59 protein-coding genes, 4 tRNA genes and 2 pseudogenes (2 of these 65 cut by a window edge) are annotated in these 55,260 nt (G+C 58.5%); 34 read left to right on the top strand and 31 right to left on the bottom strand.

Annotation, left to right across the window (positions count from 1 at the left end):
• From N2599_RS09410 to N2599_RS09350, 13 genes are all read right to left on the bottom strand, one after another.
• Positions 1–329 carry the 5' end (the start) of an FkbM family methyltransferase gene (locus N2599_RS09410; protein WP_051336516.1) on the bottom strand. The gene continues 484 nt to the left of window position 1, outside the view, so 329 of the gene's 813 nt are visible here — the first part of the coding sequence; the start codon lies at positions 327–329; its stop codon lies off the left edge, out of view.
• A 160-nt stretch (positions 330–489) separates the two neighbouring features.
• Positions 490–1,161: a sulfotransferase family 2 domain-containing protein gene (locus N2599_RS09405; protein WP_084606426.1), complete on the bottom strand. Its 672-nt coding sequence runs from the start codon at positions 1,159–1,161 to the stop codon at positions 490–492.
• A gap of 84 nt (positions 1,162–1,245) precedes the next feature.
• Positions 1,246–1,965 carry an FkbM family methyltransferase gene (locus tag N2599_RS09400; RefSeq protein WP_027509364.1) on the bottom strand — a complete coding sequence of 240 codons (720 nt, stop codon included), beginning with the start codon at positions 1,963–1,965 and terminating at the stop codon, positions 1,246–1,248.
• Positions 1,966–2,054: 89 nt separating this feature from the next.
• Positions 2,055–3,065 (bottom strand): glycosyltransferase family 10 domain-containing protein, encoded by a 1,011-nt coding sequence (locus tag N2599_RS09395; protein WP_027509365.1) that lies wholly within the window; start codon positions 3,063–3,065, stop codon positions 2,055–2,057.
• Positions 3,062–4,816, bottom strand: coding sequence for an ABC transporter ATP-binding protein (locus N2599_RS09390; protein ID WP_051336517.1), 1,755 nt, complete (start codon positions 4,814–4,816; stop codon positions 3,062–3,064). Before N2599_RS09390 ends, N2599_RS09395 begins: the two co-directional genes overlap by 4 nt.
• Before the next feature lie 53 nt (positions 4,817–4,869).
• Complete coding sequence (locus N2599_RS09385; protein ID WP_027509366.1) at positions 4,870–5,733, bottom strand: alpha-1,2-fucosyltransferase; 864 nt, start codon at positions 5,731–5,733, stop codon at positions 4,870–4,872.
• Positions 5,734–5,737: 4 nt separating this feature from the next.
• Positions 5,738–6,550, bottom strand: coding sequence for a glycosyltransferase family 25 protein (locus N2599_RS09380; protein ID WP_027509367.1), 813 nt, complete (start codon positions 6,548–6,550; stop codon positions 5,738–5,740).
• Positions 6,551–6,683: 133 nt separating this feature from the next.
• A complete protein-coding gene (gene fcl, locus N2599_RS09375; RefSeq protein ID WP_027509368.1) occupies positions 6,684–7,649 on the bottom strand; it encodes a GDP-L-fucose synthase in 966 nt (321 codons plus the stop codon).
• Between the two features lies 1 nt (position 7,650).
• The gene (gene gmd, locus N2599_RS09370) at positions 7,651–8,721 is read right to left on the bottom strand and encodes a GDP-mannose 4,6-dehydratase (protein ID WP_027509369.1); all 1,071 of its coding nucleotides are present in this window, start codon (positions 8,719–8,721) and stop codon (positions 7,651–7,653) included.
• A 194-nt stretch (positions 8,722–8,915) separates the two neighbouring features.
• Positions 8,916–8,990 (bottom strand) — tRNA-Glu (locus tag N2599_RS09365).
• 77 nt (positions 8,991–9,067) lie between these two features.
• Positions 9,068–9,142: transfer RNA gene (locus N2599_RS09360), tRNA-Glu, on the bottom strand.
• A 199-nt stretch (positions 9,143–9,341) separates the two neighbouring features.
• Positions 9,342–10,415, bottom strand: a complete 1,074-nt coding sequence (locus tag N2599_RS09355) for a YcbK family protein (protein ID WP_167333892.1) — start codon at positions 10,413–10,415, stop codon at positions 9,342–9,344.
• A gap of 154 nt (positions 10,416–10,569) precedes the next feature.
• Positions 10,570–11,010 (bottom strand): VOC family protein, encoded by a 441-nt coding sequence (locus N2599_RS09350; RefSeq protein WP_027509371.1) that lies wholly within the window; start codon positions 11,008–11,010, stop codon positions 10,570–10,572.
• A gap of 195 nt (positions 11,011–11,205) precedes the next feature.
• Between N2599_RS09350 and N2599_RS09345 the strand changes: the two genes are divergently transcribed.
• Positions 11,206–11,784 carry a cold-shock protein gene (locus N2599_RS09345; protein WP_027509372.1) on the top strand — a complete coding sequence of 193 codons (579 nt, stop codon included), beginning with the start codon at positions 11,206–11,208 and terminating at the stop codon, positions 11,782–11,784.
• An 11-nt stretch (positions 11,785–11,795) separates the two neighbouring features.
• A complete protein-coding gene (locus tag N2599_RS09340; RefSeq protein ID WP_375714122.1) occupies positions 11,796–12,269 on the top strand; it encodes a DUF192 domain-containing protein in 474 nt (157 codons plus the stop codon).
• 38 nt (positions 12,270–12,307) lie between these two features.
• Here the strand turns inward: N2599_RS09340 and N2599_RS09335 are convergent, their stop codons facing one another.
• On the bottom strand, positions 12,308–12,463 hold the full coding sequence (locus N2599_RS09335; RefSeq protein WP_245209224.1) for a hypothetical protein: 156 nt from the start codon (positions 12,461–12,463) through the stop codon (positions 12,308–12,310).
• A gap of 97 nt (positions 12,464–12,560) precedes the next feature.
• Positions 12,561–12,637 (bottom strand) — tRNA-Pro (locus tag N2599_RS09330).
• 243 nt (positions 12,638–12,880) lie between these two features.
• Here N2599_RS09330 and N2599_RS09325 point away from each other — a divergent pair.
• Both N2599_RS09325 and N2599_RS09320 read left to right on the top strand, forming a co-directional pair.
• Entirely contained in the window at positions 12,881–13,186 is a 306-nt protein-coding gene (locus N2599_RS09325) for an ETC complex I subunit (RefSeq protein WP_027509374.1), read from the top strand.
• Between the two features lie 47 nt (positions 13,187–13,233).
• A tRNA-Arg gene (locus N2599_RS09320) sits at positions 13,234–13,310 on the top strand.
• Positions 13,311–13,778: 468 nt separating this feature from the next.
• Here the strand turns inward: N2599_RS09320 and N2599_RS09315 are convergent.
• Entirely contained in the window at positions 13,779–14,090 is a 312-nt protein-coding gene (locus N2599_RS09315; protein ID WP_156915249.1) for a hypothetical protein, read from the bottom strand.
• An 87-nt stretch (positions 14,091–14,177) separates the two neighbouring features.
• On the opposite strand from N2599_RS09315, the gene N2599_RS09310 reads away from it, so the two are divergent.
• From N2599_RS09310 to N2599_RS09300, 3 genes are all read left to right on the top strand, one after another.
• Positions 14,178–14,597, top strand: a complete 420-nt coding sequence (locus tag N2599_RS09310; RefSeq protein ID WP_143533916.1) for a hypothetical protein — start codon at positions 14,178–14,180, stop codon at positions 14,595–14,597.
• A gap of 656 nt (positions 14,598–15,253) precedes the next feature.
• A complete protein-coding gene (locus N2599_RS09305) occupies positions 15,254–16,012 on the top strand; it encodes a nucleotidyltransferase domain-containing protein (protein WP_051336518.1) in 759 nt (252 codons plus the stop codon).
• A gap of 1 nt (position 16,013) precedes the next feature.
• Entirely contained in the window at positions 16,014–16,670 is a 657-nt protein-coding gene (locus N2599_RS09300; RefSeq protein WP_027509377.1) for an HAD family hydrolase, read from the top strand.
• A 74-nt stretch (positions 16,671–16,744) separates the two neighbouring features.
• Here the strand turns inward: N2599_RS09300 and N2599_RS37805 are convergent, their stop codons facing one another.
• The 6 genes from N2599_RS37805 to N2599_RS09270 all read right to left on the bottom strand — a co-directional run bounded on the left by N2599_RS37805 (position 16,745) and on the right by N2599_RS09270 (position 21,868).
• Positions 16,745–16,870, bottom strand: coding sequence for a hypothetical protein (locus N2599_RS37805; RefSeq protein ID WP_375714121.1), 126 nt, complete (start codon positions 16,868–16,870; stop codon positions 16,745–16,747).
• 265 nt (positions 16,871–17,135) lie between these two features.
• Complete coding sequence (locus N2599_RS09290; RefSeq protein ID WP_027509378.1) at positions 17,136–17,426, bottom strand: hypothetical protein; 291 nt, start codon at positions 17,424–17,426, stop codon at positions 17,136–17,138.
• A 176-nt stretch (positions 17,427–17,602) separates the two neighbouring features.
• Positions 17,603–18,370 carry an amino acid ABC transporter ATP-binding protein gene (locus N2599_RS09285; protein ID WP_027509379.1) on the bottom strand — a complete coding sequence of 256 codons (768 nt, stop codon included), beginning with the start codon at positions 18,368–18,370 and terminating at the stop codon, positions 17,603–17,605.
• A 16-nt stretch (positions 18,371–18,386) separates the two neighbouring features.
• Positions 18,387–19,541, bottom strand: a complete 1,155-nt coding sequence (locus N2599_RS09280; RefSeq protein WP_027509380.1) for an amino acid ABC transporter permease — start codon at positions 19,539–19,541, stop codon at positions 18,387–18,389.
• A gap of 1 nt (position 19,542) precedes the next feature.
• Positions 19,543–20,745, bottom strand: coding sequence for an amino acid ABC transporter permease (locus N2599_RS09275; protein WP_027509381.1), 1,203 nt, complete (start codon positions 20,743–20,745; stop codon positions 19,543–19,545).
• A gap of 97 nt (positions 20,746–20,842) precedes the next feature.
• Positions 20,843–21,868: an amino acid ABC transporter substrate-binding protein gene (locus N2599_RS09270; RefSeq protein ID WP_027509382.1), complete on the bottom strand. Its 1,026-nt coding sequence runs from the start codon at positions 21,866–21,868 to the stop codon at positions 20,843–20,845.
• A 367-nt stretch (positions 21,869–22,235) separates the two neighbouring features.
• Here N2599_RS09270 and N2599_RS09265 point away from each other — a divergent pair, with 367 nt between their 5' ends.
• Positions 22,236–23,426: a cystathionine beta-lyase gene (locus N2599_RS09265; RefSeq protein WP_027509383.1), complete on the top strand. Its 1,191-nt coding sequence runs from the start codon at positions 22,236–22,238 to the stop codon at positions 23,424–23,426.
• Here N2599_RS09265 and N2599_RS09260 read toward each other — a convergent pair whose 3' ends face one another.
• Complete coding sequence (locus N2599_RS09260; protein WP_027509384.1) at positions 23,427–24,575, bottom strand: FAD-dependent monooxygenase; 1,149 nt, start codon at positions 24,573–24,575, stop codon at positions 23,427–23,429.
• A gap of 27 nt (positions 24,576–24,602) precedes the next feature.
• Complete coding sequence (locus N2599_RS09255; RefSeq protein ID WP_027509385.1) at positions 24,603–24,848, bottom strand: zinc-finger domain-containing protein; 246 nt, start codon at positions 24,846–24,848, stop codon at positions 24,603–24,605.
• A gap of 157 nt (positions 24,849–25,005) precedes the next feature.
• Between N2599_RS09255 and N2599_RS09250 the strand changes: the two genes are divergently transcribed.
• The 7 genes from N2599_RS09250 to clpA all read left to right on the top strand — a co-directional run bounded on the left by N2599_RS09250 (position 25,006) and on the right by clpA (position 31,383).
• Positions 25,006–25,791: an alpha/beta fold hydrolase gene (locus N2599_RS09250; RefSeq protein WP_027509386.1), complete on the top strand. Its 786-nt coding sequence runs from the start codon at positions 25,006–25,008 to the stop codon at positions 25,789–25,791.
• A 126-nt stretch (positions 25,792–25,917) separates the two neighbouring features.
• Positions 25,918–26,751, top strand: coding sequence for a serine O-acetyltransferase (cysE, locus tag N2599_RS09245; RefSeq protein ID WP_027509387.1), 834 nt, complete (start codon positions 25,918–25,920; stop codon positions 26,749–26,751).
• A gap of 136 nt (positions 26,752–26,887) precedes the next feature.
• On the top strand, positions 26,888–27,091 hold the full coding sequence (locus N2599_RS09240; RefSeq protein ID WP_027509388.1) for a DUF3126 family protein: 204 nt from the start codon (positions 26,888–26,890) through the stop codon (positions 27,089–27,091).
• 173 nt (positions 27,092–27,264) lie between these two features.
• Positions 27,265–27,663 carry a DUF3597 domain-containing protein gene (locus N2599_RS09235; RefSeq protein WP_027509389.1) on the top strand — a complete coding sequence of 133 codons (399 nt, stop codon included), beginning with the start codon at positions 27,265–27,267 and terminating at the stop codon, positions 27,661–27,663.
• A gap of 239 nt (positions 27,664–27,902) precedes the next feature.
• Complete coding sequence (locus N2599_RS09230) at positions 27,903–28,271, top strand: phasin family protein (RefSeq protein WP_027509390.1); 369 nt, start codon at positions 27,903–27,905, stop codon at positions 28,269–28,271.
• Between the two features lie 261 nt (positions 28,272–28,532).
• Entirely contained in the window at positions 28,533–28,886 is a 354-nt protein-coding gene (gene clpS, locus N2599_RS09225) for an ATP-dependent Clp protease adapter ClpS (protein ID WP_027509391.1), read from the top strand.
• Positions 28,887–28,896: 10 nt separating this feature from the next.
• On the top strand, positions 28,897–31,383 hold the full coding sequence (gene clpA, locus N2599_RS09220) for an ATP-dependent Clp protease ATP-binding subunit ClpA (protein WP_027509392.1): 2,487 nt from the start codon (positions 28,897–28,899) through the stop codon (positions 31,381–31,383).
• Between the two features lie 77 nt (positions 31,384–31,460).
• On the opposite strand, the pseudogene N2599_RS09215 reads toward clpA, so the two are convergent.
• From N2599_RS09215 to N2599_RS09195, 5 genes and pseudogenes are all read right to left on the bottom strand, one after another.
• Positions 31,461–31,613, bottom strand: a pseudogene (locus N2599_RS09215) (DUF1254 domain-containing protein); the annotation flags it as partial.
• A gap of 35 nt (positions 31,614–31,648) precedes the next feature.
• Positions 31,649–32,080: an HIT family protein gene (locus N2599_RS09210; RefSeq protein WP_027509394.1), complete on the bottom strand. Its 432-nt coding sequence runs from the start codon at positions 32,078–32,080 to the stop codon at positions 31,649–31,651.
• A 53-nt stretch (positions 32,081–32,133) separates the two neighbouring features.
• Positions 32,134–33,324 carry a GNAT family N-acetyltransferase gene (locus N2599_RS09205; protein WP_027509395.1) on the bottom strand — a complete coding sequence of 397 codons (1,191 nt, stop codon included), beginning with the start codon at positions 33,322–33,324 and terminating at the stop codon, positions 32,134–32,136.
• Between the two features lie 78 nt (positions 33,325–33,402).
• Positions 33,403–34,122, bottom strand: a complete 720-nt coding sequence (locus N2599_RS09200) for a glycerophosphodiester phosphodiesterase (RefSeq protein WP_027509396.1) — start codon at positions 34,120–34,122, stop codon at positions 33,403–33,405.
• Positions 34,119–34,589, bottom strand: a complete 471-nt coding sequence (locus N2599_RS09195; protein ID WP_027509397.1) for a RidA family protein — start codon at positions 34,587–34,589, stop codon at positions 34,119–34,121. Before N2599_RS09195 ends, N2599_RS09200 begins: the two co-directional genes overlap by 4 nt.
• Before the next feature lie 137 nt (positions 34,590–34,726).
• On the opposite strand from N2599_RS09195, the gene N2599_RS09190 reads away from it, so the two are divergent.
• The 17 genes from N2599_RS09190 (at position 34,727) to N2599_RS09110 (ending at position 51,929) form a co-directional block, all read left to right on the top strand.
• Positions 34,727–35,566: a cell envelope integrity EipB family protein gene (locus tag N2599_RS09190; RefSeq protein WP_027509398.1), complete on the top strand. Its 840-nt coding sequence runs from the start codon at positions 34,727–34,729 to the stop codon at positions 35,564–35,566.
• 143 nt (positions 35,567–35,709) lie between these two features.
• Positions 35,710–36,420, top strand: a complete 711-nt coding sequence (locus N2599_RS09185) for a pentapeptide repeat-containing protein (protein WP_037141574.1) — start codon at positions 35,710–35,712, stop codon at positions 36,418–36,420.
• Positions 36,421–36,473: 53 nt separating this feature from the next.
• Positions 36,474–37,118, top strand: a complete 645-nt coding sequence (locus N2599_RS09180) for a metallophosphoesterase family protein (protein WP_027509400.1) — start codon at positions 36,474–36,476, stop codon at positions 37,116–37,118.
• 187 nt (positions 37,119–37,305) lie between these two features.
• Entirely contained in the window at positions 37,306–38,070 is a 765-nt protein-coding gene (rpsB, locus tag N2599_RS09175) for a 30S ribosomal protein S2 (protein ID WP_027509401.1), read from the top strand.
• 241 nt (positions 38,071–38,311) lie between these two features.
• Complete coding sequence (gene tsf / locus N2599_RS09170; RefSeq protein ID WP_027509402.1) at positions 38,312–39,238, top strand: translation elongation factor Ts; 927 nt, start codon at positions 38,312–38,314, stop codon at positions 39,236–39,238.
• A 95-nt stretch (positions 39,239–39,333) separates the two neighbouring features.
• A complete protein-coding gene (pyrH, locus tag N2599_RS09165; protein ID WP_027509403.1) occupies positions 39,334–40,056 on the top strand; it encodes a UMP kinase in 723 nt (240 codons plus the stop codon).
• Between the two features lie 54 nt (positions 40,057–40,110).
• Positions 40,111–40,671 (top strand): ribosome recycling factor, encoded by a 561-nt coding sequence (frr, locus tag N2599_RS09160; protein WP_027509404.1) that lies wholly within the window; start codon positions 40,111–40,113, stop codon positions 40,669–40,671.
• Positions 40,672–40,706: 35 nt separating this feature from the next.
• Entirely contained in the window at positions 40,707–41,450 is a 744-nt protein-coding gene (locus tag N2599_RS09155) for an isoprenyl transferase (RefSeq protein WP_027509405.1), read from the top strand.
• Positions 41,451–41,453: 3 nt separating this feature from the next.
• Positions 41,454–42,290, top strand: coding sequence for a phosphatidate cytidylyltransferase (locus tag N2599_RS09150; RefSeq protein ID WP_027509406.1), 837 nt, complete (start codon positions 41,454–41,456; stop codon positions 42,288–42,290).
• Between the two features lie 28 nt (positions 42,291–42,318).
• A complete protein-coding gene (gene rseP, locus N2599_RS09145) occupies positions 42,319–43,452 on the top strand; it encodes an RIP metalloprotease RseP (RefSeq protein ID WP_027509407.1) in 1,134 nt (377 codons plus the stop codon).
• 194 nt (positions 43,453–43,646) lie between these two features.
• A complete protein-coding gene (gene bamA / locus N2599_RS09140) occupies positions 43,647–45,989 on the top strand; it encodes an outer membrane protein assembly factor BamA (protein ID WP_027509408.1) in 2,343 nt (780 codons plus the stop codon).
• 38 nt (positions 45,990–46,027) lie between these two features.
• Positions 46,028–47,089, top strand: coding sequence for a UDP-3-O-(3-hydroxymyristoyl)glucosamine N-acyltransferase (gene lpxD / locus N2599_RS09135; protein ID WP_027509409.1), 1,062 nt, complete (start codon positions 46,028–46,030; stop codon positions 47,087–47,089).
• The gene (gene fabZ / locus N2599_RS09130; protein WP_027509410.1) at positions 47,086–47,553 is read left to right on the top strand and encodes a 3-hydroxyacyl-ACP dehydratase FabZ; all 468 of its coding nucleotides are present in this window, start codon (positions 47,086–47,088) and stop codon (positions 47,551–47,553) included. Before lpxD ends, fabZ begins: the two co-directional genes overlap by 4 nt.
• Positions 47,550–48,368, top strand: a complete 819-nt coding sequence (gene lpxA / locus N2599_RS09125) for an acyl-ACP--UDP-N-acetylglucosamine O-acyltransferase (RefSeq protein WP_027509411.1) — start codon at positions 47,550–47,552, stop codon at positions 48,366–48,368. The genes fabZ and lpxA overlap by 4 nt, the downstream gene beginning before the upstream one ends.
• Positions 48,369–48,370: 2 nt before the next feature.
• Complete coding sequence (locus tag N2599_RS09120; RefSeq protein ID WP_027509412.1) at positions 48,371–49,252, top strand: LpxI family protein; 882 nt, start codon at positions 48,371–48,373, stop codon at positions 49,250–49,252.
• Entirely contained in the window at positions 49,237–50,412 is a 1,176-nt protein-coding gene (gene lpxB, locus N2599_RS09115; RefSeq protein ID WP_027509413.1) for a lipid-A-disaccharide synthase, read from the top strand. The genes N2599_RS09120 and lpxB overlap by 16 nt, the downstream gene beginning before the upstream one ends.
• 272 nt (positions 50,413–50,684) lie before the next feature.
• Complete coding sequence (locus tag N2599_RS09110) at positions 50,685–51,929, top strand: MFS transporter (protein WP_027509414.1); 1,245 nt, start codon at positions 50,685–50,687, stop codon at positions 51,927–51,929.
• Between the two features lie 216 nt (positions 51,930–52,145).
• On the opposite strand, the gene gltA is transcribed toward N2599_RS09110, so the two are convergent.
• On the bottom strand, positions 52,146–53,435 hold the full coding sequence (gene gltA, locus N2599_RS09105; RefSeq protein ID WP_027509415.1) for a citrate synthase: 1,290 nt from the start codon (positions 53,433–53,435) through the stop codon (positions 52,146–52,148).
• A gap of 323 nt (positions 53,436–53,758) precedes the next feature.
• Here gltA and N2599_RS09100 point away from each other — a divergent pair.
• Positions 53,759–54,312: pseudogene (locus N2599_RS09100) on the top strand (hypothetical protein); the annotation flags it as partial.
• On the opposite strand, the gene lexA reads toward N2599_RS09100, so the two are convergent.
• Positions 54,292–55,008: a transcriptional repressor LexA gene (gene lexA / locus N2599_RS09095; RefSeq protein WP_027509417.1), complete on the bottom strand. Its 717-nt coding sequence runs from the start codon at positions 55,006–55,008 to the stop codon at positions 54,292–54,294. The pseudogene N2599_RS09100 and the gene lexA overlap by 21 nt on opposite strands.
• A 206-nt stretch (positions 55,009–55,214) precedes the next feature.
• On the opposite strand from lexA, the gene N2599_RS09090 reads away from it, so the two are divergent.
• Positions 55,215–55,260, top strand: partial view of a VOC family protein gene (locus tag N2599_RS09090; RefSeq protein WP_027509418.1) — the start only. The gene runs 833 nt beyond the window's last position; only the first 46 of its 879 coding nucleotides appear in the window; it begins with the start codon at positions 55,215–55,217; its stop codon lies beyond the right edge, outside the window.

Below are 55,260 nucleotides of genomic sequence, written 5' to 3'. Positions count from 1 at the left end.
TTTTCAAAGTCAAAGAAAGAGTTGTCGGCCGGCGGAGCGTCCACGCTCGCATCCGCGAGAAACGAGTAAATCCCAAAATCTGAGGCCAGCTGTTCTTCGAAATCGGCTACTTCCGATACGCCGGGCGAAAAACAATATTTTATGCCCGCAAGATCGTTTGGCACGAGATATCCCCCATCGCCAAAACCTCCGATCCGAACGAAATCCAATCCGGTGAGGGCAGGGCGGAGCAGCCGCAATGTGGCTGCGATCTCTTCCTGAGAAGAACAATCTGTTACAACTCGATCGCTCTTCAAAAGAGCGTTTACGATACCTGATCGAATGCCCATTATGTTCCTCAGTCTTGGCCGGCTCCAGTCGAGCAGGGGCCAAAGCAAACAGGGGGTTAGTGACGTCTTGATTTGCGGGTTCCGTCGCCTGCGGCGACATAGAGCAAAAACAGAAAAGACGCTACGGGTGTCTTACGCCAATGACGGTATCAGGGGGCAACTACTCAAAACGATAGCCGAAGAGGGTAAGATCGCGTGAATGGCGGCGCGCTATTCGTTCGGCATCTTCCGTAGTGTAGGCTTTTCGATAATCATCGGTCTGGCGCGAGGCGTTGACGCGCTTCCCCGTTGGAATGTTTATGTATAAGCCGTACTTCCGTTTAAGTGCCGACAATTCATCCTGCAACGCCTCCTGACGGAGAATTTCATTGACCGCAACATCTCCGTTTTCGTCAATGATCCAATCGCTGACTTGCCGCCGTGCGTAGTCGTTCGGAGATCTTGGCTGCTGCTGGTCTTCTAACCACTTGGTATATTCTGAAAATGTAAGGTTCCTGATCTGCTCGTGCTCCAGTCGCATCCCCGACTTCGTTCCATTCGTGTCCTTTGATACGTAGTTGTACCAGGATAGGTGCCAGTCCCATGGGTTGCGGATCACCGTGAAAATGACAAAGTCCGAGAGATGCACGCCTCTTTTGCCGAAGATTTCCCGATATTCCAGGTAAGTTTTATGCCCCTTTGCTTCTGGCCATCGTAAGGTCGGGCAACGCGTTAGCCGCTGACCAAATGCCTGGCCGACAAAGCTTCCTCCACACTTGGGAGTGTGAACAAAGATCATTGGCAATCCCGCGTTTGAGACGAGGCTTTCAAAAATGTTCCGTGGTACTTTCATCAATTGGTTCTTAGGTTCTGGCCGCTTTTGGGAATGCACTTCGCTCACGGGCTTGAGGACGCTTTTTGTTGGTGGTGATTTGGATCATCTCCTACGTGACCAGCTTTCCCAGACGAAAGTATAGCACCAGTCTCTTTCATGTGTTCTCTTTAATCCAGATATAATGTTTTCGCGGAGTTTCCTCGCGTTTTGCACGAAATTATGGAATTGCACTTGAATATGATTGATCTTTTCAACAAGGCCGGTCTGAATCAGGTGCGGTAATATATCATACTCTCCACCTTCTATATTGATCTTCATTAGGTCGATGCTTTCAAGCCCGAGACTGGCGAAGACAGTCGAGAAATTTTTGATTTCTACCAGTTCTCCACCTTCAGGTTGTTCGTGGCGCTTCGTTGACGATCCGTCTAGGTCCTGTGAGAGAACGAAGTGACCATCGGCGTCACCCAGGCCGAAGTTAAAGCACCTAACCTTCGGGTTGTCGCGGAATCGCTCTAGGCACTTATCGTGAAACTCGCGGCTGGGCTCGAAAACGTAGACATAGCAATTGTATCTTTGTGACATCGCCTCTGCGAAGTCACCGACGTAACCGCCGAGGTCGAAAACAACTGATTCCTCTGAGAGATCGTACTCAAGACGCAAGGTTGCGTCGCCGTTGTCCTTAAACCAGCGGCGGATTTCTACTGTGAATTCGTCTCGGACAATACGTGTCTTGTAAAAGCGTTTAATCCGGCGGAAAGTTTGCTTCACCAGTTTTGGCGGGAATCGGACTGCTTTGCTGATGAAAAACTCGAGCTGTGACATGCGCGGTCCTTTTGTTCCTATTTTCGGCGCCTCAGTTTCAGCTGCATTGCTCCCACCTAGCCAGGTATTTCATTGGATGGAGAGTAGGGCTACCGATGCTGCGGCCCCGTAAAAAACCTGCTCAGCTTGTTAATACGCCTCTCTACAGACTTTCTTAGCCTATTTGTTCGCGACTCGCTCGAGTGCTCGGAGCGGAGTACGCATTTTGTATAGGGCAACGTCTCATTCAATGAGGCTTTGGCAATTCCGGCCAGCAAAACAAAAAGATTATGCTCGTGGAGAACGCGGCGCCGAGCCTCGCCAAGTAGTGACGCTGCATTTTCAGCTGCGTCTGAACCTACAATTTTTGCTATGGTCCGTATCGCCTCATCTGGCTCGGAAATATCGATCGGCGTCAGTGAGCCTTCAGGAAAGTACTCAAGGATATTTGGGCATCCATGATAAATCGGATAGGTGAGTGTCAGCAAAGGATCGGCTAGCTTCTCGGTCCAGTAGTCTTTGAAAACCGAGTTCTCGATCGCAATGTGATAGCGGTAGTCGGACAACACCTCGACTTTATCGGCAAAACTATTGATGCCTCTCCCGTATACATCGACTTCCTCTCCGAAATAGGATTTGACGCGCGCTACAAATTCCAGCCTTTCGCGATGACCTTCCGTAAACGCCTTGTTAGAGGACACGATGGAAACCTGCTTGGTCTTTTGAGGGCGGAGGTTTTCCAATTCCTCGAATGGCAGCGCTCTCGCACGCAACTTGCCATCAACATCCCATGCACCAACGTGCCAAGGTAGTCCAACCTGCGTGAAAACTACATTTGGATGGGCGGTGCGCCTGTCGGTCGTGAAGACCGCGTCGAATTGCTCGAGGAACTTTGGATTGTATGTCTTAACGCTCGCAGGCTCCGATGCGATAAAGGCTCGATAGCGAGTGTTAATTTCGAGGAGCGGCTCCGAAAAGCCATCGTATACGAACAAGATATCGCAAGCTTGCACGTTCTTTCCAATGAGGAATTTAACGCCCTCCCATTCGGCTATCCCATCTGGGAACTGCCGACTCCAGTCCCACGTCGGCGAGGTCGAAACGAAGCCGGCAATGATCATCTTGCGACCCTGTATGTATGATCAAGACGCCCAAGCCGTGCGTAGAGGCTATCCTTCCGGGTGAGGCTATCGTGATTGCCTTCTTCCATGACCCGGCCCTGTTGCATGACCACGATCTTATTTGCACGGACGACAGTGGAGAGCCGATGGGCAATGACAACAACGGTCCTTCCAACCATCGCTTCATCGAGCGCCTTCTGCACCGCAGCTTCCGATTCGGTATCGAGCGCCGACGTCGCCTCATCGAGGAGGAGGATCGGTGCGTTGCGGACAAGCGCGCGCGCGATAGAAAGGCGTTGGCGCTGGCCACCCGAAAGCGTCACGCCGTTTTCGCCGACGGGCGTGTCATAGCCCCGGGGTTGGGCCAGAATGAATTCATGGGCGTAGGCGAGGCTCGCGGCGCGCTCGACCTCCTCATCGGTCGCCTCTGGACGACCGTAGCGGATATTGTCGCGGATATTGCCTTCAAACAGATAGGGCTGCTGCGAGACATAGGCCAGTTGCTCGCGCAGCGACTGCTTCGTCACATGGGCGATGTCCTGACCGTCGATCAGAATTTGTCCCTTCCTTGGATCATAGAACCGCGGAACAAGCGTGATGATGGTCGACTTGCCGGCGCCAGAAGGACCGACAAGTGCAGTCGTTTTTCCGCCTTCAGCGACAAAACTGATATCACGAAGGATCTCGTCCTGACCGTAGGCGAAGGAGACGTTGCGGAATTCAATGCGGGCATCGGTGATGACCAGCGGCTTCGCATCGGGCAGGTCACGCTGATGCGGCTTTGTATCGAGAATCTCATAGACCATTTCAGCGTTGGTAACTGCGGCTGCCAGTTGAACTGGCAGGCGTGCGAGGCGCCTGGCCGGATCATAGGCCAGCAAAAGGGCCGTCAGAAATGACAGAAATCCGCCTGGGGGAACATCCTGATAGATCGAACGGTAGGCCGCGTAGGCCATGATGGTCGAAACAGCGAAACCTGCAAATATCTCGATCAGTGGTCCGGACCGCTCGGAGACACGGACAACTTTATTCGCGCGCTGTTCGGCGAACCCAATCAGCCCGTCCATCTTCCGCTCGAGTTCTGTCTCTAGCGTGAACGCTTTGATGATAGCAACGCCCTGAATCGTTTCCTGAATGGCACCAAACACGTGACTACCGGCATGAGCGGTTTCTCGCGTGACAGCGCGAAGGCGCCTAGACAGTTTGCGCAGTCCATAGCCCAGCGGCGGCGCCGTAAGAAAGACGAAAAGGCTCAGCCAAGGCTCTTGCACAAACATGACGCCAACCAGGGACACAAACGTAAGCAGATCTCGTGCCGCCGAAGTGATGGTAAGGTTCATCACCTGACGAACGCCGTTGATATTCTGTCCCAATTGAGCGACGACCCGCCCAGATCGCAGTTGATTAAAAAATCCGACCGAAAGCTTGAGGAGATGGGAATACGCGCGAACTTGGTATCGAGCTGCTATGTTGTTGCCGATCTTGGAGAGAATGACCGCCTGACCGTAGCTCGCAAACCCGCGCAAGACGAAGGCGATAAAAATTGCCACACAGATGCCCCAGACGAGATCGGCGCGGCGCTCAACAAATGCCTCGTTGATAACGGACTTCATGACCCAAGCGGTGAACGCTGTCGACAGGGAGATGATAACGAGGCATGCAATCGCAATCGAATACTGCAATGCATACTCGCGTCCATTTTCCGCAAAGACGCGCTTGATTACCTTGAATGTTGTACTGCTGTTTGCCATCACCTATCCGTCGTGTGAAAAGCGCTTAGCGCGCGGCAGGCACTCTTTGCAAGTCAAACCCGCTCCCAAGTCGCCGGGATGAGATCCTTGTCGTCGTGCAACGGCGACCGGAACCAGTGTAAAGGCGCTATCACATGTTTCGCTGGATTAGCGTTTAGCCAAGCTCCCCACCAACTGAAAGTGCTGTTTGCCGTAATATGGTTGCGGCATGCGGCCATCAAGTGCATGTCCTCGCCATCTCGACCGTCCTGCTGTGGCTCAACGAAGGTCATTTTCCAGGACGATTTCAGATTCTGCTGCGCCCAAGCGGGGTCATCCGAGAATACGAAGAAGCTTGGATCATCCGTCCGCTCCGCCATCCGCTGCATCGCAGCTTCATACCAGCCAGGCTCTATGGTTCCGTGGGTTGCGTTTGCAGAGGGATTTGTAACGTAGTCGCCGCGTCGAACATGTACTGAAACAGCATTTGTTGTTCTTATGTGCGACAAGATGGCTTCCCTTCCGGAACTCAAGGGTGCGGCGAGACTGAAGTCGCTCCGAATCGTGTTGGCGATCGATGCGAAGTATTTTTCGCTCTGCCAGTAACCGTCGAAGTACAATGAGCCGCCAAGGCTCATAACGGTTGGGTCAAATGTATGTGCCTTCTCGATGATATGCTGGCACGGGCTCTGTCTTTGAATGAGCTGGAATGCTCGCCGGAGAAAGCCTCGTGAACGCGTCACAGGGGTCTCGTGGGGGCGAGCCAAGTCTGCGTGGATATTAAACTGCTGCAGTGAAAATTCCCGGCGGGTGTATTTCTTCATGGACGCGAGGTCCAGCTTCAATGTCTGGCCGGTACTCACAGACAGCGAACGTCCGACAGCATATTGGAACATTTGGTTACCCAATCCGCCGACGATATGCGTTATGACAACCATGGTGCTATGAGTTTTCTTCGAGACGCTCTGGAATTGGTTGGCTGACCTCGGCGGGGAGGTATTTAGACGTGCCCAGCAGGTAGGGCAAATTTGCGAGGAAGCGAAGGACGTCATCGCGGGCGCGATATATTGCCCGGAGCTTTCGGAATCTCCGGGACTTTGGCGCTCGTTGAGCTCCTTGCCAGATTTCAGATTGTTCTGCGGTGTTTGCGATGTGACTAACGGGGTAAGGGAAGAGGCCCAGGCTATCTACGCCATGGGTCCAAAACCGATCCAAATGCAGGTCCACCGGCTCGAACCATGTTGAGGCTTTAGCCAACAGTCTCTTTGCCGCCTTTGGCGACACGGCGTAGCAGGACGTACCATTTGGACCCTTAAGGAAGCGGACGATCTTCACTCCATCATCGATTTTTTCGTACTCGGTAAAAGCTCTCTCCTTGTGGCCAGAAAAACGTATAAGGCCAAGTCGGCTTATCCTCTCGCCCGTGACCGAGTATGCTTTCATAAAGCTATCATCAATCGCAACATCGTCTTCGAAAATGAGAAGCGGCGTATTTTCTCGAACGCAACGCTCCCACAGAAGGTAATGGCTGGCAAAACAGCCCATCTCACCTCCATTCAAGGTAAAACCTCGCCGGACCTCAGCAAGACGCTGATCTACCCGGTCAAACAGCGCGTGCTTCCCCGCCCTGCCATCTATTGCTTGGAAGAATTCAAAACGAATGCCCAGCGGCGACAGGATAGCAGCCATCTGCTGGCGCCGGTCAGCAGACCGTGCCAGATTGACGACCACCACTTTTAGCTGGCTTCCCTGCATAGGCATAGCTCCGGCACTGAGATCACTTCAAGTCGCAGGGTTCTGTTAGGAATTCCGTGACGTGTCAATCCATCCCAGTGCAGTGTTCTGCCGCCTCCGGCTAGCATTCCGCCGCAAAGAAGCAATTTTGAAATTATTGCCGGTTTGCTTTTGCTTCCTCAGTTGCGCGGTGCACCAGGAACCACTCATAAGTTGACCGTATTCCGTCTTCCAGATCTATGCGGGGCACCCATCCCATCGAGCGCAGCTTTTCCGCGCTCATTAGTTTGCGAGGAGTGCCGTCGGGCTTGGAGAGGTCGTGGGTGATCCGGCCCTCGAAGCCCACAATCCTGCACACTAGCCGCGCGAGCTCCAGGATGGAAAGATCGGTTCCGCTGCCGACATTGACATGACTGTCGCCCGAATAGTTCTTCATGAGGAAGATGAGAGCATCGGCACAATCATCGGCGTGCAGAAACTCCCGGCGCGGCGATCCAGTGCCCCAGAGGACCATGTCCTTATCGCCGCGCAACTTGGCCTCGTGCGCTTTTCGAATAAGCGCGGGCAGCACGTGACTGGAGTTCAGATCGAAGTTATCGCCGGGGCCGTAAAGGTTCGTTGGCATGGCGGATATGAACTCGCAGCCATATTGCTTGCGATAGGACTGCGCCAGCTTGATGCCCGCAATCTTGGCGATCGCATACCATTCATTGGTCGGCTCAAGCGAGCCCGTCAGCAGCGCCTCTTCGGCAATCGGCTGCTCGGCGAACTTGGGATAGATGCACGACGATCCAAGAAAGAGAAGCTTCTCAACGCCGGCCTGACGCGAAGCCTCGACTATGTTGGCCTCTATCATCAGGTTGTCATAAAGAAATTCCGCCGGTCTCGTGTCGTTGGCAAGAATGCCGCCGACTTTGGCAGCCGCCAGTATGACTGCGTGTGGCCTTTCTCTCATCATCCATGACATGGTTGCGGCCTGATCGCGCAGGTCGACCTCATCACGACGAACGGTCAGGACTTCGCAGCTTTCCTGCTGAAGGCGCCGGGCAACAGCGGACCCTACCATCCCCCGATGGCCAGCCACCCAAATGCGTTTCCCGCGAAGAGCATAGCCTGTCATATTACACGCCCTTCGCAACGACATCGGATTGCATCACGCGAAGGTCTTCCTGCACCATCTCACGCGCCAGTTCACGCACGCCGGTCTCATGATGCCAACCGAGTTTTTCATGAGCCTTGGTTGGATCTCCAATCAGCAAGTCGACCTCGGTCGGCCGGAAATAGCGCGGATCGACCTCAACGAGAACTTGTCCCGTCGCCGCGTCGATACCTTTTTCCTCAACACCGCGTCCTTTCCATTCGAGATCAATACCGATGTCGGCAAATGCCCATTCGACAAAGGTTCGGACTGGTGTCGTTTCTCCGGTGGCTAGAACATAGTCGTCGGGCTGATCTTGCTGGAGCATCAGCCACATGCCGCGTACGTATTCGCGGGCATGCCCCCAGTCCCGCTTGGCATCGAGATTGCCAAGATAAAGCCTTTCCTGCCGTCCGAGCTTTATAGCAGCCGCAGCGCGGGTGATCTTACGGGTCACGAAGGTTTCTCCACGAAGGGGGCTTTCGTGGTTGAACAGAATGCCGTTGGATGCATGCATGCCGTAAGCTTCACGATAGTTCACGACGATCCAATAAGCGTAAAGCTTGGCCGCGGCGTAAGGGCTCCGGGGATAAAAGGGTGTCGTTTCCCGCTGAGGCACTTCTTGAACCAAGCCATAGAGTTCGGAAGTGGAGGCCTGATAAAAGCGTGTGGTTTTGTCCAGACCCAAGATTCGGATAGCTTCGAGCAGCCGCAAAGTGCCTATTCCATCGGCGTTTGCGGTATATTCCGGCGTTTCAAAAGAGACTTGGACGTGGCTCTGGGCGGCGAGGTTATAGATCTCGTCGGGCTTTGTCTCCTGCACGATACGGATAAGGTTCGTGGCGTCCGTCATGTCGCCGTAGTGCAGGAAAAAACGCGCATTCGTTTCGTGCGGGTCTTGATAGATGTTCTCAATCCGGCCGGTATTGAAGGAGGAAGACCGGCGTTTGATCCCATGAACAATATAACCTTTATCCAAAAGCAGTTGGGCCAAATAAGCTCCATCTTGCCCTGTTACGCCAGTAATCAGGGCGACTTTGGCATCCTTGCTCATAAGCTGTTACTCCAATGGTGCTTCATGCCCCGGGTTCGCTCGGCTACCCGGCGTATTGCCGCGGGCAGGGCGCTCCGATTGTTTGGGCCGGAAGTGACGGTAGTGGACCGGAAAGGCGCGGATGGCAAGATTGATTTCCGCTACTTCGACAAAAGCGGCGAATACTGAAGACAAAGATCGATTGTCGAGAATTGTGGTACGCCCTAGGGGAATCGAACCCCTCTTTACAGAATGAGAATCTGTCGTCCTAACCGATAGACGAAGGGCGCGCTGCGTCGGCTGCAAATGGGAACGCGCAGCCGCTTTCGCAAGGGTACTGGCAAACGGGAAAAATGAAAAGAGAAAGTGGCACGCCCTAGGGGAGTCGAACCCCTCTTCCCAGAATGAAAATCTGGTGTCCTAACCGATAGACGAAGGGCGCTTCCTTCGTGGTGGCGCCCTTATAGTCAGGCGTTTTGAATCCCGCAAGCGGGAACTGCCTTTTTCTTTCAAAAAAATGACAGGGAATCCGAGGCTGTGTAAGAGGCCGATTATCCGAGCTGAATCAATAGGCTGTCGGGTGTTTCTTTAGAGGGATAGCCTAACGCTGCCGCAGCGTGATGCAGGAAATTGCGCTGCCGTCAGATGGCTCTTGCGCCCGGCGTTCTCGCGCGTCCGGCGCCGCAGCCCCAATTCCAGTCGCGGCTTTTGCCGGTGTCGAGATGGACGGATTCGGTGTGGCAGTAGGTGCCGACACCGCCGCGGTCCGGCAGAGAGCGGATATAGCCGGCGATATCCCATTTGGAGATGCCGTCGATCTTGATATCTGCGGCGTCGCAGGTCTTGTGCATCGATTCTTCGGCGCCGCCGACCATGCGGTTATGACCGGGATCGCGATATCCGGAGGTGACGACGACGGGCTTGCCGAAATGGGCTTCGACCGCCTTGATGACATTGAGCATAGCGGGCTTGAAGCAGCCGACTTCGACGCTGCCGTTCTGGATGTGCAGGCCATTCGGCGCCACCCGCGTCATGCCCTGCAGCGATGCCTTCTCAAGGAGCCCGGCAAGGCCGCCGACGAGGTTCTGCTTCGGAGCGGCGTAGAGCGCGTTCATCGATCCGCTTTGCAGGCTGCCGGTCGCGATTGATGCCGTCTGATAGGCGGGTGCGAGCCGTGTGCCGGTGTTTTCGGAGGACTGTTGTGGCACAAGCACCTCGCCCTGCTGCGCCGGCTCTACGGGCGGCGGCGCGCTGAAAACGCTGCTACGTGCTGCGTTGACGCCTTGAACCGGTGCATAGGCGTTGGTGTCCGCCGGCTGAATGATCGTCGAGGTCCTGTTGTTCTGCGGCGTCGCCGGCTGGGCGGAAAAGATGCTCATTGTGTTCGCATTGATGCGCGTCGGCTGCATCGCCAAGCCGCCGATATTGGCGGGCTGGGCGGCAGCAGCGCCGGCGGGCATGGCGGCGGCGTTCGGATCCTGCGCTGCCGCCGACGGCGGCGCGCCCGAGACATCTGTGGCCATCGGATCACGATAGGCGCCCTTGGCGGATTTGCCCGGCGTATTCGCGGCAAGCTGCTCGGCCGCAGGATCGGCAGGCACGCCGGCTGCGGAATCGAGAGCCTTCTGGTCCGAGACGCAGCCCGAGAGCGCAAGGGCGGCAACAGCGATGAGAAGCGCGCCCGCGGCGGGCATCCGCTTATCGAGAGTGAGCAAGCGACGGTCTCCGTTGGTGCGGAGGACGGCTCAACCGTGTCGTCTTCCGCTTCGAGTCGGCCGGAGAGTGCCTGCGGGGCGGGCTTACGGCAAGCGCGAAGCGGGCGCTGCGATCCGAAATCGCAAAAGCCGCAAGCCTCGCAAAAGCCTCGGTCTACCAGGCGCCCGTATTGCCCATCGAAAGCCACGGCTCGGCCGCCGGAAGGCTGCCGCTCTTCTGCAGGATTTCGATGGAGATGCCGTCCGGCGAGCGCACGAAGGCCATGCGGCCGTCGCGCGGCGGGCGGTTGATGGTAATTCCGTTGTCCATCAGATGCCGGCAGGTCGCATAGATGTCGTCGACCTCGTAGGCGAGGTGGCCGAAGTTGCGTCCGCCGGTATATTCCTCGGGATCCCAATTGTAAGTAAGTTCGAGGCAGGGGGCGCCATTTTTCTCTGCATTTGTGATATCCTCGTTTGCGGCGAGGAAAACCAGCGTGAAACGGCCGCTTTCATTTTCGGATCTGCGGATTTCCTTCAGGCCGAACAGCGTGCCGTAGAAATGCAGGGAGGCATCCAGATCCTTCACGCGGACCATAGTGTGGAGATAACGCATTCTATTTCCTCTCTAAAATATGGGGGCTGCTTCGTTATGTGGCGGGAGGTCAGCTTCGGGCAAGACATGCGACTAAAATGAGCAGTTGGGAATAACCGAAAACAGGACTTGCGCTTATCCGTTACCAAGATGTTAATCTTGATTGCAAGAATCAGTTAACCGTAACAGTGTGACGCGTATTGAGGGGCTGGCGACATGGCTGACAGGATTTCATCGAAGGAATTCACCGATATTGACGACCTGTCCGGGGAAGCCGTCGACCTCGTTGAAATCACCGGTGTCGTCAAGTGGTTCGATGTCGCCAAGGGCTTCGGCTTCATCGTTCCGGACAACGGCATGCAGGACGTCCTGCTGCACGTCACCTGCCTTCGACGCGACGGTTACCAGACGATCCTCGAGGGCACGCGGATTGTCGCGTTGATCCAGCGCCGCGAGCGCGGCTACCAGGCCTTCAAGATACTCTCCATGGACCAGTCGACCGCCGTACATCCGTCGCAGTTGCCGCCGGTGCGCACGCACGTGCAGGTCACGCCGACGAGCGGTCTTGAGCGCGCGCTGGTGAAGTGGTTCAACCGGACGAAAGGCTTCGGCTTCCTGACGCGCGGCGAGGGGACGGAAGATATCTTCGTGCATATGGAAACGCTGCGCCGCTTTGGCTTGACGGAGCTTCGCCCCGGCCAGGTCGTACTCGTGCGCTACGGCGATGGCGACAAGGGGCTGATGGCTGCCGAAATCCATCCGGATATGCCAAGCCCGGCAAGCCGGTCGCACTGATGCCTCGCGGCATGGCCATACATGCCATCAAAGGCGCCTTCCTGGCGCTTTTTTTCATTCTGGCCGCTTCCGCCTTTGCCCAGCAGCAACCGCCTTTCGACAAGGAACCGCTGGTGATCCGGACGGCCTCCGGCAAGATGCTGAATTTCACAGTGGAGATTGCCGCCACCGATGATCAGCGTCAGTACGGCCTGATGTTCCGTAAGGAAATGGCCGAGGATGCTGGAATGATCTTCGACTTCGGCCAGCCACGGCGGGTGACTATGTGGATGGAGAACACCATTCTGCCGCTCGACATGCTCTTCATCGACAGCGGCGGCACCATCCGCCACATCAAGGAAAATGCCGTTCCCTATTCTCGGGCGATCATCGATTCGATGGGCGAGGTGAAATACGTCGTCGAGCTGAATGCCGGTGTCGTCAGGAAATCCGGCATCTCGGTCGGCGACAAGGTCGTGAGCGCCACGGTGACGAAGAAAAAGTAGGCGGTGCGCCGAAGCGTCCGCCGCCGGTTCTCTGCGAACTAGTGTTTTTTCACCGGTTTGGCCTTGGCTTGGATCAGCCGCTCCATGAACAGCGCCATCTTGCGCTTGATCGTGCCGTAAGTGCCGAGTTCGAAGTCGCAGTGATAGCAGGTGATGATGTCGCTATCGAGCGGCTGCGGGCGCGGAAAGTTCATTCGGGTCTTTCCGCACTTGGGGCAGGGTACTTCGACTTGCATTTACGGCTCCTGCGCAGGCCATTGGCCGCCTGCGAAGACAGATATTTTTAAGAAATGGTCGGAGTGGAGAGATTCGAACTCCCGACCCTCTGGTCCCAAACCAGATGCGCTACCAGGCTGCGCTACACTCCGTGAGAGGGGGCAATACACGCTTCATCCCGGCCCCGCAATATCTAATTCGCGTCTTCCACTCTCAATACTGCATTGTCTGGCGGGCATTCTCCTCGATCGGCTTTTTTCTTGAAAGTGGAGGGATTCGCGGCTAAGCAAAATTCATCTCTTCGCGTTATAGAGGCGATGAAGACCATTCCGTAGACGGGGTGGAAGGCTAAGTTACAGCGGGTCAGGCCCGCATATCCGGAGGCGTTGCAGCTGATGTCTGCCAAGATCTACCGTCCCGCAAAGACCGCCATGCAGTCCGGCAAGGCAAAGACGCATCTTTGGGTGCTCGAATTCGATCAGGAGCAGCCGCGCAAGATCGACCCCATCATGGGCTACACGTCCTCCGGCGATATGCGCCAGCAGGTGAAGCTGACCTTCGAGACGCAGGAACTGGCGGAAGCCTATGCCAAGCGCAACGGCATCGAATACCGCGTGATCGCGCCGAAGGATCCGGCTCGCCAGACGGTGGCTTATCCTGATAATTTCCGCTATACGCGCACACAGCCCTGGACGCATTGAGCGCTCAGATATGCCGCCTTTGCCGCTGCCCAGACGTAGCGCCGGATGGCCCCTTAGCTCAGCTGGATAGAGCACCTGCCTTCTAAGCAGGTGGTCACAGGTTCGAATCCTGTAGGGGTCGCCAATCTTTTCAATGACTTGCAGGCCGTATTCTGCCGCATTTTGGACCCCGTTTACGGTATTTTGCCACCAGTTACAAAATTTCGTCCTCAAGGCGTTCTTTCGTGTCGCGATTGTTGCGGTGAATTCGGATTGGTCCATCAGCGAGCCTCCGCTTCACACTTGGATTCGGATGGGCTTTACCAGCGGTTTAACGACCGGGGGCAGCAGAACTCCACCGGCAGGGCTGTAGAGGTTCCGGTTCATCTACCTATGCCACACAGAAGTGGAATCTTGAGGTGGGGGAATTTAACGCGCCGCCGCCGCGCCCGTACATCTTGGGAAAATCGGTACCGTGGCGGCGCATGACCGATGCCGAGGCCGAAACGGTTGCCGCTGCCATGAATTTGGGTTCCCGCCCGTTGCGCAACATGACGCCGCGAGCGAGCTTAACTCAGGCGATGAGCTGTGGGGCGTCCTGAAGGGCATGCTTTCACAGCTCGTTCGCCTGCTTGGGCCGAAGAATTGCCGGCTCCCGATACCTGAACTCTTCTGGCGGGCTTGATGCCATGCTAAATAGGTTCATGTGTCGGGGGATTTCAGGGTGAGGTTGCATATATTCGGCGATAGTCATTCCGCCTACTGCTTTGACGCGGTAGAGGATGCCTCGATCCACTGGATAGGGCCGGTGACCATGCACAGGATCGCGCGGGATGGTCCAGCGTTCGTTCGCGCCATAACTCCCGACCTTTCCGGCCATGACGCTGTTGTTCTGATGTTCGGCGAAATCGACGTTCGCTGCCATTTGATCCCAGCTGCGGAAAAGTCCGGACGTAGCATTCAGGCGGAGGCGCACAATCTAGCCACCCGATATCTGGCCAGGATGGCCGCCATGAAAGCCGATCTCGACGGCACGCAAATAGTCCTTGCGCAGCCGCCGTTTCCATCGGATCGCCGTCCAAACACTGAACTGCCGGCGTGTGGAACGCTTGACCAACGCATAGCGGCACACCGTGCCCTGTCTGCAGCGCTGCAGGAACTGGCCGAAGCGGCCGGTCTGCTGTTCCTCCCGATGCCACCACGCTATGCGGACAGTCGCGGGGCGCTGCGCCGTATCTATTCCGACGACGGTGTTCATATGATGCCTTGCGAGGCCAAAGCCTATGTGAGTGCGTTGGCGTCCCTGCTTGGCCGTCCGCTGCGGTTCAGGGCATCGCCTTTAAGCGTACTGCTTCGACGCTGGAATTATCTGTTCGGCGGAAACATTCGCCGCCGTGGTCTCCCGGTCACCAAGAAGCTCGAAAGTTGGTAGCGCCTTAGCCTCCAAAGAACCGCAATGAAGCGCGCCCCGTAACCAGGCGTTTCTTCGCGCCCAATCTTAAGGGAATTCCCAATGAATCGCGCAGCGTTCTACGCAAGCGTGCGCTCTCGCACGTCTGGTATCTTTGGCACGTCCTTATCTCAGGGGCAGGTGAATGGCTGCGAAGCCATCCTTGGCGATCAGGCACTCGCCTATATTTCTGGCGACCGCCTATCACGAATCCGCCGTCTATTCTTCTCGCCTTCCGTACTAGGCCGGAAACCGTTTACATCGTGGCAAGATTTCAATCATATTCGGGTCGCGTCTACAGTTTGAAATAGCGAAAAGCCCTGAAAACGTTGGATTTGCTCCCTGCCTTCTAAGCACCTGGTCGCAGCTTCGAATCCTGCAGGGGTTGCCACTTATCTGCTGTGTCCGACCCGGAGATCGGGTATTCGGCTTTCGCCCCATCTTCTACGGTGATGCAGGGAGGTGCTGCGCTTCGAGCTGATGATAGAACGTGGTCTGTTCAAGCATTGCGGTGCTGAAGGACCCGACCTGGAACGTCGAGCGGGTCGGACATGCTTGATTTTAAGTGAAATTCGCAACGCCTACAGACAGGCGTTGCCAAATCTGGTCTCTGAATGATCTCCGATGATGGGGTTAGGATGCCGAAGCAGATCGATGAAGCCTTGCGGATAACCAGTAGCGTCCTCTCAGCGCGATTTGATGTCTATTCTTTCGCCTTTGCTGCGGGCTCGATTATTCGCGGAGAGGGCACGGAAAACTCCGACATCGACCTGGTCGTCGTCTTCGATAAGCTTGATCGGGCATGGCGGGAGTCGTTCGTTGAAGACCGCATTCCCTTCGAAGCATTCGTTCATGATCCAGAGACGCTCAACTGGTTCTTCGAACGCGACCTTAAATCCGGCCATCCGATCATCGTTCACATGGTGGCGTCCGGACGGATTATCGGGCCTGGCCAGGAAAATGGCCGGACGTGGCAAAGCCATGCCGCCCAGTTGCTGAAGGACGGCCCACCTGAGCTTGCCAGGCAGGAGCTTGATGCGCTCAAATATCAAATCACCGATCTGCTGGACGATCTTTGCGGTGAACGCAGCGGAGCTGAACTCCGTGCAATTGCGTCCCAGCTTTATCAGCCGCTTGCCGATCTGATGCTTCTTGGACGCGGCACTTGGTCCGGGAAAGGAAAATGGATTCCACGCCTTCTGAAGCAGCTCGACAACGAGTTGTTCGAGGCGTTCGACGCAGGTTTCAAGCATGCCGCTGAAGGGCGGCCTGGGGAACTTCTACGTTTGACCGAAGCAGAGCTGGCTCGCAAGGGTGGCCGGTATTTCGATGGAGATTGCCGCGAGGCGCCCCTGGATGCCCGCAAGACAAGTGCCGTGCCGGGATGGAGGATTTGAGATGACGAAAATCTTCTTTGATGTTGATGGTGTGCTTATCGATGGCTGGCATGCCGATCCGTTGCGCCGCAAACCCTGGGACGCGACGATTGAGGCTGATCTCGGTGTTGACCGGGCGGCATTCGGCAATCTCTTCTTTGGACGCGCAGGCGGCCGTTCGAACGCGCTTATGGCTGAATGTATCTCCGGCAAACGCGATCTCGCGGAGGCGCTTGCCGAGGTTCTGCCGGAGGTTGGATATCACGGCGATGCGAAGGACTTCATGAGATATTGGTTCGAAAAGGATTCGAATCTCAACAGTGAGGTCTTTGATCTGATTGAGGGCATAAGGAGCAGCGGCAGCGTTGTCGAACTCTACGTGGCAACCGGCCAGGAGCATCACCGGGCGCGATTTCTCTGGAACGAGCTCGGCTTTTCGAAGCTGTTCGACGGTATGTTCTACAGTGCAGAAATTCGATACCCGAAGAAGGACATCCGCTTTTTCGAGGCGATCAATTCCCGATTGAGCATCGGCGCCGGCGAGTGCCCGATATTTTTCGACGACCAGCCCGAAATCGTGGCCGTGGCGAGGCAGGCCGGTTGGGACGCAAATCCGTTCGCTTCCGCTTCCGACGTTCGCCAGCATCCGCGGCTGCGCCATCTCTGGGCATCCGAGTGATCGCATGATGTGGGCCGCGTTTCCGCCCTGAACGCAGACGCTGTAGCTTACAGGGCGGCTAGCCGGCATGCCCCTCAGTGGCTGCCGGCTTTCTTGCTGGCGAGCAGCATCACGTAATCCTCGGCGGCGTCCGCGAGCGCGAGCGCCACTTCGGCCGGCGTCCAGCCATGCTGTTGCAGGCGCTGGATCATGTCGAACATCGCAGCTTCGACTTCTGTCCGGCAGTTCAGAGGGTGCTCCGACCTGCCGTTTGCGCGCTGAGAACCGTGAATTTCCATCATTTTTCTGCCCCCGTCCTTCGGCCCTCATTCTATCTCGGGCCTGATTTTAAGCAGAGAGCATCGCATAACTTCACGCTGAAGCAAATGGATACCTAATCAAGAGTTAAAGCAGACCGTTGCACGACGTCATTTGACGCCATTTCGGCAAGCCGCGCTTTGGCGGGTTGGAACGCCGCCGCGACTTTCAGCGGTCGTCATCAAAGTCGAAAAACGGACGGTAGACGCGATTGGCGATCATCAGGCTGCGGTCGGGGCGGATGATGTAGGTCTCTTCGACCTCGCGGCCTCTGTTATCGTAAAATGTGTGAGGAAACGACGAGCCGATCGGCGATTTGGTCAGCTTCGTACGGGGCTGGCCGCTATAGGTGATGCTGCCGGGAATGGGCTCCAATCCTGGGCCGGAAATGTCTCCGCCGGCCGTGCAGCCTGCAATCAATGCGCCCATGACAAGAACTGCGGCGAATTCGGCTTTCATCGGGGGCTCCATGACATGGGTCGGCGATGCTATCTTAGATAGGTATGCGCCTTCACTTTTCTATGGCTGAACGCTGCCTGCTTCCGGAGGGCAGGCGATGGTTTCGGGGGCAATAAATGAAAGAAGCCGCCGGAAGGTTTCTTCCGGCGGCTTTTCTTTAAAAAAGGTTCTTCAGCTCAGTGCAGGATCTGGCTGAGGAAGAGCTTGGTGCGCTCGTGCTGCGGATGGTCGAAGAATTCGGCGGGCGAGTTCTGTTCGACGATCTGGCCCTGGTCCATGAAGATGACGCGGTTGGCCACCTGACGGGCAAAGCCCATTTCGTGGGTGACGCAGAGCATTGTCATGCCTTCTTCGGCAAGGCCCACCATCGTGTCCAGCACTTCCTTGATCATTTCCGGATCGAGCGCCGAGGTCGGCTCGTCGAACAGCATGATCTTCGGGTTCATGCAGAGCGAGCGGGCGATCGCCACACGCTGCTGCTGGCCGCCGGAAAGCTGGCCGGGATACTTATGCGCCTGTTCCGGGATCTTGACGCGCTTCAGGAAGTGCATGGCGACCTCTTCCGCCTGCTTCTTCGGCATCTTGCGCACCCAGATCGGCGCCAGCGTACAGTTTTCCAGGATCGTCAGATGCGGGAAGAGGTTGAAGTGCTGGAATACCATGCCGACTTCGCGGCGCACTTCGTCGATCTTCTTCAGATCGTTGGTGAGCTCCGTGCCATCGACGAGGATGTGGCCCTTCTGATGTTCTTCCAGGCGGTTGATGCAGCGGATCATCGTCGACTTGCCGGAGCCCGACGGGCCCGCGATAACGATGCGCTCGCCGCGCATGACCTTGAGGTTGATGTCGCGCAGCACGTGAAAATCGCCGTACCACTTGTTCATGTTGATGATCTCGACCGCCACATCCGTTGCGGAAACGGTCATTTTCTTGGGTTCAGCCATGTTTATTCCCTCATTCTTATCGTTTGTGGCCGGTGTCGAGGTGGCGTTCCATGAACACGGAATAGCGCGACATGCCGAAGCAGAAGATCCAGAAGACGAAGCCCGCGAAGACGAGGCCTGTCAGCGGCGTGACCGAGCTTGCCCAATTGGCGTCGGTGAAGTTCAGGCGGACGATGCCAAGCAGGTCGAACATGCTGATGATCGAAACGAGCGACGTATCCTTGAACATGCCGATGAACGTGTTGACGATGCCCGGGATGACCAGTTTGATCGCCTGCGGCAGCACGATGAGCCGCATTTTCTGCCAGTAGCCGAGCCCGAGTGAATCGGCTCCCTCATACTGGCCCTTCGGGATTGCCTGCAGGCCGCCGCGAATGACTTCCGCCATGTAGGCGGAGGCGAAGATCGAGACGCCGATGACGGCGCGCATCAGCTTGTCGACATTCCAACCGGTGGGCAGGAAGAGCGGCAGCATGACGCTTGCCATGAAGAGGACCGTGATCAGCGGGATGCCGCGGATCACTTCGATGAAGGTGACGCAGACCACCTTGACGACGGGCAGTCTCGATCGTCGGCCGAGCGCCAGCATGATGCCGAACGGAAGCGAGACCGCCATGCCGACGAAGGAGACGACCAGCGTCACGAGCAGACCGCCCCAGAGCGGTGTGTCGACGACTTCAAGGCCGAAGCCGCCATAAAGCATGAAGAACGAGAAGATCGGCAGCACGCCGAAAAGCAGGATCGCGTTCAGGCCCTTGCGCGGCACCGACGGGATCAGCATCGGCACCAGCAGGAGCACGAAGAGAATACCGACGATCGTCGGACGCCAGCGCTCGTCGAGCGGATAGCGGCCGAAAACGAACTGATCGAATTTCGCATTGACGAAGGCCCAGCACGCGCCACTCCAGCCATCGGGCTGGATGCCGCCTTGAACGGCAGTTGCACAGAAGGTGCGGTCGGTGCCCGTCCACACGGCCTGGATGAACAGCCAGTCAATCAGCTGCGGCAGGACCCAGGCGAGGGCGGCGATCGCGAGCACCGTCAACACGATGTCCCGCGGCGTTGCGAGCAGGTTGCGCCTAACCCAAGCGGGAGCGCCACGTTCGCCGGGCGGCGGCGGTTCAGCCGTGAGTATCGCCGTTCTGACAAAGGAGGTGTTGGAAACGGACATCTTATCTCTCCACCAGTGCCATCTTGGCGTTGAACCAGTTCATGAACAGCGACGTGAGAATGCTGAGGCTGAGATAGACGACGATCCAGATCAGCACGATTTCGATGGACTGGCCTGTCTGGTTGAGGGTCGTTCCGCCGACGGCGACAAGGTCCGCAAAGCCGATCGCAATGGCGAGCGACGAGTTCTTCGTCAGGTTTAGATACTGGCTCGTCAGCGGCGGAATGATGATGCGGAAGGCCTGCGGTACCACGACAAGGCGGGTGATGGAGGAAGGATGCAGCCCAAGGGCGCCTGCCGCCTCCGACTGCCCCTTGGCCACGCCGCGAATGCCGGCGCGGACGATCTCGGCAATAAAGGCTGCCGTATAGAACGACAGCGCCAGAAACAGCGACATGAATTCCGGGCCAACGACCGAGCCGCCCGTCAGGTTGAACTTGCCGGCGACCGGAAGGTCGAAGGACATCGGCAGGCCGGTTACCAGGAAGGCGAGGACCGGCAGGCCGGCGATCAGCGCGATCGACGCCCAGATCGTATGGAACGGCTGGCCAGTCGCGGCCTGGCGCTTGTGCGCCCAGCGCGCGGTGATGATGGCGCCGGCGATGCCGACGACGAAGGCAATCAGAACCGCCCACATGCCCGCTTCGAAGATCGGCTTCGGGAAGGCGAGACCACGATTGTTCAGGAACATGCTGAACGGCAGGTGCAGGGATTCGCGCGGCTGCGGCAGAACGGCGAGAACGCCGGAATACCAGAAGAAGATGACGAGCAGCGGCGGGATGTTGCGGAATACTTCGACATAGACCGTGCACAGCTTGGCAATCAGCCAGTTGTGCGACAGTCGCCCGATGCCGACGATAAAGCCGATGATCGTTGCGGTGATGATACCCGTAACTGCGACCAGCAGGGTATTCAAGAAGCCAACGAAGAGGGCGCGGCCATAGGTCGAGTCGCTGGAGTAGGAAATCAGCGACTGGCCGACCTCGAAGCCGGCGCGTCCCCTGAGGAAGGCGAAGCCGGAGGCCGTATTGCTGCGTGCGAGGTTCTGGATCGTGTTGTCCACGATCCACCAGACCACTCCGGCGAGGACGAGGACAGTGAGAACCTGATAGAAGATACCCCGGTATTTGGGGTCATACATGGCGGACCGGAAGGTCCAGCCGGTTTTAGGCAACGGTGTCGTGCCCAGAGCCTCTTGCGTCATGCCGAGCCAATTCCCCTATGTGCCCGTTTTGGGCTTTTTTCTTGGACGAGGGAAAGGCGGTTGCCCGCCTTTCCGGTATTTCATTCCAGGCCGGCGATCAGCGGACCGGCGGTGCGTACTGGATACCGCCCTTGCTCCACAGAGCGTTCAGGCCGCGCTCGATCTTGAGCGGGCTGCCCTGACCGATGTTGCGCTCGAAGAGTTCGCCGTAATTGCCGACGCCTTTGATCACATTATAGGCCCAATCGTTGGTGAGGCCGAGGTCGGTACCGATCTTGGTGTCGGTTTCCGAACCGAGGAAGCGCTTGATATCCGGGTTCGGCGAATTCTTCATCTCGTCGACGTTGGCCTGGGTAATGCCGAAGTCTTCCGCATTGACCAGAGCGAAGGCCGTCCAGGAGACGACGTCGAACCACTGGTCGTCACCCTGGCGGACGGCCGGGCCGAGCGGTTCCTTTGAGATGATCTCCGGAAGGATTATGTGCTCGTCGGGGTTCTTCAGCGTCAGACGCAGAGAATAAAGGCCGGACTGGTCGGTCGTGTAAACGTCGCAACGGCCGGAGTCGTAAGCAGCGTTGACTTCCTCGAGCTTTTCGAAAACGACCGGATTGTACTGAAGGTTGTTGGCCTTGAAATAGTCGGCGAGGTTGAGTTCGGTGGTCGTGCCGGCCTGAACGCAGACGGCGGCGCCGGAAAGCTCGAGAGCCGACTTGACGTTCAGGCCCTTGCGAACCATGAAGCCCTGACCATCGTAATAGGTGACCGCGCGGAAATTGAAGCCGAGAGCGGTATCGCGGTTGATCGTCCAGGTGGTGTTACGCGACAGGACGTCGACTTCGCCGGATTGCAGCGCCGGGAAGCGGTCTTTCGCGGAGAGAGGCGTGTACTTGACCTTAGTCGGATCGCCGAACACGGCTGAAGCAACCGCCTTGCAGAAATCGACGTCGAAGCCGGCCCAGTTGCCGGAAGCGTCAGGCTGAGCGAAGCCGACGAGGCCGCTGTTGACGCCGCACTGGACGAAACCCTTTGCCTTCACGTCTGCGAGAGTGGCTGCCGAGGCAGCCGAGGCGCCAAGGGCGAAAACTGCTGCGCCGACGGTGGCGGACAGGAGCTTAATCTTCATTTTTCCCAACCTTTATCTGTTGTCTTATGTTTTTGTGGAGGGGACGGCTGAAGCAAACCATTCGCCCCCCAATTCTCGACACCCTCCCGGCGCGAGCGGTTCTATCACAGTCGCAAATATCACCACGGTCAAGTGTCGCGGTTCACAATTGCGGCAGAAATTGGCATTTTGGCAAAATGCGCCGTCCTGATAGGCATTTGAGCGGCAAATGGGCAGCCCTTTGCGGAAAATTGTTGCGTAATCCACTGATATATCTGACAAAGTAACGAAATGGGTAATCTACCTCTCCGAGCCCGGGGTTGACCGTTTTGCGGGGCGGGTCCAGAAGTGCAGCTTTGCATCATTCCGCCAAAGGCCATTCCAGATTATGAAAGACAGAGACAGTCTACTGCAGAACGCGGGTATCAACACGCGCCTTACCCATGTTGGCAACGATCCCGTCGACTACTTCGGTTTCGTCAATCCTCCCGTCGTCCATGGCTCCACGGTGCTCTTCCCGAACGCCAGGACGATGGAGACGCGGTCGCAGAAATATACCTACGGCACCCGCGGAACGCCAACGACGGATGCGCTATGCGAGGCGATCAATGCACTGGAGGGGTCTGCCGGAACGATCCTCGTTCCAACGGGTCTTGCCGCCGTTACGGTGCCGCTGCTCGCATTTCTCTCCTCCGGCGATCACGTTCTGATCGTCGATTCGGTCTACACGCCGACGCGGCATTTCTGCGATACGATGCTGACGCGTCTGGGCGTCGAGGTCGAATATTACGACCCGGCCATCGGTGCGGAGATCGAGCAGCTTTTCAAGCCGAACACGAAGTTGGTGCACACTGAAGCGCCGGGTTCGAACACATTCGAAATGCAGGATATTCCGGCCATTGCCGCAATCGCCCACAAGCATGGTGCGGTCGTTGCGATGGACAATACCTGGGCGACGCCGGTCTATTTCCGGCCCCTTGACTTCGGCGTCGATATTTCGATCCATGCCGCGACGAAATATCCCTCCGGCCATTCCGACATCCTGATGGGCACGGTCTCGGCGAATGCCAAGTATTGGGAGCAGTTGAAGGAAGCCAATATCACGCTCGGCATTTGCGGGGCTCCGGACGATGCCTACCAGATCCTGCGTGGTCTGCGCACCATGGGTGTGCGCCTTGAGCGGCACTATGAAAGCGCGCTGACGATCGCCAAATGGCTAGAGGGCAGGGAAGAGATCGCAAGCGTCCTGCATCCGGCGCTGCCGAGCTTCCCGTCGCACGAACTCTGGAAGCGTGATTTCAAGGGCGCAAGCGGCATCTTCTCCTTCGTGCTCGCGGCCGATGCCCCGGAAAAATTCAAGCCGAAGGCGCATGCCTTCCTCGACGCACTGCAGATCTTCGGCCTGGGATATTCCTGGGGCGGCTTCGAAAGCCTGGCAGTGCACGTCAATCTCAACGACCGCCGTATCCGCAAGGCGCCGCAGGAAGGGCCGGTCATCCGGCTTCAGGTCGGTCTCGAAGACGTCGCCGACATCAAGGCGGACATCGAACGCGGCCTTGCTGCTGCCAATGCCGTTTGATCAATCGATCGGACGGTAGCCGTAGATCCAGTCCAGATCGGCTGCCAGGCTTTGCGGCGATTTCAGCGAAAGAACAATATCGCGGCCGAGACGGACTGGGCCGCGGGCGTGGTAGGCAAAGCGGTTGAATGCGCCGCGCTTGCGGATTTTCGCGACGCGCGGCGCACGTTGCCGTTCGAAACGAGGTAGGGCTTCCTTCACAGAATGGGCCGCAAGCAGGGCCGCGAGCTCGTAGCCATCTTCGATTGCCATCGCCGCGCCCTGGGCGGCAAAAGGTGTCATGGCGTGAGCGGCATCGCCGATAAGGACGGTGTCGCTTCCGTTTTGCCAGGTGCCCTCCGTCGCCTCGTAGAGCGGCCAGAAGGTCATCCGGGCGTCACCGAACAGCGACTTGATATCGGCGCTCCATCCGGAAAAACGTGATGTGAGCTGCTTCAATTGCTGCTCCGCCGGCTCGTTGCGCCAGTCCTGCCGCGCAGCACTGCCGGCGGTGATGGCGACGAGATTGAAACTGCCGGCCTCCTTCAGCGGATAGCAGATAAGATGGGCGGACGGCCCAAGGAACGCCGAAACACTTGCGCGGTCGATGAACGCCGGCGCGGAATTGCCGGCGATCGTGAAGCGATAGGCTATATTACCGGAAAAGCGCGGCGAGGGACTGCCCTTGATTGCCTGCCGCAGCTTCGACCAGACGCCGTCGGCACCGATGATCACATCCGCCTGGCGCGTGGTTGCCGGGAGGATGCCAGGCTCGATCCTGCTGCCGCAGTGAAGGGTACAGAGAGAGCTCGCTTCGACTTGCGCAAGCAGCGCTTTTTGCAGCGTGGCGCGGTGCAGGACGCCGTAGGGCCCACCCCAACGGGTACGCGCGAAATCGCCTGCCGGAACGGCCGCAAGCGGGCGCAGCGTGTCGCCGGAGAAAAGGCGGATGAATTGCGGTTCGAGCCAGACTTTTTCGATGTCGTGCAGGATGCCGAGCTTTGCGAGGATGCGCGATGCATTCGGCGAGATCTGCAGGCCGGCGCCGACCTCCGCAAGCGCGGCCGCCTGCTCGAAAATATCCGAACTGATGCCGCGTTTAGCGAGCGCCAGAGCAGCGGTCAGGCCCGCAGTTCCGGCGCCGATGATGGCGGCGTGTTCGACCGGCATCTGCTGTCCGATCTTTAGTGAGTGACGTTACGCTGCCTTGACGTGGAAGACGCAGCCGGCCGGGTTCGTCTGGCTCGCCTTCAGCGCGCTGTTGAAGCGGTAAAGCGTCGAGCAGTAGGAGCAGACCTTCTCGTTGTCGTCGCCCATATCGATGAAGATATGCGGATGATCGAAGGGCGCGGATGCGCCGGTGCACATGAACTCCTTCACGCCGACTTCGATCACGCGGTGTCCGCCGTCGTTCTGGAAGTGGGGAATGTTGTGGCCGGCCATGTCTGTCTCCGAATGCTTTGAAATGTGCGCGGACATTATAGTCCTTCGCCGGAAATGTGTAGAGCCGAAACGCAGCACGGCCCATGGTTTTTTGACGTCGCGAGGGTTCACCTCCGCTGCCCGATAAAATATGGTCCGGCCCAAAAGGACGGACTTTATGAATCTGAATACGCCTGCATTTTCTAGCTTTCCCCACGACGGCCTGAACCTCGTTTTTTTCGACAAGGGCGATCCGAACGGTCCGCCAGTGCTGCTCATTCATGGCTTCGCCTCGACCGCCAACGTCAACTGGGTGCATCCCGGCTGGCTGAAGACGCTGGGCGATGCAGGCTATCGGGTCATTGCGATGGACAATCGCGGCCACGGCGCAAGTGATAAGCCCCACGATGCCGAAGCCTATCGGCCGTGGATCATGGCGGAAGACGCGGTGGCACTGCTCGACCATCTCGGCATCCCGGAAGCCAATGTCATGGGCTATTCGATGGGTGCGAGGATTTCGGTCTTCACGGCGCTTGCCCATCCGCATCGCGTGCGTTCGCTGGTGCTTGGCGGTCTCGGCATCGGGATGACGGATGGCGTCGGCGATTGGGATCCGATTGCCGATGCGCTGCTTGCGCCGTCGCTGGACGACGTCACGCATATCCGCGGGCGCATGTTCCGCGCCTTCGCCGAGCAGACCAAAAGCGACCGGCAGGCACTCGCCATGTGCATCCGGGGATCGCGCGATCTCGTGGCGCGGGCCGACATGGGCAAGATCGAGGCGCCGACGTTGATCGGTGTCGGAACAAAGGACGACATTGCGGGTTCGGCGTACGAACTGGCGGCTTTGATGCCGCATGCCGAGGCGCTGGACATTCCGGGTCGCGACCATATGCTGGCGGTTGGAGACAAGGTGTTCAAGAAAGCGGTTCTGGAGTTCTACGAGAAGGTCGCCGGGCGGTAATCGGCGTCTTCAAGGTGCCGTGATTACCGAAAAAATATGCTAAAAAAGCATAGGGCCGGTACCCATTTATGTTCCGGGCGTTTTGCCCTATATAATGTCGTTCCGACGGAAACGAGGAGACCTGGAATGGTCGCGAAGACTGACGTTCGTTCTTTTGAAGCATCAAACCCGCTGAAGGTCATGGATCCGATCTGGGACAGCCTGCGCGAAGAAGCGCGTGCGGCTGCCGAGAAGGATCCGGTGCTGGCGGCTTTCCTTTATTCGACGGTGATCAACCACCGTTCGCTGGAAGAATGCGTCATTCATCGGATCTGCGAACGTCTTGACCATCCCGACATGCAGGCAACGTTGCTCCGTCAGGTCTTCGACAAAATGGTCGAAGATTGGCCGGAATGGAGCGATATCCTGCGCGTCGACATTCAGGCCGTCTACGACCGTGACCCGGCATGCCTGCGCTTCATGGAAGCGGTGCTGTATTTCAAGGGATTTCATGCGCTGCAGACGCATCGCCTGGCGCATTGGCTGCTCAATCAGGGGCGGCGGGACCTGGCGCTCTATCTGCAAAGCCGGTCATCCAGCGTCTTTCAGACCGATATCAATCCGGCAGCGCGCATCGGCCGGGGCATCTTCCTCGATCATGCGACTGGCCTCGTCGTCGGCGAGACGGCGGTGATCGGCGACAACGTCTCGATCCTGCATGGCGTCACGCTTGGCGGCACGGGCAAGGAGGGCGCTGACCGTCACCCGAAGATCGGCAGCGGGGTACTCATCGGTGCGGGCGCGAAGATTCTCGGCAATATCCAGATCGGCTATTGCTCGCGTGTCGCGGCCGGTTCGGTCGTTCTGCAGCCCGTTCCGCCGAAAACGACGGTCGCAGGCGTGCCGGCGAAGGTTGTCGGAGAGGCCGGGTGTTCGGAACCGTCGCGTATCATGGACCAGGTGATCGGCGCCGGTATCTGATCCGGTCATATCGGCTAGAACGGAAAAGCTGGCGAAATGCTGAGGGGAAAGCCGGGGCGGATGTGCTGCGGCAGCCTTTACAGCGCCGCTTTTCCTGTGCAAGAAGCGGCCAACGAAGACCGCTAGGAGACCCAGTGTGAAGCCTGAAGAACTCAAGAAGCTCGACGCCTATTTCAAGAAGACGCTCAACCCGCAGATCGTCGTCAAGGCGCGCCCGCGCAAGGATGATTCCGCGGAAGTTTATCTCGGCGACGAATTCCTGGGTGTCGTCTATATCGACGACGAAGATGGCGATCGTTCCTACAACTTCTCGATGGCGATTCTCGACGTCGATCTCTAATGATCCCTTGGCGGGCCGCATCATAGCGGCTTGCCTTTGCCGAACGGCACCTTTTATCCGCAGCCTGCCTACCAAGCCTCAGCAACAATTTTGCCGCTTGCGCTGGATGAGTTCGCCATCCGCCCCATGTTAGTTTTTGCGAATGCGATCAAACTAAATTTGGAGGCGAGGACATGGGTATTTTCGATAAAATCAAGAACGCGATTTTCGGCGAAGCGCAGGCAGCACCGGTGATCGAGGCGGCGGATGCGCCGAAAATGGCGCCCGCGCAGACGGCGTCCGCGCCATCAGCAGCACCGTCGGCGGCGCCTGCGGCCGTCGATATCGCTCCGATTCTCGATGCTGCCGTCAAGAAGAGCGGGCAGAAGCTAGATTGGCGGCGCTCGATCGTGGACCTGATGAAGGCGGTCGGCATGGATGCGAGCCTCTCCGAGCGCAAGGAGCTTGCTGCGGAACTTGGCTATACAGGCGACGCAGGCGATTCCGCCAAGATGAACATGTTTCTTCACAAGGCGCTCATGAAGAAGCTGTCCGAAAACGGCGGCAAGGTTCCCGCAGATCTGATGGACTGAGACGGCCTCCGGTTATCCCAAGATTGAGGCTTCGCGAGAATTTTTTGCGAAGCCTCAGGTTGTAGGCCTCTGATATATATTTTAAAAATCAATTGGCGATGTACGTTGCTCTTTTTTAAAGGCGCTTTAGCGTAGCGTCATGCAATCTATGGTGGTTGTGCAACGCACAAAATCGCTTGACTATTTGTGCGGCGCAGCTACCTTTTGTGGCAGCCAATACCACAAAAGGAGGAGACTAAATGTTTAACTTTGACGACACGAGCCGGAAGAGCAAGGAAGCCATGGACACGATGCTGAAGAGCTATTCCGACACGGCCAAGGGGGTCCAGGCGATCGCGACCGAAGCTGCGGAATATTCCAAAAAGTCCTTCCAGGACGCCGTCAATCATTTTGAGACGCTGTCTGCCGCCCGCAGCTTCGAAACGGTCTTCGAACTGCAGACCGGCTTCATCAAGTCTTCCTATGAGAATTTCATCTCCGAGGCGACAAAGATGGGCGAAATGTACGCCGATCTCGCCAAGGGCGCCTATAAGCCTTACGAAGCGCCGGTATCGGCCCCGGCGGCAAAGTCGCCCAAGGCTGCCCAGGTAACGCCCGCCGCTGCGTAAAATGCGATGGTGCGAACAGCGCACCCCTTGAAAAACGAAGACCGGCAACGCATCTGCGGCCGGTCTTTTTTGTTTCCCGAAGCCCTTTAAGAATTCGCACGGGACTTTTTTAGTCTTTGCGTCAAGTCCTGCGGAATTGTGATTGCAGTCGCAAACAAGGGGCTTAAAATCGCTCCATTATGAACTAAGTTAGTGTTTCAGATATCCGGCGGGTAAAGCAGCCTCCCATGCACCACCGGATAGACCGAGGAATGAATGACAATGATCGCAAAGCCGATCCGGATGCAGAACGACAGCGAAAGGAACGGGGACAACGGAAATCGCGGAACCTCGGTCATCACACGCACGAAGCCGAAAACCAAGAAGCCCAATCTCTACCGCGTGCTAATCCTGAATGACGACTACACTCCCATGGAATTCGTTATCCACATCCTGGAGCGTTTTTTTCAGAAGGATCGTGAAAGTGCCACCCGCATCATGCTTCATGTCCATAACCACGGCGTCGGCGAATGCGGGATATTTACATACGAGGTAGCGGAGACCAAGGTAAGCCAAGTGATGGACTTCGCCCGTCAGCACCAGCATCCGCTGCAATGCGTCATGGAAAAGAAGTGAGGATCTCAACGTGCCAACATTTTCGCCTAGTCTTGAGAAGGCGCTCCATCAGGCACTGACCTTTGCCAACGAGCGGCATCACGAATATGCGACGCTCGAGCATCTGCTGCTCGCCCTAATCGACGATGCCGATGCGGCAGCTGTCATGGGTGCATGCAATGTCGACCTCGACGCGCTGCGCAAGACGCTGATCGAATACGTCGACAACGAACTGTCCAATCTGATCACCGGTTATGACGAGGACTCCAAGCCGACCTCCGGTTTCCAGCGTGTCATCCAACGTGCCGTGATCCACGTGCAATCGTCGGGCCGCGAAGAGGTGACCGGGGCGAATGTCCTTGTCGCAATCTTTGCCGAGCGCGAAAGCCATGCCGCCTATTTCCTGCAGGAGCAGGAAATGACGCGCTACGACGCGGTCAACTACATCTCCCACGGCATCGGAAAGCGACCAGGCTCTTCGGAAGTCCGCACGCCGCGCGGCGCCGACGAGGAAGCCGAGAGCAAGCCGAGCGCATCGCGCGGCGGCGAGGACGAGGGCGGCGCCAAGAAGCAGCAGGATGCGCTGAAGGCCTATTGCGTCAATCTCAACGAGAAGGCCAAGAGCGGCAAGATCGATCCGCTGATCGGCCGCAACTCGGAAGTCAGCCGTACGATCCAGGTGCTGTGCCGCCGCTCCAAGAATAACCCGCTCTATGTGGGCGACCCGGGCGTCGGCAAGACGGCGATCGCCGAAGGCCTCGCCAAGCGGATCGTCGAAGGCAAGGTGCCAGAAGCGCTCGCTGATGCGACGATCTTCTCGCTCGACATGGGCACGCTGCTTGCGGGCACGCGTTACCGCGGCGATTTCGAAGAGCGCCTGAAACAGGTCGTCAAGGAGCTCGAAGAATATCCGGGTGCGGTGCTGTTCATCGACGAAATCCACACCGTGATCGGTGCCGGCGCCACCTCGGGCGGCGCGATGGATGCGTCGAACCTCCTGAAGCCGGCGCTTTCGTCCGGTGCGATCCGTTGCATCGGCTCGACGACCTACAAGGAATACCGGCAGTTCTTCGAGAAGGACCGGGCTCTCGTTCGCCGCTTCCAGAAGATCGACGTCAACGAGCCGTCAATCGACGACGCGATCGAAATCATGAAGGGCCTGAAGCCCTATTTCGAAGAATATCACCACCTGCGCTACTCGAACGACGCCATTAAGTCGGCGGTCGAGCTGTCGGCTCGTTATATCTCTGACCGCAAGCTGCCCGACAAGGCGATCGACGTCATCGATGAAACGGGCGCCGCTCAGATGCTGCTGCCGCCATCCAGGCGCCGCAAGCTGATTACCGAAAAGGAAATCGAAGCGACGGTCGCGACGATGGCCCGCATTCCTCCGAAAAGCGTCTCGAAGGACGACGAAGCCGTTCTCGCCAATCTGGAGCAGGAACTGCGCTCGGTGGTCTACGGCCAGGATACGGCGATCGAAGCCCTTTCGACAGCGATCAAGCTGGCGCGTGCCGGGCTCCGCGAGCCGAACAAGCCGATCGGCGCCTACGTCTTCTCCGGCCCGACCGGCGTCGGCAAGACGGAAGTGGCCAAGCAGCTCGCAGCGTCGCTCGGCGTCGAGATGCTGCGCTTCGATATGTCGGAATATATGGAGCGGCACACCGTCTCCCGCCTGCTTGGCGCACCTCCCGGCTATGTTGGCTTCGACCAGGGCGGTCTCTTGACCGATGGCGTCGACCAGCATCCGCATTGCGTAGTCCTGCTCGACGAGATCGAGAAGGCGCATCCGGATATCTACAATATCCTACTACAGGTCATGGACCACGGCGCGCTGACTGACCATAACGGCAAGAAGATCGACTTCCGAAACGTTATCCTGATCATGACGACCAATGCGGGCGCGTCGGAAATGGCCAAGGCCGCAATTGGCTTCGGTTCGTCCAAGCGCACCGGCGAGGATGAGGAGGCGCTGACCCGCCTGTTCACGCCGGAATTCCGCAACCGTCTCGATGCGATCATTCCCTTCGCATCGCTGCCGACGGCCGTCATCCACAAGGTCGTGCAGAAGTTCATCATGCAGCTGGAGGCCCAGCTTTCCGAACGCAACGTCACCTTCGACCTGCAGGAGGAAGCGATCGACTGGCTGGCAGAAAAGGGTTACGACGAGAAGATGGGCGCCCGCCCGCTTGCCCGCGTCATCCAGGATGTGATCAAGAAGCCGCTGGCGAACGAAATTCTCTTTGGCAAGCTGAAGAAAGGTGGCGTCGTCAACGTCACCGTCGGCCCGAAGGAAGACGGCAAGCCCGGCATCATCCTCGAAGCGATCCCCGAATCCGCGCCGATCAAGCCGAAGCCGGAAGCCGAGACCGTTCATCCAGAAGCCGATGGCGAGGATGACGGCGAGCTGAAGACGAAGGCAAAAGCCAAGAAGACCGCGGTAAAGAAGGCGAAGGCCGAAGTCGGGGATGCACCGAAGAAGGCGAGTGCGGTGCCGAAGGTGCCGCGCAGGAGATAGTCTGTTACCGGGAAGCGAATTGAAGAAGGCCGCAGCGATGCGGCCTTCGATTTTTCTGGGTTTTCGTGCGCGCGCAGGGCTGCATGTTCGAGCGACAGATCCTTGAACGCGAAGGTCTTTCCGGGACCTATGCCAATCTTCGCAAGTTTCGCGCGAATAGCCTTGACCCTTGGCCTCTCAGGGACGAATTGCAGGGCCGCGTCGAGATACTGGAAGAAGTTATCCTTGATCTCGTATCAATGATACGAATTACGGTTCCAGAAGACTAGTTCCCCAGTTCACCCTTGATCTTCTCGGCATGGGCTGCAAGCACGTCGCCATTCTCCATTTTGCCGGAATGCGGTTTGAGGGTAACGCCCTCGTGGCGCGGGATGACGTGGAAATGCAGGTGGAAGACGCTCTGGCCGGCGGCCGGTTCGTTGAACTGGCAGACCAGGACGCCATCGGCATCGAAAGCCTCTTTCACGGCCTTGGCGATTTTCTGGACGACGGGAATTGCCTGCGCTAGGACCGTAGGGTCGGCATCGAAAATATTGCGCGACGGTGCCTTCGGCACGACCAGGACATGGCCTGGCGCTTGCGGCATGACATCCATGAAGGCCACCGTATGCTCGTCCTCGTAGATGCGGTGCGACGGGATCTCGCCGCGCAGGATCTTGGCGAAGATATTGCTGTCGTCGTAAGCGGCGCTGGTCATCTCGAAATCTCCTCGTTTTTCGGTGATCGGGTAGCGCAGCAAGGGCGCGAGCGTCAATCCTCCTGTTGCCGCTCGCCTTTGCGGAACGGGCTGTGTTCGGCGAGAATCTCGTTCATGTGCTCGACGTCCTCGCGTTCGCGTTCCAGGTAATCGGCGATCGCGCGCCTGAGACCGGCATGGGCAACGTAGTGCGCCGAATGCGTTGTCACCGGCAGGTAACCGCGCGCGAGCTTGTGCTCGCCCTGCGCACCCGCTTCAACGCGTTTCAGGCCCTTGGCGAGCGCGAAGTCGATCGCCTGATGATAGCAGACCTCGAAATGCAGGTATGGGTGGTCTTCGACGCAGCCCCAATGGCGGCCGTAGAGCGTATCGCCGCCGATGAAGTTGATGGCGCCTGCGACATAGCGGCCGTTGCGCTTGGCCATCACCAGCAAGATGTCCTCCGGCATGCGCTCGCCGATCAGCGAATAGAACTTGCGGGTCAGGTACGGCCGTCCCCATTTGCGGCCGCCGGTATCCATGTAGAAGGCGAAGAACTGGTCCCAGATGTCTTCGGTAAGATCGCTGGCGGTCAGCCAGTCGATGCTGACGCCGTTTTCGAGTGCCGTGCGCCGCTCCTTGCGCAGCGCCTTGCGCTTGCGCGACGTCAGCGTTTCGAGGAATTCCTCGTGATTGGCATAGCCCTCGTTGATGAAATGGAACTGCTGGTCGGTCCGGTGCAGATAGCCGTCGGTTTCGAAGACGCCGATCTCGTCTTCCGGCACGAAGGTGATGTGCGCGGATGAAACGCCGAGGCGGCGGACGACTTCCTTCAGGCTCTCGGCAATGGCGTTCTGGATCTGCCGCCGTTCAAGGCCCACGGCAACGAGCAGGCGCGGACCGGTAGCAGGCGTGAAGGGGATCGAGCATTGCAGCTTCGGGTAATAACGCCCGCCGGCGCGCTCGAAAGCATCCGCCCAGCCGTGGTCGAAGACGTATTCGCCCTGGCTGTGATTCTTCAGATAGCCGGGTAGGGCGCCGATCAACTCGCCCTTATCCGTTTCCAGTAGCAGATGATGGCCGAGCCAGCCGGTTTGCGCCGTGGCCGAACCCGACTCTTCGAGGGACGAGAGGTAGGCATGCGACAGGAAGGGATTATAGGCGAGCGTCGTGCCTTCCTTGGATGTACCGGAAAGCCGAGACCAAATCTCCTGGGAAATCGCGGTGAAGGACCGCTCAACGCGGATCGATAGTTCGTCTGTCATGGAGCAAATGCGAGGTCCTTGGGAGGAGGATATTGGCTCTCCTTCAGTCTGCGCACGATCTTGTCGAAAAAGCGAGCGTCAAACCGAAACGCGGGGATCGAAACCTTCGAACGTCATCTGATCGGCATTCTCGACGGTGTGTTGGCGCGCCTTCTCGTCGCGGACCGTCCAGGTGATGACCGGGATGCCCTTGGCGCGCTGGCCGGTGATGAAGGGGTTCGGCAGATCGGCGAAGAAATAGGAGATGAAATCGAGGCCGATTTCCATCGCTCGTTCGTGGTTTGCGAGTTCTTCCGGCTTGTTGCCGCCAGCGGTGAGACCGAGCGGGTAGGGCGCATTCAAGGCTTTGAGGTCGCGCAGCAGCCAACGGTCGAAGCTCATGAGCGCGACCTTGCCCTCATAGCCTTCCAGCACTTCGAGCACGGCTTCGGCAAACCCCTCGTCATCCGCTTCGCGGCCCTTGAGTTCGAGGACGAGCGGAACCTTGCCTTTCACGAGATCGAGCAATTGCTTGAGCGTCGGAATCTTGTCGGCCGTGCCACCGACGGACAGCAGGCCGAGCTCCCTGGAGGTGCGCTCGCGGATATCACCCTTCATGTTGCAGAGACGTTCGAGATTCTCGTCATGAAAGACGACCGGAACGCCATCGGAAGCATAATGGAGGTCGCATTCGATCGCAAAGCCGGCTTCGACGGCACGGGCGAAGGCAGAGAGCGTGTTTTCCCAGATGAGCTTGTTGGTGTCGTGATAGCCGCGATGGGCGACCGGCAGTTCCTTGATCCAGGCGGCGGAGGTCATGACGCGATTTCCATGATGGCATCGATTTCGACGGCGGCGTTGAGCGGCAGCGCCGCCATGCCAACGGCGGCACGGGCATGCTTTCCGGCCTCGCCGAGGACGCCGGCGATCAGGTTCGAGGCACCGTTGATGACAAGATGCTGTTCGACGAATTCCGGGGTGGAGGCGACGAAGCCGTTGAGCTTGATGACGCGCTTGATGCGGCCGAGATCGCCTCCGAGTGCCGCCTTAGCCTGGGCGAGAATGTTGATGGCGCAAAGCTCGGCGGCGCGCTGGCCGGCGGGAACAACGACGTCTCGTCCGAGATGGCCGGAGACGGCGACCTTGCCGCCTTCGAGCGGAAGCTGGCCGGAGATATAAAGGAGATTGCCGCTGATCACATAAGGCACATAATTGGCAGCGGGTGCGGCGGCTTCCGGAAGAGTTATCCCCATTTCCGTCAGGCGGGTCGCGATTTCATTCGACATTTTCGTCTCCGCTTTTTGTTTCAGTTCTTCAAAAAAGTATGCATCGGGACTAGAATCTTGCGTATGACGGTTTCGAGCCTCGATTTGGCCGAAAGCGTTCTTATAACATCGCGGCCGAGTCCAACAGGAGATAATGGATGTTCCGACCGAGTCTTGCCGCCCTTCTTCTTGCAGGCGTCGCAACGAGTGCCTGGGCGGCTGCGCCTGCCTCCGGCGCTGCGATCGCCTCCGGTCTTGTCGCCCACCGCGCGATCTACGATCTCGAACTGAAGGACGCGACCGAGCGCTCTGGCATCGCCGGCATGCACGGCCGCATGGTCTACGAGTTCAACGGCAATTATTGCGAGGGTTTCACCACCAATTTCCGCTTCGTGACGCAGATCAACACCGGCGACAGCACCCGGGTCAGCGATCAGCAGACGAAGACCTTCGAAAACGTGAAGGACCGCAGGTTCACCTTCGAGACGAAGTCTTTCACGGACGATCAGCTCGACAAGGAAGTCAACGGCGAGGCGAACGACAAGCCGGACGGCGTGACAGTCGATCTCACGCGCCCGCAGAACAAGGAATTGCAGCTTGCCGAAAGCCGCTTCCCGACCGAACACATGCTCGATGTGATCGAGAATGCCAAGGCGGGCAAGCGTTTCTTTGAAGCTCGCGTCTTCGATGGTTCGGACGATGGGGACAAGCCCCTGGTAACGACGACGGTGGTTGGTAAGCACATTACGCCGGTTGCCGGTGAGGAAGCGGATGCGGGCAATGCCGGCGCCTTCTCCAAGGAAGCCTTCTGGCCGGTGACGATCTCCTATTTCAACGAGAATACGAAATCCGATGCGCTGCCGGTCTACCGCATGTCGTTTAAGCTTTACGAGAACGGCATTACGCGCGATCTCACCATGGATTATGGCGATTTCGTTTTGACCGGTAAACTCGCGAAGCTGGAGATGCTGGACAAGAAGGCCGACACCTGCAAGTAAACCGCAGGCCGGCATTTAGGCGCGCCTTCAACAAGGTGTTATGCCTTATTTTTCTTTTTCGGGTGCATAATAGTAGTGCAGGACGGACATGTCCTGCCCGGGCCAGTCGCCGTTGATGGGGCGGAGCCGATAGGGGGTGGGATATGAAGAACGTGTCGCGGATTGCACGCTCAAGGCTTGCGGTGACGCTCGTTGCTGTGGCGGCGGCGGTGTCCGGCGGTCATGTGATGGCGGCCGATTGCCACGACACGCCCAGTGCAGGCGTCGACTGGAGCGAATGCACCAAGAAGAACCTGATGCTCGAAGGCAGCGACTTCGAAAAAGCAAATCTCGCCGGTGCCGATCTGTCGCAGACCAGCCTCAAGAATGCGAATCTGGATGCGGCAAACTTCGAGAAAGCCACCCTCATACGGGCCTGGCTCGAAGGTGCAAAGGCCGACGATGCCACGTTCGACAAGATCGAGGCTTACCGCGCTGTGTTTCAGGATGCTTCGGCGCAGAATTCGTCCTTTGTCAGCGCTGAACTGCAGCGCGCGGATTTCACCCGCGCGCAGCTTTCCGGCGCCAACTTCGAAAAGGCCGAGCTTGGGCGTGCGACTTTTGAAAAGGCCGTATTGACGGGCGCCAGGTTTGCCCTTGCCAATCTCTCCCGCGTCGACCTGAGCGGCGCGAGCTTCGGAGGTCCGGTCGATTTCGATCGCGCCTTCATGTTCCTGACGAGGATAGAGGGGCTCGATCTCTCCGCTGCAACAGGGCTTCAGCAGTCGCAGATCGAGCTGGCCTGCGGCGACGCGTCGACCAAGCTTCCTTCCGGCCTTACGATGCCGAAGGACTGGCCCTGCGCAACTGACTGAGCGGGTGCGCAAAGCGACAGCAATGAAACCAATGTCCCGCGGGAGGCGCAGGGATGAATTTCACATTTGCCGTTGGCGACATCCATGGGTGCCTGGAGCCGTTGAGAGAGATGCTGGACCGCATCCGGGCATATGCGCGCGCCGGCACGGTGGTTTTCATTGGCGACTACATCGACCGCGGTCCCGACAGCAAGGGAGTGATCGATCTCCTGATGAACGGATCGGGCAGCCAATCCTGGCGATGGATATGCCTGAAGGGCAACCATGAGGACATGATGCTGCGCGCCCATGCCAATGACGGTGAACGTATCTGGTGGCTCGAAAACGGCGGGCTTGAAACGGAGCTTTCCTATGGTGGCAAAGTGGCCGTGAACCATCTGCTGTGGGCCAGCCAGCTGCCGTTGATGCATATCGACAACAACCGCATCTTCGTGCATGCCGGCGTCGTTCCGGATTTGCCGCTGGAGATGCAATCCCCGCAAGACCTGGTCTGGCTTCGGGTTCCAGACGACTATTCAACGGACTATTGGGGAAAGCACCTGTGCCACGGACATACGCCATCGATGGCGAATCCGATGACCGTCGGCAACCGGACGAACATCGACAGCGGATGCGTATTCGGCGGTCCGCTTTCCTGCGCCGTGTTCGACGATTCGCGGCCGGGCGGGCCGATCGAGTTTATCCAAGTGCAGGGCTAAGGGCAGTCAGACGTCAGTTTTTTCGGCGAACGCCTTGCATTTTCGGCGGATCGACGGTAAGGGCAGCCGCATTCCACACGTAAGGCATGGGACTGTCCGGGAGAAATCCGGATTTTTCCGCCGGTGGCATCTTCGAAGAGGATGCTGTTCGCCTTGCGGAGGTTCAACCGGAAAAGGAGTCAAAGGCATGGCATTGCCTGATTTTTCTATGCGCCAGCTGCTGGAAGCTGGTGTTCACTTCGGCCACCAGACACATCGCTGGAACCCGAAGATGAAGCCGTACATTTTCGGCGATCGTAACAACATCCACATCATCGACCTGGCTCAGACCGTCCCGATGCTGTCGCGCGCCCTGCAGCTTGTCAGCGACACCGTTGCCCGTGGCGGCCGCGTCCTCTTCGTCGGCACCAAGCGCCAGGCTTCGGAGCTCATCGCCGACGCCGCCAAGCGTTCCGCCCAGTACTACGTCAACTCGCGTTGGCTCGGCGGCATGATGACCAACTGGAAGACGATCTCCAACTCGATCCAGCGCCTTCGCAAGCTCGACGAAATCCTTTCCAGCGAAGCCCAGGGTTTCACCAAGAAGGAGCGTCTGAACCTTGAGCGCGAGCGCGAAAAGCTCGACAAGGCTCTCGGCGGTATCCGCGATATGGGCGGCACCCCGGACCTGATGGTCATCATCGACACCAACAAGGAAAAGATCGCGATCGACGAAGCCAAGCGCCTCGGCATCCCGGTTGTCGCAATCATCGATTCGAACTGCGATCCGGACCTGATCGATTACCCGATTCCGGGCAACGACGACGCTTCGCGCGCCATCGCTCTTTACTGCGACCTGATCTCCCGCGCCGCTATCGACGGTATCGCCCGTCAGCAGAGCGCATCGGGCCGTGACCTCGGCGCTTCGGTTGAAGCTCCGATCGAGCCGACGCTCGACGAGGCTCAAGCCTGATAAACAGGCGGACGGGCCTTCCGGTCCGTCCAGCTTGACTGGATTGGGAAAGGCCGCGCGAGACTTTGCGAAGCTCCGGCGGCCTTGACCTTTTTAGGCGGCAGGTTCAGGCCCGTCCGCCCAACGAGTTTTGGTATGACGCGTCTTCATCACGCTGTCATACATAAAGGTACATTTCGTGCCTCAATCCGGTGGCGCAGAGCACTTTGCGGACCACCGTATAACCGACAAGAGGAAGCTTATGACCGAGATTACGGCTGCAATGGTGAAGGAACTGCGCGAAAAGACCGGCGCAGGCATGATGGACTGCAAGAAGGCTCTTGCTGAAACCAATGGCGACATGGAAGCGGCGATCGACTGGCTGCGCGCCAAGGGCATCGCCAAGGCCGACAAGAAGTCGGGCCGCACCGCTGCCGAAGGTCTCGTCGGCGTTGCCAGCGAAGGCACCAAGGCTATTGTGGTCGAAGTCAATTCCGAAACCGACTTCGTTGCCCGTAACGACGCCTTCCAGGATCTCGTCCGCGGCATCGCAAAGGTTGCCGTTTCGACGAACGGTTCTGTCGATGCCGTTGCTGCTGCGACCTATCCGGCTTCCGGCAAGTCCGTTGCCGACACGATCAAGGACGCGATTGCGACCATCGGCGAAAACATGAACCTGCGCCGCTCGGTTGCCCTCTCAGTCGAGGACGGCGTCGTTGCAACCTATATCCACAACGCTGTTTCCGACGGCCTCGGCAAGCTCGGCGTTCTGGTCGCGCTGAAGTCGACCGGCAACAAGGAAGCGTTGAACGCTATCGGCCGCCAGATTGCCATGCACATCGCTGCGACCTCGCCGCTCGCCATCCGTCCGGAAGAAGTCGACGCCGCTGTCGCTGAACGCGAACGCAACGTCTTCATCGAGCAGTCGCGCGCCTCCGGCAAGCCGGACAACATCATCGAAAAGATGGTCGAAGGCCGCATGCGCAAGTTCTTCGAAGAAGTGGCGCTGGTTTCCCAAGCTTTCGTCATCAATCCGGACCTGACGGTCGGCGCCGCACTCAAGGACGCTGAAAAGACCGTCGGCGCGCCGATCGAGATCACCGGCATGGCACGCCTGCTGCTCGGCGAAGGCGTCGAGAAGCAAGAGACCGACTTCGCAGCCGAAGTCGCGGCCGCCGCCAAGGGCTGATAAAACTTCATATAATGTGAAAACGGAAGGGCATCGCGTGACAACGCGGTGCCCTTCGTGTATCCGGCAATCATGCCAATATACGAGGAGCCAAGATGTCGTCAGAGCCTGTCTATAAACGCGTTCTACTCAAGGCTTCCGGCGAAGCGCTCATGGGCAGCCAGGGATTCGGTATCGACGTTGCGGTAGCGGACCGCATCGCCTCGGATATTGCCGAGGCCCGCCAGATGGGCGTCGAAGTCGGTGTCGTCGTCGGCGGCGGCAATATATTCCGTGGCGTCGCCGTCGCCTCCAAGGGCGGCGACCGCGTGACGGGCGACCACATGGGCATGCTCGGTACGGTCATCAACGCGCTGGCGCTCGCAACGTCGCTGCGCAAGCTGAACATCGATACGGTCGTGCTTTCGGCGATCTCCATGCCGGAGCTCTGCGAGAGCTTCTCGCAGCGCGCGACGCTCTACCATCTGTCGATGGGCCGTGTGGTCATCTTCGCAGGCGGCACGGGCAATCCGTTCTTTACGACCGATTCTGCCGCTGCCCTTCGGGCAGCCGAAATGGGCGCAGAGGCGATCTTCAAGGGTACCCAGGTGGACGGAATCTATTCCGCCGACCCGAAGAAGGACCCGTTTGCGACGCGCTTCGACCGGCTGACGCACCAGGAAGTGCTCGACAAGGGCCTTGCCGTCATGGACGTTGCCGCCGTTGCCCTCGCACGCGAAAATTCCATTCCGATCATCGTCTTCTCGATCCATGAGAAAGGCGGTTTTGCTGAAATCTTGACGGGCGGCGGCCTCAAGACCATCGTATCGGACAACTGATTGAGAGACAGCGCCGCGACGGCTGCGCGTCTTCGACTGACAGGAGTATTGAGCATGACTGAAGCCACAGACATCAAGGAACTGAAGCGCCGCATGGACGGCGCGGTTTCTGCATTCAAACACGATATCGCATCGCTGCGCACCGGCCGCGCCTCGGCCAACATTCTCGATCCGGTGACGGTCGAAGCCTATGGTTCGCGCTTGCCGCTGAACCAGGTTGCCAATATCACCGTGCCGGAGCCGCGCATGCTTTCGGTATCCGTCTGGGACAAGTCGATGGTGAGCGCGACGGAACGTGCGATCCGCGAGTCGAATCTCGGCCTCAACCCGATCGTCGACGGCCAGAACCTGCGCATTCCGCTGCCGGAACTCAACGAAGAGCGCCGCAAGTCGCTGGTCAAGGTCGCGCATGATTACGCCGAGAAAAGCAAGGTTGCGATCCGCCATGTGCGCCGCGACGGCATGGACGGCCTTAAGAAAGCCGAAAAGGACGGTGTCATAAGCCAGGACGAAAGCCGGGCGCAATCAGATCGTGTGCAGAAAATGACGGATGAGATGATTTCCGAAATCGATCGCTTGCTTGCCGACAAGGAAAAGGAAATCATGCAGGTCTAGGGCTTTCACCTGCGCCCCTGGAGACCGGACGGGAAATGTCGGAACCAGTATTCTTGAGTATGCCAGAACATGTTGCCATCATCATGGACGGCAACGGCCGTTGGGCAAAGCAGCGAGGGCTGCCGCGCGCAATGGGTCACCGCAAAGGTGTGGAAGCCGTTCGCGAGACCGTGCGGGCCGCAGGCGATGCCGGCATCAAGTACTTGACGCTCTTTGCCTTCTCATCGGAAAACTGGCGCCGCCCGGAGGCGGAGGTTTCCGACCTCATGGGATTGCTCAAGGCCTTCATCCGGCGCGACCTCGCTGAGTTGCACGCGCAAAATGTGCGGATCAGGATCATCGGCGACCGGCATAGCCTTCGCAGCGATATCCTCAACCTTCTGCTCGAAGCCGAAGAGACGACTCGCGGCAATACCGCGCTGACGCTGGTCATCGCCTTCAACTACGGCTCGCGCGACGAGATTGCCAGAGCCGTGGTGAGCCTTGCCGAGGACGTCGAGGCCGGGCGGCTGCGGGCTGAGGAGATCACACCCGAGCTCGTCAATGCCCGGCTGGATACGGCTGGCATTCCTGATCCAGATCTTATCATTCGCACCAGCGGCGAAGAGCGCCTTTCGAACTTCCTTTTGTGGCAGGCCGCCTATTCCGAGTTCGTCTTCGTGCCGGAATATTGGCCGGATTTCGGCCGAGACCTCCTCTATGCGGCGCTCGAGAAGTTCGCGGCCCGCGACCGCCGCTTCGGCGGTCTGTCGGCGCAGGCCGCGGCAGTGGGCACCTGATTGATGCAACAGGAACTGAAACTCCGGATCATCTCAGGGATCATCCTGGCAATTGTCGTGCTCGCCGCGACCTGGTACGGCGGCTTCGCCTTTCGCTTGCTCTCGGCGCTGATTGCGCTGCTTATCTATTATGAATGGTCGACGATCACGCGGCTGCAAAGCGAACAGCCGGTCGCCAATGCGGCAGGCTGGGTGGGACAGGCGGCCATCACGGCTGCGATCCTGCTCGGCCGATTCGATTTCGCGCTGAGCCTGCTCGTCTTCTTCTTCGCGATTGCTGTCGGTTTCGTGGCAGCGCAAAGCGCCAGCCGCTGGTTCCCCGCAGGCATCGTCTACGCCGGACTGACCGGCATCGCGCTCGCCGAAATCCGGGGTGGGGACGCTGCAGGGCTGCATGCCATGCTCTTCGTCTTCGCGGTGGTCTGGGCAACCGATATTCTTGCCTATTTCGTCGGCCGGGCAATCGGCGGACCGAAGCTCGCGCCGAAAATATCGCCGGGAAAGACGCAATCGGGCGCTTTGGGCGGCGCGGCCTCCGCTGTCATTGCGGGCAGTCTCATCGCCTATATCTTCATTCCCGAGGCGGACTGGCTGATGGCGGCCGCCGTCGCTTTCATTCTCTCCGTCTGCAGCCAGGCGGGCGATCTGTTTGAGTCCTTCATCAAACGGCGATTCGGAGTAAAGGATTCGAGCCATCTCATTCCGGGACACGGTGGCGTGATGGATCGCGTCGACGGGTTGATATTCGCTTGTTTTGCAGCTTTCTTGCTCGCGACATTATTTTCCCTGATAAAGGGTGACGGCGTGGCGCCGCTGGGCGCCGCCTTGTTCGGACTCTGATATTGCGCTGAGCGCAGCGGAAGGATTTATGGAAGGCATGACCGGTGTATTCGGCTTTGTGACGGGCTATATCATTCCGTTTATTCTCGTCCTCTCGCTGCTCGTTTTCGTGCACGAGATGGGTCACTATCTGGTCGGCCGCTGGAGCGGCATCCGCGTGCTCGCCTTTTCGGTCGGCTTCGGACCGGAGCTTGCGGGCTTCACCGACCGGCACGGGACGCGCTGGAGGATCGCGGCGATCCCGCTCGGCGGCTATGTGCGTTTCTTCGGCGACGAGGACGCTTCGAGCAAACCGGACATGAGCAAGCTCGAATCGATGTCGGAAGAAGACAGGGCGCACTCGTTTGCCGGCGCGAGGCTCTGGAAGCGGGCGGCGACGGTGGCCGCAGGTCCCATCGCCAACTTTCTGCTGGCGATCATTATCTTTGCTGTGCTTTTCTCGATCTACGGTCGCTCGGTCGCCGATCCGGTCGTCGCTGAAGTGAAGCCGGAGAGTGCCGCCGCCGAGGCTGGAATTCTGCCCGGCGACCTGCTGATCGCAATCGACGGCGGAAAGGTCGAGACGTTCGACGATGTGCGGCGCTATGTGAGCATTCGCCCGGAACAGCGAATCGTCGTGACGATCGAGCGGAACGCCGAGAAGATGGACTTGCCGATGGTGCCGAAGCGCACCGACATGACGGACCAGTTCGGCAACAAGATGGAGATCGGCCTGATAGGCATTGTGACGAACCAGGAGGTCGGCCATTTCCGCGTGCAGACCTATACGCCGCTTGCAGCCTTGGAGGAGGGCGCCGTTCAGACCTGGCATATCGTCACCGGTACCTTCAAGTATATCGGCAATCTTTTCGCCGGCTATATGAAAGCCGATCAGCTCGGCGGGCCGATCCGAGTGGCCCAGGCCTCCGGCCAGATGGCGACGCTTGGTGTTGCAGCTCTGCTTCAGCTTGCCGCGGTATTGTCCGTTTCGATAGGATTACTGAATTTGATGCCTGTCCCGGTACTTGATGGCGGACATTTGATGTTCTATGCGATTGAAGCTGTGAGGGGAAAACCTTTGGGGGCATCGGCCCAGGAAATTGCATTTCGCATTGGTCTGGCTATGGTTCTTTCACTAATGGTTTTTGCTACCTGGAACGACATCAGCGCGTTGATAGGTTAAGACGCGCGGTGAGGGAAAATTACCGTTTATTTACGATGTTTCAAAGCTGTAGTGGCGAATGGGTCACGCTTCGAAATGAAGTAAACAGAAATTAACTTGCTGCCTTGCTTGTAAGGTAAAAGCGGGTAAAACGACACACGTGCCGGAATCGGGTTCGCCCGGCGACGGGGACGAGAAAAAAGGTAATGGGTGAAATGAAGGCTGGTTCAAGATTTTTGAACGCAGTATCGGCGGTTGCGCTGTCTGCAGGTATTGTTGCTTCGGGCGCTGGCGCAATTACAATCGTTTCTGCGACGGCTGCGGAAGCAGCGGTTATCCAGCGTATCGATGTGCGTGGAGCAAGCCGTGTCGGCGCCGAGGCAGTCCGGTCCAATCTCACCATTGCCCCCGGCAGGAACTTTTCGAACACCGACATCGATGACTCGGTAAAGCAGCTCTACGGCACGGGCTACTTCTCCGACGTCAAGATTTCGGTTTCCGGCAGCACGCTGGTCGTCACCGTCGAGGAAGCCCAACTCGTCAATCAGGTCGTCTTCAACGGCAACCGCAAAGTCAAGGACGACAAGCTGGCATCGGTCGTCCAGACGCGTCCGTCCGGCCCTTACAACGATGCGCTGATCCAGGCCGATATCGCGGCGATCAAGGAAGCATATGCAGCAACGGGCCGCAGCGAAGTTCAGGTAACGACACAGGTCGTTCCGCTCGGCGAAGGCCGCGTGAACCTTGCTTTCGTCATCGATGAAGGCGACCGCACCAAGATCGCGTCGATCAATTTCGTGGGCAATAATGCCTACAGCGCCAGCCGCCTTGCCGCCGTGATCAGTACCAAGCGTTCGAACTTCCTGTCGTTCCTGACCCGCAAGGACGTCTACAGCGAAGATCGCCTGCATGCCGACGAAGAGGCGCTGCGCCAGTTCTATTTCAACCGCGGCTATGCGGACTTCAAGATCATCTCTTCGGACGCTGCTTTTGACGAAGCGACGAACAAGTACACGCTGACCTTCAATGTCGAGGAAGGTCCCCGCTATAACTTCGGTCCCGTAACCGTGCAGTCGACGGTTGAGGGCGTGACCGGCGAGCAGCTTCAGGGCTTGGTGAGGACGCATGAAGGGGAGGTCTACAGCGCCAAGGACGTCCAGATGTCCATGGAAGCCATTTCGGATCAGGTTGCTTCGGCAGGCTATCCATTCGCCCGCGTGACGCCCCGCGGCAATCGCGACCTCGGCAACAATACGATCGGGGTCGAATATCTCGTTGACCAGGGCGACCGCGCCTACGTCGAGCGCATCGAAATCCGCGGCAACAGCCGCACGCGCGACTACGTCATCCGCCGCGAATTCGACATGAGCGAAGGCGACGCCTTCAATCAGCAGATGATCACCAAGGCGAAGCGCCGCCTCGAAGCGCTCGGCTTCTTCTCGTCGGTGAATATCTCGACCGCACCGGGCAGCTCGCCTGACCGCGTCGTCGTCATCGTCGATGTTCAGGATCAGTCGACGGGTTCGTTCGGCATCGGCGCCGGTTATGCCGCAGGCGGCGACGGTCTGATCCTGGAGGCTTCGGTCGAAGAAAAGAACTTCCTCGGCCGCGGCCAGTATATCCGTGTATCGGCCGGTGGCGGTCTCGAAGGCTCGCAGAGTTACGGCTTGAGCTTCACCGAGCCCTATTTCCTCGGTTATCGCCTTGCGACTGGCTTCGACCTCAATCACAGCGAGACCTCGAGCAACGACAACTACGATTATACCGAAGATAGCGCCGTTCTCCGTGCAACGGCGCCCATCACCGAAGATCTGGCGACGACGTTCCGTTACAACTTCAAGCGGATGGATTACGATGCCGACGGTAATGATCTGAGTGACTTGTCTGCTACTTATCAGGACTTGGTCAATAACGGCCCGTGGATTCGTTCATCCGTTTCCAATACGCTGACGTACAACACACTCGATGATATGACCCTCCCGCGTGAGGGCGTGTATGCGACCCTGACGCAGGAAATCGCAGGTCTGGGCGGCGACTCGCAGTACTACAAGATTTACGGCAAGGCGCGTTACTATCATCTGCTGGCCGATGACGCCGATATTATCGGATCTCTTTCCGCTGGAGCGGGGCATGTTGTCGGTTTCGGCAACGAGCTGAATGTCTTCGACCAGTTTTCGCTTGGGAACAGCGATATCCGCGGCTTCGAGAACAAGGGTATGGGTCCGCGAATTGCCGGCGCCAACGACGACCCACTCGGAGGCACGACGTATTTTACCGTGTCAGCGGAAGCGAGCTTCCCGATGCCTGGCTTCCCGCGTGACTTTGGTCTGCGCGGTGCGGTGTTCGCCGACGCCGGTACGCTTTTCGGCAACGAGGTCCAACTCGGTGCCGGCGATTCTCTGGAAGGCGATAGTGCGGACCTGCGTGCATCCGTCGGTGTTGGTCTCGTTTGGCAGTCGCCGTTCGGGGCTCTCCGTGTCGATTACGCGATCCCGGTCGCGAAGGAAGATTTCGACAAGACCCAGTACTTCAAGTTTGGCATCAACAACCAATTCTGATATCGGCAGTCCAGAATCGTAAACTGGAGCTTTTGCCGGTGGAGCAGAACAATTTCTTTCCGCCCCGCGACGGCGTCAAACTTTCGGAGTTGGCGCATTATCTTGGGGCGGAACTTGCCAATCTTGAAAGCGGCGACATACTCGTCCGCTCCGTGGCGCCGGTCAGCCGCGCAAAGGCTGGCGATCTTTGCTATATCATCTCACGCAGAAGCCGTGGCGAGCTCGAGACCTGTCAGGCGTCGGCCGTCCTTTGTGAGCCTGCGATAAGATCGGCAGTACCTCCCCATATTCCGGTTCTCCTGTCGAAGAATCCGCATGCGGCTTTTGCGGTGGCGGGCGGGTATCTCCATCCGGCGGCTCTTCAGCCGCTGGCGACAATGTCTTCGACGATCGAGATTGCGGCGACTGCGGTTGTCGATCCGACGGCGCGGCTGGAGCCGGGCGTGATCGTCGAGCCTTTGGCTGTCATCGGCGCGAATGCGGAAATCGGTCAGGGAACGCGGATCGGCGCGGGCGCGCTTATCGGTCCCGGTGTCAAGATCGGCCGCAATTGCACGATCGCTGGCGGCGCCAGCGTCGTGTGCGCGCTGCTTGGCAACTGCGTGATCGTGCACAACGGTGTACGCATCGGCCAGGACGGCTTCGGCTATGCGCCGGGGCCCCAGGGGATGATCAAGATCGTTCAGATCGGCCGCGTCATCATCCAGGATAATGTCGAGATTGGCGCGAACACGACGATCGATCGCGGCACGATGGACGATACGGTTGTCGGCGAAGGAACGAAGATCGACAACCAGGTGCAGATCGGCCACAACGTCAGGATCGGACGTCATTGCGCGATTGTTTCGCAGGTCGGCATTGCCGGCAGCGCGGTGATCGGAAACGGTGTGCAGATCGGTGGCCAGACAGGTATTAATGGCCATATTACGATTGGCGATGGCGTACAGATCGCGGCAAAAAGCGGCGTCATCCACAGCATTCCCGCGGGCGAGCGTTATGGCGGTATTCCCGCGCGCCCTTTAAAGGACTTTCTTCGAGAGTCGGCAGAGATAATGGCGCGCGCGAGCGCCCGGGCTCATAAAACGGGAGACCAAGAATGACTGAAGGGGTCAAAGAGACGCTCTCTTCGGCGGACATCATGGAGATCATGAAGCTTCTGCCGCATCGCTATCCGTTTTTGCTCGTAGACCGGATCATCGAGATCGATGGCGACGATTCCGCGATCGGCATCAAGAACGTGACTGCCAACGAGCCTCATTTCACCGGCCACTTTCCCGAGTCGCCCATCATGCCGGGCGTTCTGCTGATCGAAGGCATGGCGCAAACTGCGGGCGCGATCTGTGCGCGCAAGGATGGAACGAGCGGCAACCTCGTCTATTTCATGACCATCGACAATGCGCGTTTCCGCAAGCCGGTCATCCCGGGTGACCGGGTTGAATTTCATGTGAAGAAGCAGAAGCAGCGCGGTAATATCTGGAAGTTCCATTGCGACGCCAAGGTCGACGGCGCATTGGCCGCGGAAGCCGATATCGGTGCAATGATCCTTCGTAAGGATGAGGCATGAGCACGATTGCCGCAAGCGCCCGCATTCATGCCATGGCCGTTGTCGAGGATGGCGCGGTCATCGGCGAAGGCGTGACCGTTGGTCCGTTCTGCCATGTCGGTCAGAAGGTTGTTCTGCACGACAATGTCGAACTGCTGGCACATGCCGTGGTGACCGGCAGGACCGAGATCGGCAAGGGCTCCCGGATTTTCCCGATGGCGGTTATTGGCGGCGATCCTCAGAGTGTGCACCACGGCGGTGAGGAGACGACGCTGACGGTGGGCGAGAATTGCATCATCCGCGAAGGCGTGACGATGAACACCGGTACCGCCGATGCCGGCGGCAAGACGATCGTCGGCGACAACAACCTGTTTCTCGCCAATTCGCACGTCGCCCATGACTGCCGTGTCGGCAACCATGTCATCATGTCCAACAATGTCATGCTTGCCGGGCATGTGACGATCGAGGACCGAGTCATTCTGGGCGGCGGATCGGCGGTGCATCAGTTCACCCGCGTCGGCCGTCAGGCTTTCGTCGGGGGCCTTTCGGCCGTCAGCTACGATGTTATTCCCTATGGCATGCTCAACGGAAACCCGGGTTTGCTCGGCGGCCTCAACGTCGTCGGCATGACACGAGCAGGGATCGATCGCGCTGTCATTCATAAGGTGCGGCGCGCCTACAAGGCGATTTTCGAGGGATCGGGATCGATCCGCGACAACGCCGCAGCCATCCGCGACGAATATGCCGATTGTGAGCCGGTGATGCAGATCCTCGATTTCATTGCCGCGGAAAGCGATCGAGCGCTGTCATCGCCGACGCGAGGGCAGAAAGGCTGACCTTGTCTCCCGCCAGTGATACCGACAAAGGCCGTCTGGCGATCATTGCGGGAAACGGCCTTCTGCCGTCCTATGTCGCAGAGGCGGCGCGGGCGGCCGGCGAGGAGCCATTCGTGATTTCGCTGAAGGGCGAGCTCGACCGGTCATGGGAGGGCTACGACCACGCGGTCATCGGCGTTGGCGATTTCGCGGCGCTCTACGGACTTTTCAAGCGCAACAACATCACCCGCGTCGTCATGTCGGGCGGCGTTCGCAGGCGTCCCGAATGGCGGGAAGTACGGCCGACCTGGCGGACGATCGCAAAGATGCCGGGCGTTGTGCGCACGCTGCTCTCGGGCGGCGACGACACGGTGTTGCAGATGGTCATCAAGCTCATTGAGGATGATGGCCGCCGCGTCATCGGCGCGCAGGAAATCGCCCCTGACCTGCTGGCGGCTGTCGGACCGATCGGCGCCATACAGCCGAGAAATGACGACAAGACCGATATTCTGAAGGCGGCAGCCGCCGCCGAAGCGCTTGGCGCGCTCGACGTCGGGCAGGGCGCGGTCTCTGTCGGCGGACGCATCGTGGCGCTCGAAGGTGTGGAAGGGACGGACGGCATGCTTGAGCGCGTCGCATCGCTGCGTGCCGCCGGTCGGATATCGCCGCGCCGCCGCGGCGTGCTGGTCAAGCTCTGCAAGCCGCAGCAGGATGTCCGCGCCGACCTGCCGTCGATCGGCCTCTCCACGGTGATGAATGTCAAGGCGGCGGGCTTGGCGGGCATTGCCGTCGAGGCGGGGCGTGCGCTCATACTCGACCGCAAAGCAGTGATCACGGCCGCCGACGAGGCAGGACTTTTTGTCTGCGGCCTCGATCGCGGCCTGCCGTCATGGGGGCTCTCATGAAGATCGCGATCGTGGCAGGCGAGGTTTCCGGTGATCTTCTCGGCGCCGATCTCGTGGCGGCCCTGAAGCGCAGACATGCCGGGGTCGAACTGGTCGGCGTCGGCGGCGACGCGCTGGAGGCGCAGGGGCTGAAATCGCTCTTCGATTTCTCCGAGCTTTCGATCATGGGCATAACCCAGGTGCTCGGAAAATTGCCGAAGCTTGTCGCCCGCATCAGGCAGACGGCGGCCGCGATCATTGCGGCAAAGCCCGATATCCTGGTCATCATCGACAGCCCGGATTTCACCCATCGCGTTGCCAGCCGTGTCCGCGAAGCCCTGCCGGAGCTACCGATCGTCAATTATGTCTGCCCCAGCGTATGGGCGTGGAAGGAATATCGTGCGCAGCAGATGCTGGGTTACGTCGACCATGTGCTGGCCGTTCTGCCGTTCGAGCCCGCAGTTATGGAGCAACTTGGCGGACCGCCAACGACCTACGTCGGCCACCGGCTGACGGCGGATGCGGATTTAATTGGCGCTCGGCGCCGCCGGGCAGAAAAGCTCCAGACTGACGCCGAAGGCCGGAAGACGATCATGCTGCTGCCCGGATCGCGCTCGTCGGAAATCACGAAGCTGCTTCCCTATTTTCGCGAGGCCGTGAATGAACTGGTGGCGCGCAACGGCGACGTGCGTTTCCTGATGCCGACGGTCAGCCGCAGAGAATCGATGGTTCGCGACATCGTGAAGGACTGGGAAACGAAACCTGAGATCCTGACTGGAAATGAACAGAAATGGCAGGCTTTCGCGGAGGCTGATGCGGCAATGGCTGCGTCAGGGACCGTCATCCTCGAGCTTGCACTTACAGGCGTGCCGACAGTCTCGGTCTACAAGACAGACTGGATCATCACGATGATGACGCGGCGTATCAAAACGTGGACTGGCGCAATCCCGAATCTGATCGCTGACTACGCCGTCGTGCCGGAATATATCAACGAGGTCGTTCGCGGCGCCAGCCTGGCACGCTGGATGGAGAGGCTTTCCAGCGACACACTCCAGCGGCGCGCAATGATTGAAGGTTTCGACTTTGTGTGGCAACGCATGCAGACGGAAAAGCCGCCGGGGGAACGGGCGGCTGACGTCGTTCTCGACCTTCTGAACAAGAAAAAAAACGGCCATTTCTGACCGGGTGCCCAACTGCATTGTGGCATCGGCCGCTCACAGACATGTAGCAGAGCAGTCATTGACGACATGCAACTTTGCGTCTAGCTACGATGGAATGAATATCACAATGGTTCTCGTAGTGGTGATGGAGCGCATGGGCAGGATGGTATAACCACCCGGCGAAAGCACCCATGCGCGGTAAGCAGGCTCCTGACGGGGCCTTTTTTTATGCCCGAAATTGGGGCCGCGCCTCGTCAGATTTCCATAATCCCCACTGGCAAGATGGACAAACAATGATGAGCGACAATCCCATTCAGGTTCCCAGCAAACAGAGCGCCGGAAACCCGGTCGTGACTTCGGCTGCGGCTACGCCCCGGCGCACAATTCTTATCCTACTTACGGCACTCTCGGCGTTGCCGGTGAATATGATCTTGCCGTCGCTTCCGAACATTGCCGCCACGTTCCAAGCTGATTTCACGCTCGTCAACCTTTCGGTTGCCGGTTATGCGATTGTCAGCGCCCTGACGAACCTCATCGCAGGCGCAATGTCGGATCGCTATGGACGCAGGCCCGTTGCATTGATGGCAATTTCCATCTTCGTCGTCGCGTCCGTTGGCTGTGCCCTTGCGCCCAATATTGGCGTTTTCCTTCTGTTTCGAGCGATGCAAGCGTCCATCTCTGCCTGCTTTTCCGTCGCTCTCGTCGTTATCAAGGAAACATCGGGCGAACGCGAAGCCGCAAGCAGAATTGGTTACGCCGCCATGGGATGGGCAATTGCGCCCATGCTCGGCCCTACGTTTGGCGGGGTGTTGGACGAACTGTTCGGATGGCGGGCGATCTTCGCCGTTCTTGCGATGTTCGGTGCGGCGATCCTGGCCCCGTCCATGCGGGAGTTGAGAGAAACCGCCATACCCTCGGCGAAATCGACGAGGAACTACCTTGCTTCATACATGCATCTCTTGGGCGCGGCCGGTTTCTGGGCCTACACCCTGTGCATGGCCTGCTCCATGGGAACACTTTATATCTTCCTGGGAGGCGCGCCGTTGGCCATTGACGGATCAAGCGCGAAGCTGGGATTCTACATGGGAATGGTTCCGGCTGGCTTCATCCTGGGCAGCTATTTGGCTGGCCGCTACGGGTCCCGAAACCCACGAAACGCCACCATTGTTGTTGCACGTCTCTTGACTTGCATGGGGCTGCTGGTCGGCCTGAGCCTGTCGATGTCGGGCATCACCCACGTTCTGGCGTTCTTCGGACCTTGCATGTTTATCGGCATCGGCAATGGGTTGACGATGCCCGCTGCCAACTTGGGCGTGATGTCCGTCCGTGCCGATCTCGCGGGCACTGCCGCAGGGTTGGCCGCCGCGATGTCAATCGCCGGCGGAGCGCTCATAGCCTCCACCGCCGGTCTGTTTCTCAAGGAGTCAGGCGCGGTCCATACGCTGCTCGGCATGTTGCTGATATCGGCATCGCTCGCGCTACTGGCGGCACTTTTCGCGGCTTTTATCGATCGGTGCGCGTCCAAGCGGGTTTCCTAGCCGGCTGGCGCTTTCCACCCATCGCAGAAATGGGGTTGCTGCAAGGATCCTTAAGGTTCGCGACAAAGTCGGATCGCCTGAAAACTCAAGGGAATTGTGAACAAAAAAACCAGCCGCAAAAGCCGGCGTTCTCGACCGGCTTTTGCGGCTGTTGATATTTCGCACTCTGGTCAAGAACTGGATCCCTGACCGGGTTTTGTTTCGGGAGGAAGCGGCCTAACGCTTCGAAACCGGAACGTAGTCGCGCTGCGGCTCGCCGACATAGAGCTGGCGCGGACGGCCGATGCGCTGCTGCGGATCTTCGATCATCTCGTTCCACTGGGCGATCCAGCCGACGGTGCGTGCCAGCGCGAAGAGTACGGTGAACATCGTCGTGGGGAAGCCGAGTGCCTTCAGCGTGATGCCGGAATAGAAGTCGATGTTCGGATAGAGCTTCTTTTCGATGAAGTATTCGTCGGTCAGCGCGATGCGTTCCAGTTCCATCGCGACTTCGAGAAGCGGGTCGTCCCTGTGACCGAGTTCGGCGAGAACCTCATGCGTCGTCTTCTGCATGATCTTGGCGCGCGGATCGTAGTTCTTATAGACGCGGTGACCGAAGCCCATCAGGCGGAACGGATCGTTCTTGTCCTTGGCGCGGGCGATATATTCCGGAATGCGGTCGACCGTGCCGATTTCCGAAAGCATGTTGAGGGCCGCCTCGTTTGCACCGCCATGAGCCGGACCCCAGAGGCAGGCAATGCCGGCTGCGATGCAGGCGAACGGATTGGCGCCCGAGGAGCCGGCGAGACGGACCGTCGAGGTCGATGCGTTCTGCTCGTGGTCGGCATGCAGGATGAAGATACGGTCCATGGCGCGTGAAAGGACCGGGTTCACGACATATTCTTCGCAAGGAACCGCGAAGCACATGCGCAAAAAGTTCGAGGCGTAGTCGAGATCGTTCTTCGGGTAAACGAAGGGCTGGCCGATATAGTACTTGTAGGCCATGGCCGCGATCGTCGGCATCTTGGCGATCATGCGCAGGCTTGCAACCATGCGCTGATGTGGATCGGTGATGTCCGTCGAGTCGTGGTAGAAGGCAGACAGAGCGCCGACGCAGCCGCACATGACGGCCATCGGATGCGCGTCGCGGCGGAAGCCGGTGAAGAAGCGCGACATTTGCTCGTGCACCATGGTGTGATGCGTGACGCGGAAGTCAAAGTCCTTCTTCTGCGCGGCCGTCGGCAGTTCACCGTAAAGCAGCAGATAGCAGACTTCCAGGAAGTCGCCGTGCTCGGCAAGCTGTTCGATCGGGTAGCCGCGATGCAGCAGAACGCCTTCATCGCCGTCGATATATGTGATCTTCGATTCACAGGAAGCGGTCGAGGTGAAACCAGGATCGTAGGTGAAGGAACCGGTGTTTTTGTACAGTGCACCAATATCGATGACATCCGGACCGATCGTTCCGCTTTTCACGGAAAGATTGGCGGTTTTGTCGCCGACTTTGATTGTTGCGCTTTGATCCGTCATGCTGATCCTCCAAACTGGCGGCGGCGCCATAAAAGCGCCATAGGGTTAAGCGTCCTCTCCGATAGCTATATGATCACGGCGCCAATGCCAAGTTACCGTGGCGCCATTTTGTGCATCGCAGTATCAACTTTTAGACACTCCTGCGATGCCGGAGGCGCATAACGGAAGCCAATGATTTAATTCGGCTTTTGGCAATCCAATTTTTTTGGCTTTTTTCAATCGATTATTGTTGCTGAAACGCCCGTTGGCTGCATTCGGGGTTGTATTAAGAGGTGCCGCCGGGCTGGGTGCAGGCCGGAGTTGAAAACGAGCACGCTGCGCATTTCCGCATCATGCCTGCGGGATTGATTGCCATGCTACTGATGCCCTTCGGGCTCGACGCGCTGCAATGGAGGGTGGTCGGTTTCGGGTTCGATCTGGATCGCGACCGCAAGGACGGTATCCTCATGGGTGGCGACATCGGCGTGGCAGGCTGCCGGGCTGGTACTTTCCGGTAGCAGTCACCGGCTTCCCGCTGCTTACTCCGCTGCGCACGAAGTTCCGGCATATTGGCACCACGATCGTGTCAGTCTCGACGCTTTTGGTCGCCCGTGCTGACGGTGCTTGACAATGCGTCCTGTCTTGGTCCTGCTTGCCATACCGCGGACATCGTCGTTGCGCCGGTCAGGCTGCGCTCTGCCGATCCGGCGCGATGCCCTTCACGGGCGAAACCTTTCGGAAAGCCGGCGCTATTGAATTGCGCTTTGGAAGCGGAGCAGCACAAATCACAACCGCCTTCGAGAAACTCGATCGTCCCAAGAGCCGCCACCGCGCCTATGATTGGCGCAGCGGTACTTTGCCGGCGATGCGCCGCCGGTCAGTGATAACGGCGGATGAGGCCGACGAGTTTGCCCTGAACCTTGACGCGATCTGGTCCGAAGATGCGGGTTTCGTAGGCCGGGTTTGCGGCCTCGAGCGCAATCGAAGCACCCTTGCGACGGAACCGTTTCAGCGTCGCTTCCTCGTCGTCGACCAGGGCCACGACGATATCGCCGGGGTTTGCGGTACTGCTGTTGCGGATGATGACCGTGTCGCCGTCGAAGATACCAGCCTCGATCATCGAATCGCCCTTGACCTCGAGCGCGTAGTGCTCGCCGGAGCCGAGCATGTCGGCTGGAACGTTGATGTCGTGTGTGTTGTTCTGGATCGCCGAGATTGGAACGCCTGCCGCGATCCGGCCCATGACGGGAACCGAAACGGAGCTGTTATTTCCTTCGTTCGCCGGCTTCGGCGGGACGGCCGTAGGCTGCAGCTTGCCGAGGCTGCCCTCGATGACGCTCGGCGAAAAGCCGCGGCGGGGCTGAATGCTCGGGCTATAGGCTTCCGGAAGCCGGATCACTTCAAGCGCGCGAGCCCGATTCGGTAGGCGGCGAATGAAACCGCGCTCTTCCAGAGCGGTAATCAGCCGATGGATACCGGATTTGGACGCGAGATCCAGCGCATCCTTCATTTCGTCAAAGGACGGCGGCACGCCGGATTCTTTCATGCGCTCATGTATGAAGAGGAGAAGCTCCTGTTGTTTGCGCGTCAGCATCGAAGTTTAACCCCAGTTTCGTGAAACAAAGCCAGAACAGACACTATATGTTCCATATGTGTTCCGCAAGTACCTAAATTTTCGTAAAATTTCCCCTCAACTGTGTTCGTTTTCGAAACTTTTTGTTTGCCGGATAGGGCGCCCGGCTTGCAATGCCGAGATACCCGGCACACATCTTTCGGCACAGGAAACGGAGACGTGACGCCATGCCGCATCCGCTGGATCATCTTGTTCTGCCTGTCACCAACATCG

The organism is Rhizobium sullae (genome assembly GCF_025200715.1).
Taxonomy (GTDB): Bacteria; Pseudomonadota; Alphaproteobacteria; order Rhizobiales; family Rhizobiaceae; genus Rhizobium; species Rhizobium sullae.
The sequence above is the reverse complement of the archived record's forward strand: the minus strand, read 5'-3'. Positions and strand labels throughout refer to the sequence as shown.

What these genes read in the sequence shown, in the direction of transcription:
- N2599_RS09190 (WP_027509398.1), top strand. Translation starts at nt 34,727, where the DNA reads ATGTTCCGACCGAGTCTTGCCGCCCTTCTTCTTGCAGGCGTCGCAACG.
- lexA (WP_027509417.1), bottom strand. Translation starts at nt 55,008, where the DNA reads ATGCTGACGCGCAAACAACAGGAGCTTCTCCTCTTCATACATGAGCGC.
- N2599_RS09395 (WP_027509365.1), bottom strand. Translation starts at nt 3,065, where the DNA reads ATGATCATTGCCGGCTTCGTTTCGACCTCGCCGACGTGGGACTGGAGT.
- N2599_RS09270 (WP_027509382.1), bottom strand. Translation starts at nt 21,868, where the DNA reads ATGAAGATTAAGCTCCTGTCCGCCACCGTCGGCGCAGCAGTTTTCGCC.
- N2599_RS09340 (WP_375714122.1), top strand. Translation starts at nt 11,796, where the DNA reads ATGGCCATACATGCCATCAAAGGCGCCTTCCTGGCGCTTTTTTTCATT.
- N2599_RS09265 (WP_027509383.1), top strand. Translation starts at nt 22,236, where the DNA reads ATGAAAGACAGAGACAGTCTACTGCAGAACGCGGGTATCAACACGCGC.
- N2599_RS09310 (WP_143533916.1), top strand. Translation starts at nt 14,178, where the DNA reads ATGAAAGCCGATCTCGACGGCACGCAAATAGTCCTTGCGCAGCCGCCG.
- frr (WP_027509404.1), top strand. Translation starts at nt 40,111, where the DNA reads ATGACTGAAGCCACAGACATCAAGGAACTGAAGCGCCGCATGGACGGC.
- N2599_RS09195 (WP_027509397.1), bottom strand. Translation starts at nt 34,589, where the DNA reads ATGTCGAATGAAATCGCGACCCGCCTGACGGAAATGGGGATAACTCTT.
- N2599_RS09305 (WP_051336518.1), top strand. Translation starts at nt 15,254, where the DNA reads ATGCCGAAGCAGATCGATGAAGCCTTGCGGATAACCAGTAGCGTCCTC.
- N2599_RS37805 (WP_375714121.1), bottom strand. Translation starts at nt 16,870, where the DNA reads ATGTTCGACATGATCCAGCGCCTGCAACAGCATGGCTGGACGCCGGCC.
- lpxB (WP_027509413.1), top strand. Translation starts at nt 49,237, where the DNA reads ATGGGGGCTCTCATGAAGATCGCGATCGTGGCAGGCGAGGTTTCCGGT.
- N2599_RS09235 (WP_027509389.1), top strand. Translation starts at nt 27,265, where the DNA reads ATGGGTATTTTCGATAAAATCAAGAACGCGATTTTCGGCGAAGCGCAG.
- bamA (WP_027509408.1), top strand. Translation starts at nt 43,647, where the DNA reads ATGAAGGCTGGTTCAAGATTTTTGAACGCAGTATCGGCGGTTGCGCTG.
- N2599_RS09205 (WP_027509395.1), bottom strand. Translation starts at nt 33,324, where the DNA reads ATGACAGACGAACTATCGATCCGCGTTGAGCGGTCCTTCACCGCGATT.
- N2599_RS09325 (WP_027509374.1), top strand. Translation starts at nt 12,881, where the DNA reads ATGTCTGCCAAGATCTACCGTCCCGCAAAGACCGCCATGCAGTCCGGC.
- N2599_RS09230 (WP_027509390.1), top strand. Translation starts at nt 27,903, where the DNA reads ATGTTTAACTTTGACGACACGAGCCGGAAGAGCAAGGAAGCCATGGAC.
- N2599_RS09315 (WP_156915249.1), bottom strand. Translation starts at nt 14,090, where the DNA reads ATGGCAGCGAACGTCGATTTCGCCGAACATCAGAACAACAGCGTCATG.
- N2599_RS09180 (WP_027509400.1), top strand. Translation starts at nt 36,474, where the DNA reads ATGAATTTCACATTTGCCGTTGGCGACATCCATGGGTGCCTGGAGCCG.
- gmd (WP_027509369.1), bottom strand. Translation starts at nt 8,721, where the DNA reads ATGAGCAAGGATGCCAAAGTCGCCCTGATTACTGGCGTAACAGGGCAA.
- N2599_RS09385 (WP_027509366.1), bottom strand. Translation starts at nt 5,733, where the DNA reads ATGGTTGTCATAACGCATATCGTCGGCGGATTGGGTAACCAAATGTTC.
- N2599_RS09400 (WP_027509364.1), bottom strand. Translation starts at nt 1,965, where the DNA reads ATGTCACAGCTCGAGTTTTTCATCAGCAAAGCAGTCCGATTCCCGCCA.
- N2599_RS09150 (WP_027509406.1), top strand. Translation starts at nt 41,454, where the DNA reads ATGCAACAGGAACTGAAACTCCGGATCATCTCAGGGATCATCCTGGCA.
- cysE (WP_027509387.1), top strand. Translation starts at nt 25,918, where the DNA reads ATGGTCGCGAAGACTGACGTTCGTTCTTTTGAAGCATCAAACCCGCTG.
- N2599_RS09345 (WP_027509372.1), top strand. Translation starts at nt 11,206, where the DNA reads ATGGCTGACAGGATTTCATCGAAGGAATTCACCGATATTGACGACCTG.
- N2599_RS09280 (WP_027509380.1), bottom strand. Translation starts at nt 19,541, where the DNA reads ATGTCCGTTTCCAACACCTCCTTTGTCAGAACGGCGATACTCACGGCT.
- N2599_RS09275 (WP_027509381.1), bottom strand. Translation starts at nt 20,745, where the DNA reads ATGACGCAAGAGGCTCTGGGCACGACACCGTTGCCTAAAACCGGCTGG.
- fabZ (WP_027509410.1), top strand. Translation starts at nt 47,086, where the DNA reads ATGACTGAAGGGGTCAAAGAGACGCTCTCTTCGGCGGACATCATGGAG.
- tsf (WP_027509402.1), top strand. Translation starts at nt 38,312, where the DNA reads ATGACCGAGATTACGGCTGCAATGGTGAAGGAACTGCGCGAAAAGACC.
- N2599_RS09405 (WP_084606426.1), bottom strand. Translation starts at nt 1,161, where the DNA reads ATGAAAGTACCACGGAACATTTTTGAAAGCCTCGTCTCAAACGCGGGA.
- N2599_RS09260 (WP_027509384.1), bottom strand. Translation starts at nt 24,575, where the DNA reads ATGCCGGTCGAACACGCCGCCATCATCGGCGCCGGAACTGCGGGCCTG.
- rseP (WP_027509407.1), top strand. Translation starts at nt 42,319, where the DNA reads ATGGAAGGCATGACCGGTGTATTCGGCTTTGTGACGGGCTATATCATT.
- pyrH (WP_027509403.1), top strand. Translation starts at nt 39,334, where the DNA reads ATGTCGTCAGAGCCTGTCTATAAACGCGTTCTACTCAAGGCTTCCGGC.
- gltA (WP_027509415.1), bottom strand. Translation starts at nt 53,435, where the DNA reads ATGACGGATCAAAGCGCAACAATCAAAGTCGGCGACAAAACCGCCAAT.
- lpxA (WP_027509411.1), top strand. Translation starts at nt 47,550, where the DNA reads ATGAGCACGATTGCCGCAAGCGCCCGCATTCATGCCATGGCCGTTGTC.
- N2599_RS09290 (WP_027509378.1), bottom strand. Translation starts at nt 17,426, where the DNA reads ATGAAAGCCGAATTCGCCGCAGTTCTTGTCATGGGCGCATTGATTGCA.
- N2599_RS09350 (WP_027509371.1), bottom strand. Translation starts at nt 11,010, where the DNA reads ATGCGTTATCTCCACACTATGGTCCGCGTGAAGGATCTGGATGCCTCC.
- N2599_RS09380 (WP_027509367.1), bottom strand. Translation starts at nt 6,550, where the DNA reads ATGCAGGGAAGCCAGCTAAAAGTGGTGGTCGTCAATCTGGCACGGTCT.
- N2599_RS09210 (WP_027509394.1), bottom strand. Translation starts at nt 32,080, where the DNA reads ATGACCAGCGCCGCTTACGACGACAGCAATATCTTCGCCAAGATCCTG.
- rpsB (WP_027509401.1), top strand. Translation starts at nt 37,306, where the DNA reads ATGGCATTGCCTGATTTTTCTATGCGCCAGCTGCTGGAAGCTGGTGTT.
- N2599_RS09255 (WP_027509385.1), bottom strand. Translation starts at nt 24,848, where the DNA reads ATGGCCGGCCACAACATTCCCCACTTCCAGAACGACGGCGGACACCGC.
- N2599_RS09185 (WP_037141574.1), top strand. Translation starts at nt 35,710, where the DNA reads ATGAAGAACGTGTCGCGGATTGCACGCTCAAGGCTTGCGGTGACGCTC.
- N2599_RS09110 (WP_027509414.1), top strand. Translation starts at nt 50,685, where the DNA reads ATGATGAGCGACAATCCCATTCAGGTTCCCAGCAAACAGAGCGCCGGA.
- N2599_RS09285 (WP_027509379.1), bottom strand. Translation starts at nt 18,370, where the DNA reads ATGGCTGAACCCAAGAAAATGACCGTTTCCGCAACGGATGTGGCGGTC.
- N2599_RS09335 (WP_245209224.1), bottom strand. Translation starts at nt 12,463, where the DNA reads ATGAACTTTCCGCGCCCGCAGCCGCTCGATAGCGACATCATCACCTGC.
- N2599_RS09155 (WP_027509405.1), top strand. Translation starts at nt 40,707, where the DNA reads ATGTCGGAACCAGTATTCTTGAGTATGCCAGAACATGTTGCCATCATC.
- N2599_RS09390 (WP_051336517.1), bottom strand. Translation starts at nt 4,816, where the DNA reads ATGGCAAACAGCAGTACAACATTCAAGGTAATCAAGCGCGTCTTTGCG.
- N2599_RS09250 (WP_027509386.1), top strand. Translation starts at nt 25,006, where the DNA reads ATGAATCTGAATACGCCTGCATTTTCTAGCTTTCCCCACGACGGCCTG.
- N2599_RS09300 (WP_027509377.1), top strand. Translation starts at nt 16,014, where the DNA reads ATGACGAAAATCTTCTTTGATGTTGATGGTGTGCTTATCGATGGCTGG.
- fcl (WP_027509368.1), bottom strand. Translation starts at nt 7,649, where the DNA reads ATGACAGGCTATGCTCTTCGCGGGAAACGCATTTGGGTGGCTGGCCAT.
- N2599_RS09200 (WP_027509396.1), bottom strand. Translation starts at nt 34,122, where the DNA reads ATGACCTCCGCCGCCTGGATCAAGGAACTGCCGGTCGCCCATCGCGGC.
- clpS (WP_027509391.1), top strand. Translation starts at nt 28,533, where the DNA reads ATGATCGCAAAGCCGATCCGGATGCAGAACGACAGCGAAAGGAACGGG.